The organism is Pseudobacter sp. (assembly GCF_051955275.1).
Taxonomy (GTDB): Bacteria; Bacteroidota; Bacteroidia; order Chitinophagales; family Chitinophagaceae; genus Pseudobacter.
The window spans coordinates 1-57,671 of the sequence record NZ_JBQCGW010000301.1 but is presented as its reverse complement, the minus strand read 5'-3'; the positions used below and the strand labels follow the sequence as shown (position 1 = coordinate 57,671).

The following is a 57,671-nucleotide window of genomic DNA, read 5'->3' as shown; positions in this document are numbered from 1 at the left end:
AAAAGCGATTCGTTGCGGTACCATTTCCATTCAAAAAGGGTAACTGCCTGGTTGCTTCCGGACAGTACTCCAAATGTGATGGAACGCTCCCAGATATCGGAGGCGGTTACAATGCCCGTGAGGCTGTCAGTATTATAAACAAGATATTTTGCTGTGCCTTCTTTCAATCTGTCGATCAACAGGCGGTTGTTCCTGGCGTTGATGGTATCCACCTGCGCAGTAACGGAGAGCGTTCCGGTGAGCAGGATCAATGTATAAAGAATTCTCATGAAGTAGGTTTCTGCTAAAATACGGATGAGTTGAAACTACTGCATGAGAATTATATGAATGGATGGAAAAAGTTGTGTCATCAGAAAGCTGCCCTGGCAGGTCGCATGCGTTCCATCATTTGCTTCTGGCTCTCTTCTACTTCTTTCATGTACTCGGCCTGTGTTACTTTTTTACCGGTTTTCGGTTCTTTGATCTCGGTAATTTTTACTTTGTCTGAGATCTCCACGGCACGAACGATATTGCTGCCATTGCGGGATTCCGTTTCAAGTATCAGTCCCGGAAGCTGGCCCTGGTAGTCGGGCCCTGCGGGAATGGTAATGGCGGGTGCAAACCAGACTGTAACATCGATGGTGTCCCATTTTTCGGTTCGTTTCATCTGGCCGTCCTGCATCTGCATATTGAATGATTTCACAGGTGTTCTCGTAACAGCTTTCTGGCAGGTATAACCGAGAATGGTTTTGGTTTCGCCTGTCAGCTTCCAGGTATTCTTCCGGATGGAGTCCTGTACCAGGAATTTCTTACCGGCCGATTCCCGTTGTTCCACTTTGCGTGCTTCTGTGAAATTGTGCCAGATGGCAGCTTCGCTCATGAAACTGCCAATCACCCGTACTGTGCCAACGGTTGAAGGCATATCACCGGGCCCTGCCATTTCCACTTCCGGTCTTTCGTTTGATTCGAGTTGCCTGCGCAGCGATTCTTCCTGCGTGAACAATACTTCCATGCGGAGCGTTCTGTCGGGCCGGTTTACGGTTTGTGTATTCCCGTTGATATTGAGCGTGGCGGTTCCTCCTTTGATCTGTTGTTCATACACCACCCGGCCCTGTTTGAGAGGGGCGTTGTTCTGTGCCGTGGCCGTATTCAAAAACTGAAGGGCAAGCACTGTAAAGATGGGAAGAGCATATTTTGTCATGTGGCTTTGATTTATTGGACCAAAGCTATTGTACCGCCAGTCGCTTTCAGGTTAATGATGTTTTGTTTAATGTTAATTAAGGTTAATGCTTTTTCCGGTGGAATGCCGGAAACTTTACATTTGTAAGGCATGAGCAAACGCATCAATATTCCCGTGATCTTAATGGTAATGGCCATCCTGGCCATCATTGCCTTTCAGGGTTATTGGATGTACAAGAATTACCAGGAAGAGGAAAATACGTTGACAATCCGCACCAGCGTGCTTTTTCGCAGTGTGGCCTACCGCCTGCAGGCGGAAACGCTCAAGCAGGATACCAATGTGCGGGTATGGGCCAGGGCAGCAAAAGGGATGCCTGTGAATGTAGCGTCCAGGATGCCGGAAACAGCAGGAGCCACTCCCATGGCAACGCTTGAGCCACATCCAGCCGATGAGATGGTGGTCACCAATATCCCGCCGGATCCAAACTTTCAGAAGATAAGGCTTCAGGAGCGAATAAATCTCCGGGGAGACTCAGTTCCTGCCAACGCTACATTCATAGCAATAGACTCCGTGTCGCCGGAAAGGATCCGTGCCATCCATATCAGAAAAAGCGTGAAATCATCCGAGGGTGAGATCCCTGATTCCGCCATCACGATCTCAATGGCTACCAACAAGGAAATGTTGATCAAAACCAGATCTCCATTGAAGGGTTCTGTGAGCGCCATCACCATTGAGAACAGCATACCTGCCACCAGGGCAAAATCATCCGGCAATGCAAGGCCGGGAAAGATTTCCATGAATGTGTCAAAAGATAGTGTGAAAGATTATATGGTGCTTACCCGTCTCATGGAAGACGGTACATTCCGCAACCTGTTGCAGCGGGTGGACTCCCTGAAAGACACGCTGTCCATGGCAGAGCTGAACAAACGCTACCGTACAGCACTGGATAAGGAGTCGCTGAAAGTAAATTACACTATCATCAAAGATTCTGTGAGTGAGCGACAGCCCGGAGAGTTGATAGATCCCACGCGCACCAATGAACTGCTGATGGGGTACGCCAGTAATTATTATCTGCGTTATGAGCTTCATGATACGTTCAGGTATATCATCCGTAAACTCTCTCCGCAGATAGCGCTATCCCTGTTATTGATTGCACTCACCAGCTTCAGTTTTGTGTTGCTCTATCGCAACCTGGTGAAGCAGCGAAGGCTTACCCAGTTCAAGAATGACCTGATCAGTAATATCACTCATGAGCTCAAAACACCAATCGCTACTGTGAGTGTGGCCATCGAGGCATTGAAGAATTTCCATGCAATGGATGATCCGAGAAGAACAGAGGAATATCTGGATATATCCAACAGTGAGCTTCAGCGCCTGTCGTTACTGGTTGACAAAGTGCTGCGCCTGTCAATGTTTGAGAAGCACCAGGTGGATTTAAAAACGGAGCGTTTCGATCTTAGTCAGCTGGCTGAAGAAGTGATGGCAAGTATGCGCCTGCAGTTTGAGAAGGCGAAAGCTTCCGTGCAGCTGCACGCGGAAGGTGAAGATCTTACCATCAACGCAGACAGGCTGCATCTCACCAGTGTGATCTTCAACCTGCTCGACAATGCCCTGAAGTACAGCGGTGAATCGCCTTCTATAACTGTGATCATTAACCGAAATGATAAGGGAATTCAATTGATAGTTTCCGATAACGGTGTGGGAATCGCTTCCGCTTATCAGAAAAAAGTGTTCGATAAATTCTTCCGTGTGCCTTCCGGCAATACCCATAATGTAAAAGGATACGGACTGGGCCTCAGTTACGTGGCCTATGTGGTGGAGCGGCACAGGGGAAGTATTGAAGTGGTGAGTGAGCCCGGCGAAGGCAGCAGTTTCATCATCCAATTACCAGACACCTTATGACACCCTGCACCATATTGTATGTAGAAGATGAACTTTTCCTGGGCAAGATCGTAAAAGAAAGCCTGGAGAGCAGGGGCTATCATGTGGTGATGGAAAGCGATGGAGCCCATGTAATGGAATTGTTTCATAATACCAACCCCGATATCTGTGTGCTGGATGTGATGCTGCCCGGTGTGGATGGCTTTACCCTCGCTTCTTCTATCCGGGAAAGCAATGAGCAGATCCCGATCATATTTCTGACTGCAAAAACACAAACGGCCGATCTTGTGAAAGGTTTTTCGCTGGGTGGTAACGATTATATCCGCAAGCCTTTCAGCATGGAAGAGCTGATTGTAAGAATAGAAAATGTGATGAAGAGCAAGCGTGCCTCCAGAGTGGTTGAAGAACCAACGGAACAGGTGAGCATCGGAAAATATCATTTCCATTTCGTGCGCCAGACACTTGTTTCGGGTACTGATGAACGTAAGCTGAGTTTCCGGGAAAGCGAACTGCTGCGACTACTGTATGCGCACCGCGACCGTATCATCGACCGGCGTGAGATCCTGAATTTATTATGGGGCAACGATTCTTTCTTCAACTCCAGGAACCTGGATGTTTACATCACCAAGCTGCGCAGTTATCTGCGGGACGATGAGCGGCTCAGCATCATCACTATAAAGGGCGTTGGATACCGGTTTGCAGTGGGCGGTTAGCGCGCTGCCAGAAGTACATGATGGTAAAGCTGGGGATGAAATCGAGGCCGGGCATGAGCTCCTCTACGAAGTTGAAGATCCCACCGAATGCGCCTTTCCATCCTCCGAACATCCTGAAGAAAATGAACGCAGATATGGGGGCCCAGATGATATCGCTGAATTCACCCAGTCCGGGGATGGCATAGCTGATGTATCCCAGGAAATCCATTAAAATGCAGAGGCCCAGTGAAGGCAGACCGGAACGGTTCATTTGCGGATTGTTTGCCAATAAGACGCAAGAAATATGCCGGGCGTTGTATCGGGGACGCGAGCGACCGGGCACTGCAGAAGTATCTGGGCACTTCAAAATTGATTTCAGCTCAGTAACTCCCTGCTTTTCAGCAATTCCATCAGGTCTTCCAGCCGGAAAGGTTTGCTCAGGTAATCATCCATGCCGTTGCGGAGGCAGTTTTCCTTATCGCCATCCATGGCATCGGCGGTGAGGGCAATAATAGGCACCCCCTGATTGGGGCCGGGTGTGGCGCGGATACGCCGGGTGGTGGCATATCCATCCATTTCGGGCATATTCACATCCATGAAGATCAGCGCAGGTTTGGCGTTTTCCAGCATCAGGATGGCTTCTTTCCCGTTCTTTGCCTGCATCACCTGGAAGCCCATCTTTGCCAGTATTTCCGTGATCAGCATCATGTTGACGGGTTCATCCTCTACTACCATGATTGATGCGCCATTTCCTTTCTTCAGTGTGCTCTCCACTTTGGCCTGGGATACTTTACGTTCATAACCTGTATTGAAAATGGAACAGAGCAGTTCATAGAGCTCATGCATTTTCACCGGTTTGGTGAGGAAGCGGTCGATGCCCAGTGCATTGGCTTCTTCCAGGTGCTCATTTTTTTCTATGCTGGAGAGCATGAGGATAGTGGGCTGGCTAATTGTGCCGAGCTTCCTGCGCATTTCCTGCACCAGCTGAATGCCATTCATTTCCGGCATATGATGATCGGTGATGATCAGGTCAAGCGGCTCCTGGTTTTGCTGCATGCGGTCCAGTATGGCAAGTGCTTCTTTGGCGCCTGAAGCTGTTTCGCAACTGATACTGTAATGGCGGAGGATCTCCTGCATCAGCCAGCGGTTGGTGCTGTTATCGTCTATTACCAGCACTTTACGGAGTGGTGGTTTTTCAGTTCCGTGTGAATTCGGCATTTCATCCACTACTTCCAGTGGTAATACAAGGCTGAAGGTGCTGCCCCTGCCAGGCTCACTGGCAACGGTGATGTCGCCTCCCATCATGGTGGCGAGGCTCTTGCTGATAGTGAGGCCAAGCCCCGTGCCGCCGTAGTTACGCGTGGTGGCAACATCGGCCTGTGTGAAGCTTTCAAAGATCCGTGACAGGTGCGCTTCAGAAATGCCAATGCCGGTATCCTGTACGGAAAGCAGGATGTCCATGATCTTCTTCCCGGCTTCTACATGTATTCCTCTTCCGATGATGAGGGAGATGAAAATCTCGCCGGCGGGTGTGAACTTGATTGCATTGCCCAACAGGTTCACCAATACCTGCCTGATCCGGGTGGGGTCGCCCATGAACTGCGAAGGCAGGTCTGGATCAATATGACAGATCACTTCCAGGTTCTTCTCATGCGCTTTCACCGTGAGGATGTCCACACTTTCCTGCACCAGTACATCCAGTGGGAACTGCACATGATCTATCTGCAGTTTGCCGGATTCAATGCGGGAGAATTCGAGAATATCGTTGATGATCTCAAGCAGTCCGTATGCTGAATTTTTGACGTTGAGTAAATACTCATATTGGGAGGATTGCAGCTGGGTGGTGAGAAGCAGGTCCGTGAAACCGATGATGCCATTCATGGGAGTACGCAATTCGTGGCTCATATTGGCCATGAAGCTGCTTTTGGCAAGGTTTGCCTGCTCTGCAATATTCCTGGCTTCTATGAGATCGGAGATGTCGTGGGCATAACCCAGGATGCCCGTCACTCTTTTTTTGTCGCTATCCAGCACAGGAACTTTTACAACGCTCATGGTCACACGGCGTCCACTGAGGATGTACGATTCTTCAATCACCATTTTGCTCTTACCGGTTTCCAGCACCTGTGCGTCATCTTCATGAAAGCCAGGTGTTCCTTTTTCTTTATCGCCCATTACGGCTTCGATAGGGAAACCTATTTCGAGATCGGTTTTGCCGATGAACTCTTCGGGTTGCCGGTTCATGGCATTTGCGAAGCCCTGGTTCACGAGGCGGAACCTGAAATCATTGTCTTTGATAAAGATCCAGTCGGGCGTTGAATCTATCACGGTGCGCAGCAGCTCTTTATTCTGCTTCACTTCGTCCTCATAGATCTTTCTCTCAGTGATATCGCGGGAGGTGGAAATCACGCCTGTTATCCTGCCTTCAGTTTTAATAGGCTTTACGATGCTTTCCAGCCAGGTGTAACCGCCTTGTTTGGTTCGCATACGGTAGCGTACGATCAGGTTGTCGCGGGTTTCGAGAACATCCAGGTACTGGCTGGATGGGGCGAACTTATGGATATCGGCGGGGTGCAGGAATTCAAGCACGGTGCGCCCTTCGATCTCTTCGGGTGAGTAGCCCAGGATCTTTTTTACTGACGGAGATATATAAACGAATTCGCTGTTGGGCTTATGTTCTGAAATGATATCATCTGAATATTCTGCCAGGAGGCGGAAACGCTTTTCTTTCAGGGCCAGTGCTGTTTCTGCATTTTTGAGATCGGTGATATCGCGGGCGATGCCGAAGGCTTCGTTTTTGCTCATGATCCGCGCCCGTACAAAGATATGTGCGATGTTGCCATTACGCTTGCGGACAGGATGATCGAAACTGGCTTCATGCTCCGGGTTATCCCTGTTCTGCATGGCCATGCCCATGCTTTCCCTGATCTGCTCATGTGATTCTGGGACGATGTATTTGTCCATATAGGTGGAAAAGGGCATGGTGGTTTCAACAGGGTCTTCGCCCAGCAGGGTCATGAATTCCTTGCTGAGGGTAATCTCGTTGGTGAGCAGGTTCACTTTCCAGCTGCCCATCCATCCGAAGCTCATGGCATAGGAGAGGCCATCGATGGCTTTTTCCTGCTGAACTTTTGTGATCAGCTGTTTCCGGGCAGCAACAAAAAGGTCAAGTATGATGATGATGAGGCAGGAGAGTGCTCCCAGCAGCCATAGGAGGTACGCATATCCTTGAGCGGGAGGAGCAAACAGCGAGGTGTATAGGAAAACACATAGCAGCAGGCCGGCCAGGATGGCCAGTACAATACGCAATGGTTTACGGTGTGGGGCAATAGGCAGGCGCGTTGACATAAGCATTGGTTTATGTGCAACTATTCAAGCCTTAACCGTAATATATACTTCGGGTGTGCCCGGTCACTCGCGGGGACGCGAGCGACCGGGCACGCTCCGCTTAATAATTGATCACCTGTTCTTCAATCACTGCGGGCATTTCCCTGAACTGGTACTTCTGTGTTCTCAGCTGAGGGACAAAGCCTGCTTCTGCAATGGCATCCTGGATGCTCTTGTACGTGAAGCGATGCGGCGCGCCGGCGGCACTTACCACATTCTCTTCAAGCATGATGCTGCCGAAATCATTGGCGCCGGCATGCAGACAGATCTGCGCTGTTTTCTTACCAACAGTAAGCCAGGAAGCCTGGATATTCTTCACATTGGGCAGCATGATTCGGCTGATAGCGATCATGCGGATATATTCATCAGGAGTGGTGAGGTTCTGCACACCGCGGATGCGGGTGAGCAGGGTGTCAACATCCTGGAAGGTCCAGGGAATGAATGCCAGGAAACCATTGGCCGTAGCGGGTTTGCGGCTTTGTACTTCACGGATCTTCACCAGGTGTTCAAATCTTTCGCGGAGCGTTTCCACGTGACCGAACATCATAGTGCCGGATGTGGTGATATCCAGCTGGTGTGCTTCTGCCATGATATCCAGCCATTCCTGTGATCCGCATTTCCCTTTGGAGATCAGTCTGCGTACACGGTCTACCAGTATCTCTGCTCCTGCGCCGGGCAGGCTGTCCATCCCGGCTTCTTTCAAAGCCGTAAGCACTTCGCGGTGCGTGGATTTTTCCAGCTTGGTGATATGCGCCACTTCGGGTGGCCCGAGCGTGTGGAGCTTGATGTTTGGATAGAGTTGTTTCAGCTGTCTGAAGAGATCAACATAGAACTGAAGCCCCAGTGCCGGATGGTGGCCGCCCTGCAGCAGCAACTGATCACCTCCCCAGCGGATGGTTTCCTCGATCTTCTTTTTATAAGTGTCGATATCTGTAATGTAAGCGTCTGCATGACCGGGAATACGGTAGAAGTTGCAGAACTTGCAATTGGCGGTACACACGTTGGTGGTGTTCACATTCCGGTCTATCTGCCAGGTTACCTTACCGTGCGGCACCTGTTTCTTACGGAGCTCATCCGCTACGAACATGAGGTCTGACAGGGGTGCTTCTTCAAACAGCATCATTCCTTCTTCAATGGTCAGAAACTCAAAGTTCAGGGCCTTCTGATACAAATCTTGTAGGTGCATAGGAACTATTGAAACACAAAAGTACGCATTCGGGGAGTATTTATTTTACATCGGCGGCAACCCATGGTATCTTAAATTCGATTAACTTACTACAGATTGCTTCAGGCCCGGCGCAGACTCGCTGTCATATGGCAGGCGCAGCCTGTAGTTCGTCGATAATAAGATAAACAACCCGGGAAATTGATTAAACTAGCTGCATGCAACGTCTTGCCACCATTGTGCTGCTTTTAACCCTTATCAGGAGTTCCCTCCCTGCCCAGGAGATCCTGACAGGTCCGCCGGCCCGTGAGATCGCAGCATTTCCTTTCAGGCTGCTTACCGGGGGCATCATAACTGTGAAAGCTAAATTTGCCAACTTTCCCGATACACTCAATTTCATTCTCGATACCGGCAGCGGCGGCATTTCGCTGGATTCCACCACAGTTGACTCGCTTCAGATCCCCACTACCATGAGCGACCGCACCATCCGCGGCATTGCAGGCATCAGGCAGGTCAGGTTCGTGTACAACCAGAGCCTTCAACTGCCCGGGCTGAAGGTCGACAGCCTTAACTTTCACGTGAATGATTATACGGTGCTTACCAGTGCCTATGGCGAAAAGATAGATGGCATCATCGGTTACAGCTTCCTCAACCGGTATATCATCAAGATAGATTACGACAGTTCCAAAATATATGTGCTTACCAGGGGGGCTATCAAATACCCGAAAGGGGGCTTTGTGCTCAAGACCCTGCTGGTGAATATTCCCATCCTTCAAACAGAAGTGAGGGATGCAAAAGAGATCGCGTCCCGTTTCTACTTTGATACGGGCGCCGGTATGTGCCTGCTCCTTTCTTCTGATTTTGTACAGGACAGCGCCCTGGTAAAGACCCGCCGCCGCTGGTATGCCACCCAGGCCGAAGGATTGGGCGGCAAGGCCCCGATGCGGCAGGGTGTGATCAAACAGGTTCGCCTGGGACCTTACAAATTCAGGAATGTACCTACTTATATTTTTGAGGACGAATTCAATGTAACTTCCTACCCATACCTGGGAGGATTGGTGGGCAATGACCTGCTGCGCCGTTTCAACCTTATCATCAATTACGAGCACCGTCATATCTACATGACGCCCAACAGCCATTTCAAAGATGTTTTCGATTACTCTTATACCGGCCTGGGCATGTACCTGCTGGATGGGGAGATCCAGATTGTGGACATTATGCCCGGCTCGCCGGCAGAGACGGCAGGCTTCCTGCCCGGCGATATAGTGCTGGCCGTAGGCAATAACTTCAGTAAAAATATCCAGGCTTACAAGAACCTGCTTCAGAGCCCCGGCGAGAAGCTGAAAGTGCTTGTTCTGCGGGAACAGGGGCCTGTGGTGCTCACCCTCAAGGTCAAAAACATCCTCACCGGCCGATAATATCGAAGCTTTTCGAACAATAGAGAGTCCAAAATTGTACTTTCTGTCGTTAATTTGCCCTTCCTCATAAAGGATAAAGAAGAAAAGACACATGATACATTTTGAGAAATTCACGCTTCCCAACGGTCTGCGGGTGATCGTACACGAAGACAATACCACTCCCATGGCTGTTGTGAACGTTATGTACGACGTGGGAGCTAAGGATGAAAATCCAGATAAGACCGGATTCGCCCACCTGTTTGAGCACCTGATGTTCGGGGGCTCCATCAATATAGAAGATTATGAAACGCCCCTCCAGATGGCAGGCGGCGAAAACAATGCCTATACCAGCAACGACCTCACCAACTATTACGTGCAGCTGCCGGCCGAAAATATCGAGACTGCCTTCTGGCTGGAAAGCGACCGCATGCTCTCCCTGGCCTTCGATGAAAAAAGCCTGGATGTGCAACGAAAAGTGGTGAGTGAAGAATTCAAAGAGCATTATATCAACAAACCCTACGGCGATGTCTGGTTCAAGCTCCGCGAAATGGCTTACAAAGTGCATCCTTACCGCTGGCTCACCATCGGAAAGGAACTCTCGCATATTGAAAACGCTACCCTCGAAGATGTGAAGGCTTTCTTTGCGGAACATTACAATCCATCCAATGCCATCATGGTGGTGGGTGGAAAAGTAAAAACAGCACAGGTGCGTGAGCTGGCAGAGAAATGGTTCGGTGATATCCCAGCCGGTAAGAAATGGGATCGCCAGACTCCTGCAGAGCCTGTACAGACGGCGCCCCGCAGGGAGATTGTACATGCAGACGTACCGCTGGATGCCATCTATAAGGTATACCATATGGATGAGCGCCTCAGCCATGGTTACTACGTGGCCGACCTCATCACGGAAGTGCTCGGTGGTGGCGGATCATCCCGCCTGTTCCAGGCACTTGTAAAAGAAAAGAAACTGTTCAGCAATATCGAATGCTATCATTTCGGCACCGTGGACAAAGGCCTGCTGACCATTGAAGGCAAACTGGTGAAGGGAGTGAAGATGGAAGATGCGGAAGCGGCCATCGAAGAAGAACTGGAAAAACTCAAACGTGAAGGGATAACCGAAAAAGAGCTCACGAAGGTGAAAAACAAAACCGAGTCTGCCATTGCCTTTGAGGACATGAGCGTGATGACGCGTTGCAATAACCTGGCATTCTACGAGCTGCTGGGTGATGCTTCTCTCTTCAACCGCGACCGTGAGAAATATTTCTCAGTAACGGTTGATGATGTGCTCCAGTACAGCCGCCGTTATTTTGATGTGAACAACAGCAGTACTCTTTGTTATTACAGTAAACTCTAATTATGCCGAACAGAACTATCGCTCCTCCTATAAAAGATGCCGTTGACTTTGAACTGGTGCTGCCGCGTTGCGACCACCATGTGCTCAGCAATGGTGTTGAAGTATATTCTCTCAACATGGGCAGTGAAGATACCCTGCAGATCAGCTGGGTATTCTACGCCGGCGCCTGGTATGAGAAAAAGAAATCACTGGCATCCGCCACCAACTTCCTGATGAAGAATGGAACTTCGGGCCGCACTGCCTTTGAGATCAATGAACATTTCGATTACTACGGTGCTTATGTTAACCGCAGTTGCTACACTGAAACATCTGAGATCACCCTTCACTGTCTTAACAAGCATGTGCACGCGCTGATCCCGGTGATAGCGGAAATGATGACGGATGCTACCTTCCCCGAAGAAGAGCTGGCCATCTACAAACAGAACTCCCTGCAAAGGCTGAAGGTGAACCTGCAGAAAAGTGAGTTTGTGGCTGGAAGGCTGATCGATTCCTATCTCTTTGGTGAGAAGCACCCCTACGGCAAATACAATAATGCCGAAGATTATGAAGCGCTCAACCGCCAGGACCTGGTTGACTTCTATGATGAATACTACAAAAAAGGAAGGCTCGTGATCTTTGCTGCAGGCAAGCTGCCTGATGATATGATCGGCGAGTTTGAAAAATACTTTGGTTCCCTGCCCGTTCGCAAACACCGCGAAACCGTGGTTGCAGTGGAACATAGAATTGAGCCGGCCACCCAGAAAAAATACAGGATCATAAATGACCCTAATGGCGTGCAGGCTGCCATCCGCCTGCTTCGTCCTTTCCCCAACCGTCACCATCCTGACTTTCAGAAGGCGCAGGTGCTCAACAACGTGCTGGGCGGCTTCTTCGGATCCAGGCTGATGGGCAATATCCGTGAAGACAAGGGTTACACCTACGGTATCTACAGTTACCTCCTCAATTTTGTGCACGAGAGCGGCTGGATGATCACCACAGAAGCCGGCCGGGATGTTGCAGAAGCCACCGTGCAGGAAATCTACAACGAAATGGAATTGCTCCGTGAAGAAGAAGTGGATGAAGAAGAACTGATGATGACCCGCAACTTCATCATCGGAACTGTGCTGGGCGATCTCGATGGTCCGTTCCAGGTGATCGGTCGCTGGAAGAACATGATCCTTAACGGCGTTGATGAAGCTTACTTCTACCAGAGCCTGCAGGTGATAAGAAGTATTACTGCCAAAGAATTGCAGGAACTGGCCAACACCTACCTGCAACCCGATGATTTCTACGAACTGGTAGTGATCTAAAAAGCTGAAGGTGATATCGGAATAATTGCTAACTTAACTTCCGGATGTAAATTGGCAGTTATGAGATTTATCATGCGGATAGTTGTTACTTCTGTTCTCACGTTCGGGCTTTCGTATATTCTGAGTGGCGTTCATGTGAAGTCATTCTGGACTGCTATTGCCGTGGCGATAGTCCTGGCGATACTGAATGCTATTCTGAAACCTGTTCTCATTCTGCTTACACTTCCGATCACCTTGTTCACATTCGGGTTGTTCCTGTTTGTGATCAATGCCTGTATCATATTGCTCGCCGGAGAAGTTGTGCCGGGTTTTGTAGTGGATGGCTTCTGGTGGGCGCTGTTGTTCTCGCTGCTGTTATCTGTATCAACATCCCTGTTGTACAAGGAAGACAGTCCGGCCAGAGAAAGAGACGACCGGTAATCAATACTCCTTTCACCTCCCATATTTGTATGCCGTATGCAATTCGATCGCAAAGACCTGGGCAATGAACAATTGATCCAATTTTACAGAAGCCTGTTGCTCCCGCGGATGATTGAAGAAAAGATGCTGGTATTATTACGGCAGGGACGCATTTCGAAATGGTTCAGTGGTATCGGACAGGAAGCTATTGCCGTGGGTGCCACCCTGGCTTTGCAACCTGATGAATGGGTCATGCCGCTGCATCGTAATCTCGGTGTATTCACCTCCCGTCATATGCCGTTGAGCAAACTCTTCAAACAATGGCAGGGAAGTCAGGACGGATACAGTAATGCGCGCGAAAGAAGTTTCCATTTCGGTAATAAGGACCATCATATCTGTGGCATGATCAGTCACCTGGGGCCTCAGCTGGCCATTGCCGCCGGGGTGGCGCTGGCGGCCAAACTCAAAGGCGAACAGAAAGTCTCGCTGGCTTTCTCCGGTGAAGGCGGCACCAGTGAAGGCGATTTTCACGAAGCCCTCAATACCGCGGCAGTATGGGACCTGCCCGTGATCTTCCTCATCGAAAATAATGGCTACGGTCTAAGTACGCCGGTGTCTGAGCAGTACCGCTGCAAAGACCTAGTTGACCGCGCCCGCGGTTATGGCATGGGGGGCGTAAAGATCGACGGCAATAATATCCTTTCAGTATATGATACCATCAAAGGGGTTCGCGAATATTGTATCCGCGAACAGAAGCCCTATCTCATAGAATGCGAAACTTTCCGCATGCGCGGCCATGAAGAGGCCAGCGGCACCAAATATGTGCCACCACACCTGTTTGAAGAATGGGAGAAGAAAGATCCTGTAAAAACATTTGAACAGTGGCTACTGCAGGAACATGTACTGGACGAAGAAAGGATCGGCCGCATCAGGGAGAACATAAAAGAATACATTGAAGTGGAACTGGCCATGGCGCAGGAGTCTTCTCCCGTTCAGGTAAGCACTGAACGTGAGCTGGCTGACGTGTATGCCCCGGTCCCGGATACCGATGTTCCCGATGTGGGATTGGCCGATGATGAGAACAAAAAGGAACTTCGTTTGATAGATGCCGTTAAGGAAGGTCTTGACCAGAGCATGCAGCAACATCCCAACCTCGTTCTGATGGGGCAGGATATTGCGGAGTATGGCGGTGCTTTCAAGATAACGGAAGGCTTCGTTGAAAAATACGGAAAGGCGCGCGTGCGCAACACTCCGATCTGCGAAAGTGCCATTGTCGGCATCGCACTGGGCCTGAGCCTGGAAGGATACAAAGGCATGGTGGAGATGCAGTTCGCGGATTTTGTGTCAGTGGGCTTCAACCAGATCGTCAATAACCTGGCCAAGATCCATTACCGCTGGGGGCATGCCGCCGATGTGGTTATCAGGATGCCTACGGGCGCCGGAGTAGGAGCGGGGCCCTTCCACTCCCAGAGCAATGAAGCCTGGTTTACGCATACTCCCGGGTTGAAAGTGGTGTATCCAGCTACTCCGGAAGATGCAAAAGGACTGCTGATAGCAGCTATCAACGATCCAAATCCTGTAATGTTCTTCGAGCACAAAGCTCTCTACAGAAGTGTGAGCGGCGGCGTGCCTGATATCTATTATGAAACGCCCATCGGTAAGGCAAGACAGGTGCAGACCGGTTCAGATATTTCCATCATTACATATGGAAGCGGCGTGCACTGGGCCACGCAGTATGCGGCTGCTCATCCGGATATATCATTGGATATTGTTGACCTTCGCACCTTGTTGCCATTGGATTATGATGCCATCCGCGCCAGCGTTGAAAGGTCCGGCAAAGTGGTGATACTGCATGAAGACACGCTCACCGGAGGTATCGGCGGCGAGATCAGCGCCTGGATCAGTGAGCATTGTTTCTCCATATTGGATGCGCCTGTGATCCGTTGCGCTTCACTGGATACACCTGTTCCGTTCAGCATCGACCTGGAAAATAATTTCCTGGCGAAAGCGAGGCTGGATGCATGCGTGCAGAAACTCCTGGCTTATTAATTAAAGTAATTTTCATCTTCGGAATATTTTCATTTAGGCAACTCAGTTAGATCTTGCCGGGCCATAGATCGGGCGGCCGTTGCGTGCACCTGTATGTTGTCCGTTCAGCAGGGTTGGTTCTCCATTCACGATAATGGTGCTGAACCCTGTTGAATACTGATGAGGGTTTTCAAAAGTGGCTTTATCGCTCACGGTTGCCGGGTCAAACACCACGATGTCCGCTGCCATACCAGGTTTCAGCAATCCTCTGCCTGGCAGCTGGAATTTCTGGGCCGCCAGGGAGGTCATCCGGCGAATGGCTTCCTCCAGAGAGATCACCTGGAATTCCCGGACATATCTTCCGAGCACACGGGCATTGGTACCATAGCCACGCGGGTGCGGCATGCCTTTGCCGGGAACGGGAACGCCTGCATCTGCGCCCATCATGCTGAAAGGGTATTGCATGATGTATTTTACATCGTCTTCATGCATGCCATGGTACACCATCTGCGCCCCACCTTTCTCTATCATATCCATAATGGTTTCTGCTTCCCATGCCGCCTTAGGTTTTCTTCCCAGTAGTTTATTGATCTCAGTGATGCTTTTGCCATTGTAACTGCTGTCGGGAGAATAACTGGCTACAACAGCATAACTGTAATTTCTGTACTTGTATTTGGCGAGTTGTTCCAGCATGCCTTTTTTGATCTCAGCCCGGATAGCCGGATTATGCAGTCTTGCCCGAACACTGTCCTGCCCACCAGCCAGTGCCCAGTCGGGTAAACGCACTCCGAGGTTGGTGCTGCTGGCAGTGTAAGGATACTGATCGATGGTAACATCCCATCCCTCATTTCTGGCCGCTTTGATAAGGTCTACTGTGATAGTCGATTTGCCCCAGCTGGCTCTGCCGCTCACTTTGAAGTGCGAGATCTGTACAGGGATATTCGCTTCTTTTCCAACCTGAATAGCTTCATTGATGGCTTCAACCACGCTGTTCTCTTCGTTGCGGATATGGGAGGCATAAAGACCATTGAAGCGGCCCGCTGCTTTGGCGAGGCTGACTACTTCAGCAGTATTGGCGAAAGTTCCGGGAATGTAAATGAGGCCGGTGGACAATCCTACAGCTCCATCACGCATCGCTTCTTCCACCAGCTGGTCCATACGGGCCTGTTCATCCGGTGTTGCAAGGCGGTTATCGCGTTTCATAATTTTCTCGCGGACGGTATTATGGCCAACCAGTGAAGCTACATTGATGGAAGCATGCAAACTGTCGATACGCTGAAAGAATTTTCGCAGATCGGTGGCGGAACTGCCGCAGTTACCGGTGATCACGGTGGTAACGCCATCGTAGATATAGTTGTCGGCAGTGGGCCGTTCGAAGATGCCGCTTTCGATATGTCCATGCACATCGATGAAGCCGGGCGCAACTACCTGTTTTTGTGCATCGATGGTTTGCTTCGCCTGGTAATTGCTGAGCTTACCGATGGCGAGGATCTTTCCATCTTTCACCGCGAGATCTCCATAGAACCAGGAGTTGCCGGTGCCATCGATGATCTTGCCATTGCGGATCAGGATATCACAGGAAGTTTGTGCATAAGCGCTTGCTGACAACAACAAAACGATAAGGCCGGATAAGAGTTTCATATTGATCAGATATAACTTAATAATGGGTTGCTGCTGCCGGCTTTCAACTGGCCGTACCACTTGCAGGGGAAGTAAAGCAGCAGTACGGTCAATGCCCAGAATGCATATACGCCCGGCAATCCAAAGCCAGACTCTACCGGGTAACTGCCCGCGAAAGTGAGGAAAGTGGCGATATCGTATCCCTGAGCAACGCCGGCAATCACCATCAGCAGGTGGATCAGGAAAATGTGCAGGATGAAATAAAACAGTGGCACTTTTCCATACACCATAAAGAAGTTCACGAGTGCTCCTTTGGCTTTTTCCATCCATCCTAATGCAAAGATGGCCGGTCCCAGCGTCATCAGCAGGAAACTCAATGATGGCGGGTACTTGGTGGTATTGAGAAAGCTTAGTATTGTATACAGTGGCGTTGACTGTACCGACCAGCGCTGAGGTTCGCCATAGACATTGATAAATCTGAGAATGATGAATAATGCGGTTATGATCAGGCCCAGGCGGATGAAAAGCCTGCTTCTTCTCTGGCTGTCCAGCAGGAAATATTTTCCAAAGACATAACCAGCGCCCATTACACCGATCCAGGGGATCAGCGGATAACTGATCACCAAAGCGCGATCCGGGGAGAGCTGGAAGAAACCGGGAACATGCAATATGTTCCAGATGATTCCCAACTTACCGAAGCTTGCCGGATCGATCCCGTCCAGTGCATTGTGCCCGATGATCATTACCAGGCTGATGGCCAGGATGGCGCGCAGCGGTAACCATACCATTGCGGCGAGGAAGATCATGCACATGCCCAGCGCCCAGATCACTACGGCCAGGATGAAATCATATTTGAAGTTGAAATGGAAAGCCCAGCTGATGACAGTGAATTCTGCGATCACCAGGAACAGGCCCCTGGTGAAAAGGAATTTCGATACCTCTTTTTTCGTTCTCTTCTGTCCGTACAGGAAAGCTCCTGTACCGGCCAGTAACATAAAAACGGGCGCACAGAAATGCGTGATCCATCTTGTGAAGAACAGTTCGGGACTGGTTTGCGTGAGGTCAGTGGGATTGAAGCGGATGTTCGAGAAATAATCACGAACATGATCGAGCGTCATGATCACCATGATGATGCCGCGAAGCAGATCGATAGAGGTGATCCTGTTGCGGGTGATTGTGAGTGGTTGCATGAAACAGGTTTAAGGTTTGGCGGAGTTTTCAACGGTGCTGAGTAACCGAAGGAAATTTCCTCCTAAAATATTATTGATCTGCAGGTGTGTATAGCCTCGCCGGAGGAGCTCTTTGGTGATGAGTGGGAATCGGGTAACATCATCCAGCTGCTGGGGTACCGAGGTAATGCCATCATAATCTGAGCCCAGGCCTACATGGTCTGTTCCGATCAGTTTCACGATATGATCAAGATGGTCGAAGAGAAGGGAAAAGGGAGCCCGGAGCTGCTTTGCATCGGCTTTGTATTTTTCAGCGAGGGTTTCAGTAATGATAACGCTGTCTGTGCCGGCGGCCCTGAGGGAGTCTACTTCTGCGCGGTGCTTGCGACGGAACTCGCGGTTCTTTTTGAAGAAGCTGCTGTCCAGGAAACCTGAGTAGAAGTTCAAATGGATCACACCGCCGTTCTTGCCCACTGCTTTGATCTGCTCATCAGTGAGGTTGCGGGAAACCGGGCAGAGTGCGTATGCGCAGCTATGTGACACGATCACGGGTTGCGTGGTGGTGTTGATGGCGTCCCAGAAAGTTTGTTCGCCCACATGGCTGAGGTCTACCAGCATGCCGAGCTGATTCATATGTTTCACCACTTGTTTACCGAAATCATTGAGGCCTTTCGGCTGCTTGCCTTTGGATTCGTCGGCGGCTGAACTGGCCCAGGGAGTGGAATTGTTCCAGGTGAGGGTAAGGTAGCGGGCGCCGCGGTTATACAAACTGTCGAGGTAATCCAATCTGTTTTCGATCATATGCCCGCCTTCCACTCCGATCATGGCGGCGAGTTTTTTTTCTTTCACGGCTTGCAGAAGCTGGCCGGAATTGGTAACGATGCTCATCCTGCCCGGGTTTCTTCTTTGCACTGCGTAGAGCGTGTCTATCTGTTGGGTAGCCCTTGCATAGCCTTTGCCGTTGATGAAAGTTCCATCGCACCAGATGGAAAATATCTGTACATCCACGCCACCTTTGGCAAAGCGATTGAGGTCTGAATGTGTTTTGCCACGGAGGTCTTTGTCGAAGCTCAATCCTTTTTCAAAACAGGTAGTAAGGATATCGTTATGCGTGTCCACCACGATGGCCCCGGAGTGAAGGTCTTTCCAGGCTTGCGCAGACAGTTGCAGGCAGCAGAGTGATACAATACAGGATAGTGATAATTTCCCCATATGATGATCTTGGTGATACTAAATATAAAAAAGACCCGCGAAACGGGCTCTGCCAAAATTGACCACCAGGGAAATAATGGTACCGAAGCATGAACGGTTGCGCCCGAAGTACGGGCAACAAGAAGGTTACCTTTCATCGGAGACCACTCGCTCTCCTCTGGCGAGTGAGCAATATTTGTTCGCCTCCGGCGAATACCTTGTCGCCGGGAGGCGACGGAATAGCAGTCACTCGCGGGGACGCGAGCGACTGGCCGCTGCGAAATGAAACGGGACGATTTTAAATTAATTATTCAGCAGATCCTTTCTCTCCAACGAACCACTGTTCTTTATTCCTGAACAGTACGTTGAAGGTGGTGAGGGTGCCGTAGATGCGGGTGATATATTGCTGAAGGTTCACTTTGTCTTCGTCGCTGAGCTGCTTGTGGCCGTTCACCTGTTGTTCCAGCACACGGAGCCTGTCTCTCAGCATCACGATCTTATGGAAGAAGACCTCAACAGGGACTTCTTTGGGTTTTTGAGATTTGTCGGCGGGCTGGAGGAGCATGATGCCGCCTTTCCATTTGTCGCCCAAATGCACTACCTCACTAACACCATTCCATAACCGAAGTATTTTGAGCAGGGATTTCTCCACATCGCTATGAGTTTCTATTTCTTCGGTTACGTTGTCGGGGATGATCTCATCGAGGTTGGAATCGTTTTTATCGATTTCCTTTGTTCCGTGGTTGATGAAGGTGATCAGATAGGTGGCGTAACGAACGCCGGTGATTACGCCTGGCCCGAACTGGGTATGTTGCAGCCGGGTGCCGATGCCGAGGTTGAGTTGGTCCATTATAATAAGATTGAGTGTTATTGATAGATTTGCCCGCTGTCTGCAAGATCTACTTCTCTGGATAATTCTCTGCCTCTTTCCACGCTTTTTTCTGCTGATACAACACAAAGCATTCTTTTATATACATCCCCATTTCATAATCAGTAGCCACCTGAACAAACAACAATGCAGGCCGGTATTGTGCGATGAAGGCTTCCAGTTCTGCTCCTCTTAACCCGGTGAGCTTCACTATCAGCGGTCTGCTGAAACGGTGATCGATGTACTTTTCCATTTCTTCCCTGATCAGGCGGTCGCGGAACTGTGCCATTCTTTTGTTGCGGCGGAACTGGAAAAAGGTGATGAGTTCAGTAAGGTCGGCGCCTACGCGGCCATCGGGATTGACACTGGCGCTGAGGCCTGGTTTTTTGTAGTTGAAATATTTATCGTACTCGCGGCGGTTGGCCAGGGAGTCCATCCGGTAGTTGGGGCTTTTGACGGTTACGGCCGGCAGGTTGGTAACGGTTACGTGCAGGGAGAGATCGAACTGGTTGATATCGGGGATTGCCTTTACTGCATATTTTGGAGTGGGCTTACCAAGATAAGAAAAGGAGATGGAGTCGGCTTCTGTCACCACTATCGAGTAGCGGCCCGATGAATCGGTAACGGTGCCCATACCGCTGGTGCTGATGACGGATACGGATGGCAGTGGTACCATCCTGGAGATATCATACACGGCTCCCGATACTTTGAACCTTGTCTGGGAAAAGGTCTCCAAAGCAGTCATAGAGCACAGCACCGTAAATAATATAAGTAGCCTTGTCCTCAGCAACGTGTGTTTACATGATTGATACTCCAGCAAGATAGGATTCTTAGCCGAGGGATTGGCGCATTTAACTGCGTTTTTGCAACTCGGTGATCACTTCTTCGATCACACGCGGGTAATGGGCATGCTCCAGCTGATGGATCTTCTGCGCCAGCACTTCAGGTGTATCCGTTTCTTCAATGGAGCAGATGGCCTGGTAGATCACTGCGCCGTGGTCATATACTTCATCCACAAAATGAATGGTGATGCCGCTTTCCTTTTCTTTAGCAGCAATCACGGCATTGTGCACATGCATACCATACATTCCTTTACCGCCGTAGTTTGGCAGCAGTGCCGGATGGATATTCACGATCCTTCCACTGAAAGCCTGCACCAGGGCAACGGGAACTTTCCAGAGGAAACCTGCCAACACAACAAAACCGATATTGGCTTCCTTAAGTTCATCCACATAGGCATTGCCCCGGAAGAATTTCTCTTTATCTATGATCAGAGTGGGGATGCCTTCGCGTTGAGCGATGCCCAGCACACCGGCTTCCGGCTTATTGCTGATGATGAGCCCGATCTCCACACCCGGCTTCTCTTTAAAGTATTCAATGATCTTAGCTGCGTTGGAACCGGCTCCGGAGGCAAAGACAGCTATCCGGAAGGGGGTGGGCTTCGCTTTCTGGGCTAACTCCTCATCGGTTGGCCTGCGCTGAGTACCGGCAACCGGGCTGTTGGGGTTGAAGTTGAAGCTCTTTTTAGGCAAGGGTACTTCTTCCTGTTTCTTCTTTGGGGTGGGAGTACCGGAAGCCTTAGTTTCCCGGACAACCGGCTCAGCCCGTTCAACCTGCTCTTCATGCTTCTTTCCCGCGATCCGCTGACCCATTTTCTTGAGGTAGCTGCGGAAAAAGAAGAATTGTCCGGTGGGGATACTGATCACTATTACACAGAGTGGCCAGAGGAGGGTCACTATCACTACATATAATATAATACGTATAACAGGCTGGTTGATGGCCAGTTGATTCAGGATGATCCTGCCTAAATAGCCGCAGAGACTGCCGCCTACGGCAAAGGTGATGAGGATGAGAAGGAGGCGCCATCCGTTGACCTTCCATTTTTGTTGAAGCCGTGTAAACATGGACGCAAAAGTGCAGCAATTTGGTCAATTATCTGATTTTGTAAGCCCGATATTGCATTTTCCAAACACATATTGCGGTTTTTAAGCATGTAACTATTGCGGCTTTTCCACACTCTGTCCAGCCCCAAAATGGGGTGACAAAAACATGACATAAATGTCATGACATAATGAATTTTGGGTTCAAAATCGGCTGAAACCCGCTACAGGACTGGCTTAAAAAAATTTTAACTATGTTGATATTTTGTTAGAATCCTGACTTATTTTTGCAGCCAAATCAGGAAATTTTTCCACATAATCTCGTCATATTCAACTGATATGATTGACCACAGAGTACAAAGACCAATTGCCAGAGGGGCCCTTCTCAGTGTATTATTGATTACGTTATTGTCGTTCGGAAATAAGTTGAGTGCGCAGGATGGGGCTAAATTGTTCCAGGATAATTGCGCAACTTGTCACGGTGTGGTTAAAGACCTTACTGGCCCGGCGCTCAAGGGTATTGAAGATCGCGTGAAGGATAAAAAACTCCTGCATGCATGGATCAGAAATAACCAGGCGGTACTTGCTTCCGGAGATAAATACTTCAACGAGCTCTTCGTGAAGTGGAACAAGACCCCGATGAACGTGTTCCCCAATCTGAGTGATGAGGAAATCGATGCCATCCTGAAATATGTACGTGAGTACAAAGCACCGGTAGCTGTAACAAACGGCCCTGGTGCTGAAAATGGCAAAATGGGTGAATCAGACAACGCTATCCTCTACGGCGTTCTTACCCTGATCCTCGCCGTTGTAGCGCTCGTAATGCTCGGTGTCAACAGCAACCTCAAAAAGCTGGCTGACGATAAAGACGGCATTCCTGCACAGGAGCCTATTCCTTTCTACAGAAATAAAACTTACATCGCATTGATCACTGTATTGCTTTTCGTGGTTGGCGGCTTCTTCGTTACCAAAGGTATGATCGGCCTTGACCGCAGAAAAGGATACGAACCAGTGCAACCTATCTATTACTCACACAAAGTGCATGCCGGAACAAACCAGATCAACTGTCTGTACTGTCACGGCGGCGCCATGGAGAGCAAACAGGCAAGCATTCCTTCTGTGAATGTTTGTATGAACTGCCACATGAGCATCAATGAATATACCGGTCCTGCTATCCACAGAGAAGACGGAACTGAAGTGAACGGAACTGCCGAGATCCAGAAGATCTATGCAGCTGCCGGATGGGACCCTGCCAAGAAAAAATACACTGGCGAAACAAAACCTGTTGAGTGGGTGAAGATCCACAACCTGCCTGATCACGTATTCTTCAGCCACGCTCAACACGTGAAAGCTGGTAAAGTACAATGTCAGACATGTCACGGCGAAATCAACAATATGCATGAAGTGAAGCAGGTTGCTGAACTGAGCATGGGATGGTGCGTGAACTGCCACCGTGAAACCAAAGTTGATTTTGTTGACAACAAGTTCTACAGCATTTACGAAAAGTATCACAACGAGATCAAGAATAAGACAAGAGACAGCGTGACTGTAAGTGATATCGGCGGTACCGAGTGTCAGAAATGTCACTATTAATCGATAACGCCCCTTTTTCCAAATTTTTCAAACTGATATAAATGGCTAAAAAAAAGTACTGGCAGAGTTTCACAGAGCTCAATAACAGTGAGGCCCATCAAAAGTTGGCAGAGAACGAATTCAATGAAGACCTGCCGGTTGAAGGTGCTGCAAAGAACGGATTAGCCGATGCCAATGCATCCCGTAGAGACTTTCTGAAATACTTAGGCTTCAGCACCGCAGCAGCCATGGCTGCCGCAAGTTGCGAGGTTCCTGTAAGAAAAGCGGTTCCTTATGTGAACAGGCCACAGGATATCATTCCAGGTGTTGCTGACTATTACGCTACTACCTATATCAGCGGCGGTGAAGCAATTCCCATCGTTGCCAAGGTGCGAGACGGAAGGCCCATCAAGATCGAAGGAAATACCCTCAGCACACACACTAAAGGCGCCACCACTGCAAGAGTGCAGGCATCTGTGCTGGATCTGTATGATACAGCCCGTCTCCGCAACCCTGAAGAAAAAGGAACTGCTGTTGCTTACGATGTGATCGACAAGCATATCATGGATGAGCTGGCCGCACTCGGTGGAAAACCTGTAGTGCTCCTCACCAGTACCATCAACTCCCCCACAACAAAACAGATCATCAGCGAGTTCCTGGCAAAATATCCAGGAAGCCGTCATGTACAATACGACGCTACTTCTTATAGCGCAATGATCCTGGCAAACGAAGCCACTTACGGTAAGAAAGCTATCCCTTCTTATCAGTTTGAAAATGCTAAAGTGATCGTGAGCCTTGGTGCAGACTTCCTGGCTACCTGGTTGAGCCCCGTTGAATTTCAGCGTGGATACAGCACCGGTAGAAAGGTGATGAATGAGAAGAGCCCCGAGATCAGCAAACACTATCAGTTCGAGAGCATGATGAGCCTCACAGGTTCAAACGCTGACGAACGCTTTACGCACCGTCCTTCCGAGATCGGTCTGGTAGCCGCCGCCCTGCTTAGCGCAGTGAACGGTCAGGGTGCTGCCGGTGTTGAAGGAAACCTGAAAAAAGGTATCGAAGCTGCTGCCAAAGACCTGGTTGCCAACAAAGGCAAAGCACTGGTTGTGGCAGACTGCAACAATGTAAATGTTCAGATCCTCGTAAACGCTATCAACGAAGCAATCGGCGCTAACGGAACTACCATCAACTGGGCAGTTCCCATCCTGACCTTCCAGGGGCTGGACAGCGACATCGCCAAACTGGTTACCGATATGGAATCCGGTTCTGTAGGTGCCCTGCTCATCGCCGGTGTGAACCCCGCTTACGAATACTTCGATGGCGAAAGATTCAAAAAGGCCCTCAGCAAAGTTTCCGTTTCTGTTTCCTTCAATGACAGAATGGACGAAACCACGCAAGGTTGCAAATATGTACTGCCTGCTCCTCACTTCCTCGAAAGCTGGGGCGATGCAGAATTCAAAGCTGGTCAGATCTCTATGATCCAGCCAACCATCAACCCGCTGTTCGATACAAGACCGCTTCAGGACTCCCTCCTGAAATGGGCTGGTAACGCAACCGCTTACGATGTGTACTTCAAGAACTACTGGGTTGCCAAACTCGGCAGCCTTGACAACTACAACAAAGCCCTGCAGGATGGTGTGATCGAAACAGCTATCGCTCCTGCCGGCGCCGCCTTCAACGGAGCTTCCGTTGCAGCCGCTCAGGCAGCAGCAGCCGGCATGAAGAAGACCGGTAAGTTTGAAGTAGTGGTTTACCAGAAAGTATCCATGGGCGATGGTAAGCAAGGCAACAACCCCTGGTTGCTCGAAATGCCTGATCCTATCACCCGCGTTTCATGGGACAACTACGCTGTTATCTCTCCGGCCATGGCCAAAGAGATGTTCAAAATTGATATCAGCAACAGCCGCGGTGCAGACAAGTATGAGGTGGAAGTGATGAAGCCTATGCTTGAGCTCACTGTTGGAAATAAGAAAATGGAACTGCCGATCATGGTGATCCCCGGTACGCAGTCCAATACCATCGCCATCGCCGTAGGTTACGGTCGTGTGAAAGAGATCGGAAGAGCAGTAGTTGCTATCGGTGGTGCCCCTGTTGGTTTCAACGCATACCCATTACTGTCATACAACGGAACTACTGTAGAGTGGACCGCTACCGATAAAGTGGATGCAAAAGAACTCGACAAGAAATACAAGATCGCTCAGACACAAAACCATAACAGCTACGAAGGCCGTCATGAAGTAGTGAAGGAAGTAACACTCCATGAGCTGCAGAAGAATCCATCCATCATCCGTGATGCAAGGGCTAAGGAACTGGCTCCATGGGGTGGCCTGGACAATTTCGAGAAAGAAGGTACACTGTATCCTGTTCACGCCCGTCCAGGTGTGAAATGGGGAATGAGCATCGATCTCAACAGCTGTTACGGATGCGGCGCCTGCGTGGTGGCCTGTAACGCTGAGAACAATATTCCGATCGTAGGTAAACATGAAGTAGCCAGGTTCCATGATATGCACTGGTTGCGTATCGACCGTTACTTCAGCGGTAACCCTAACGATGCAGACAGCATCCAGACCGTATTCATGCCGATGCTCTGCCAGCACTGCGATAACGCTCCTTGCGAAAACGTATGTCCGGTAGCTGCAACCAACCACAGCAGTGAAGGTCTCAACCAGATGACCTATAACCGTTGTATCGGTACAAGATATTGCGCCAACAACTGTCCGTTCAAAGTACGTCGCTTCAACTGGGCTGACTACACTGGCGCAGACAGCTTCGCAAACAACCAGAAGCCCCTTGTTGAAGAAGGCCAGCTGGACGATGCTGTTCTGATGATGAACGATGAGCTCACCCGTATGGTACTGAACCCTGATGTTACAGTACGTAGCCGTGGTGTGATCGAAAAATGTTCTTTCTGCGTACAACGTCTGCAGGAAGGCAAACTGAAAGCGAAGAAAGCCGGCCGTCCGCTGGAAGACAGCGATGTGAAAACCGCCTGTCAGCAAGCTTGTGCCGCCGATGCGATCGTGTTCGGTAATGCCAACAATCCTGAGAGCGAAGTGAGCAAGGTGAGAAAAGAGAATGGTCTCCGCCTCTACCATGCGCTGGAGCAGATCCACGTAATGCCTAACATCAATTACCTGGCTAAAGTGCGTAACTCTTCCGAGATCGCCAATGCCGGTCACCTGAGTGCTGAGGTATTCACACACGAAGTAGAAACACCCGCCGCAGCTGGAGAACATCATTCAGCTCACTAAGGGTTTGTGATCAAGAACTAATTTTTTTCAAGCTAAGTGCTAATAGCTTAAAGCTTATAACAAATGGCATCATTCAAGTACGAATCGCAAGTAAGAGCCCCGTTGGTGGATGGTTCTAAGGATTATCACCAGGTTACGGAAGATATTGTGCGTCCTATTGAAGCACCGCCCAGCCGTCTGTGGTGGATCGGTTTCATCATCTCAGTGGGACTGCTGATGTTTGGTGTGTATTCCATTTACCGTGAGGTAACTTATGGTGTGGGTCAGTGGAACCTGCATAAAACCATCGGATGGGGTTGGGATATCACCAACTTCGTATGGTGGGTAGGTATCGGTCACGCCGGTACGCTGATCTCCGCGATCCTCCTCCTGTTCCGTCAGGGATGGAGAACAGGTGTGAACCGCGCTGCGGAAGCCATGACCATCTTCGCCGTAATGTGCGCGGGCCAGTTCCCGATCTGGCACATGGGTCGTGTATGGATGGCCTTCTTCGTACTGCCTTACCCCAACACACGCGGACCGCTGTGGGTTAACTTCAACTCTCCGCTGCTCTGGGACGTATTTGCGATCTCTACTTATTTCACCGTATCACTGTTATTCTGGTACTCAGGTCTGATCCCTGACTTCGCTACCATCCGCGACCGCGCCAAACTGAAATGGAGGAAGCTGATGTACGGTCTGCTGGCCTTTGGCTGGACCGGTTCTACCAAACACTGGCAGCGTCATGAGAGCCTCTCTCTGGTACTGGCCGGTTTGAGTACACCACTGGTACTGTCAGTACACACGGTGGTATCTTTTGACTTCGCCACCTCAGTGGTTCCCGGCTGGCACACTACCATCTTCCCTCCCTACTTCGTAGCGGGTGCGATCTTCTCCGGATTCGCAATGGTACAAACCCTGCTGCTGGTTACCAGAAAAGTACTGTCTCTCGAAGATTATATCACCATGGAGCACATCGAGGTAATGAACAAGGTTATCGTACTGACCGGTTCTATCGTAGGTATCGCTTACCTCACCGAGCTGTTCATTGCATGGTATGGTCAGAACCCATATGAGAACTACGCATTCATGAATAACAGGCTCGACCTGTTCAGCCCTTACGGCTGGAGCTACTGGCTGATGATGGGATGTAACGTATTGTCTCCGCAGATCTTCTGGTTCCGCAAACTCAGAAGGAATATCGTGGTTACCTTCTTCATGTCTGTGATCGTAAACATCGGTATGTGGTTCGAGCGCTTTGTGATCATCGTTACTTCCATCTACCGGGATTATATTCCAAGTAGCTGGGCCGTTTACTACCGCCCCACTATCTGGGAAGTTGGATTCTATCTCGGAACATTCGGATTGTTCTTCACCTGCTATTTCCTGTTCAGCAAATTCTTCCCGGTTATTGCTGTGGCTGAGATCAAGCATATCCTGAAGAGATCAGGTGAGAGCTATAAGAAAGACATGGTTAAAGTGGAAAACGAGAGCGCTGACCACTTATATCACGAAGTGCACGCTGCACATCACTAATTGATTTAAACTTATACAAATCGCTATATGGCTGTTAAAAAATTTGTAGTCGGTTGCTTTGATGAAGAAGAACAGGTATTCAATGCCGTGAAGAAAGTGCGTAAGACAGGATACAAGCTGCACGACGTGTACACCCCGCTTCCGATCCACGGACTGGATAAGGCGATGGGCCTGCGTGATACCAGCATTCACACTGCCGGTTTCATCTATGGCATCACTGGTACTACTATCGCATTGAGCTGCATCTCCTGGATCTTCACCAAAGACTGGCCCCTGAACATCGGTGGTAAGCCTCACTTTGCGCTGCCGGCCTGGGTGCCGATCATGTTCGAGTTCACGGTATTGTGCGCAGCTGTGGGCATGGTGCTCACTTTCTGCTATCTCTGCCAGCTGGCTCCCTTTGTTAAGAAACACCACTTCCACCTCAGGGCTACTGATGATAAAATGGTAATGGTGATTGAAGTAACTCCCAAGTCCGATGAGACTGAGATCAGCGGATTCATGAACAGCCTCGGTGCTACTGAGATCAATACGCAGATCGCCGAAACCGGATGGTGGCTGGGTCGTTACGACAAAGAGCAAAAGTTATATCAGGACGAAACCGTTTCAGCATAATTGAATATTGAAGCACGATGAAAAAATTATCGATCATAGCTGTTTTAGTACTGGCCATTGTAGCCTGGAGTTGTAAGGAAACAAGCAGGGAGCCGGGTAGGGCATACATGCCGGATATGGCTTATAGTGTGGCTGTTGAAACCTATACTCCGCTTGATACTTTCAAAGCGCTGGGTATTAAATATAATGCACAACCTGTGCCTGGTACTATCAAAAGAGGCGAACTGTTCCCTTTCCCGATTGCCAAAGACAAACAGGGTGAACTGGTGAACTACGAAGCTTCCAAAGCAGTACCTAACCCTATCACGGCTATGACGCCTGATCAGCATAAAGAAGCTGAGCGTCTTTACCTGGTAAACTGTGGCATCTGCCACGGTGCCGGTCTGGATGGAAACGGTGTGCTTCACAAAAGAAGCGATGGTACAGATGGCCCTTACGCCCCTGCGCCTGCTAACCTGATCAGCAACGCCACTTACACTGGTATGCCTGCAGGTCAGATGATGTATTCTGTTACTTACGGTAAGAACCTGATGGGACCTTACTCTTCACAACTGAGCACCACACAGCGCTGGATGGTGGTTGCCTATGTGAAGGCAAAACAGGCAGAAGCCAATGGCGGTGCTGCTGAAACAAAGCCTGCTGCTGATGCAGCAAAACCTGCAGCTGATACAACTGCAAAAAAATAACTGAGAAGAGACACATTGAAATTATAAACTGTTGACAATGGCTAGTAAAGAATTTTTTGAGATACCGAAGCGATACAGAACATGGTCGTTAGCCCTGATGGGAATAGGTGTGCTGTCTGTTATTATCGGTTTCTTCCTGTATGCTAACAGCGAACATCCCCAAAGGTTTTGGGCCACATTACTGCAGAATAGCGTCTACTTTTTATTAGTAGTAAATGCGTCTATGTTCTTCCTCTGCGCAACTACCCTCGCATGGGGTGGCTGGCAGCTCAGTTTCGGAAGAGTTACTGAAGCCATTTCAGTAGCAGTTATTCCAATGGCCATCATCACCGGCATCATCCTCGTTTGCCTGGTGACGGTAGACCCGCATATCTACCACTGGCTGCATCCTCACGGAGACAAGATCCTGGAAGGAAAATCAGGATTCCTCAATAAGAATTTTTTCATAATCTGGACTGCCCTCACCCTGGTAGGCTGGATCCTGCTCGGCGCCAAGATGCGCAAAGAGAACCGCAAGCTGGATGAAAATCCACTGCCTGATAAAGAAACTGCTCGCAAGTGGATCTTTAAGAACACCGTTTGGGCTGCATTGTTCATTATCTGGTTCGCATTGACTGTAATGAGCACCGTTCCATGGCTGTGGCTGATGAGCATCGACGCTCACTGGTACTCTACCATGTACAGCTGGTACACTTTCGCCAGCACATTTGTGGCAGGTATGGCACTTATCACCCTCTTCGTTGTATTCCTGAAGAACAATAACTACCTGGAGTATACCAATGAAGAGCACCTGCATGACCTTGGAAAGTTCATGTTCGCATTCTCTATCTTCTGGACATACCTCTGGTTCAGCCAGTACATGCTGATCTGGTATGCGAACATCCCTGAAGAAACAGTTTATTTCCGTTCACGTATAGTAACCGATCACGAAACAGGTGCTTATTCCGGCATCTTCTGGTTCAGCTTCTGCATCAACTTCCTGGCTCCGTTCCTGATACTGATGCGCCGCGGTTCCAAGAGAAACTACACCACGCTCACCATGCTCGCCATTGTGATCCTGGTTGGTCACTGGTTCGATTTCTATCAGATGGTATTTGCCAGCGTAATGAAAGAGCATGTTACCCTCAACCTGTTCGACTTCGGTGTTGCAGCCGGCTTCGTAGGTCTGATCATGTTCGCTGTAGGCAGGGCGCTTACAAAAGCTCCGCTCGTTGGCAAGAACCACCCGCTGATCAAAGAAAGTATCATACACCATACCTGATCTGGAAACAGTGTGTAAAGCTCAAGACGTAAAACTTGTTTGTTCGAATAAAATTTATTGATAGATCATGACAACTACCGGAATATTTCTTTTAACGATCCTTGCTCTCGGCTTCCTGATCACGTTTCAGATTGCCAAGGCCAGCGAGTATGTTTCTGTGCTGAAAGGCGAGAAGAAAGCTTTCGAGCAGAGTAATAAGGTCAATGCATTCCTGATGGTGGTATTCCTGGTACTGGGGCTTATCGGCGTGTGGTGGTGCAATCACCTCCTGTTCGACAAAACCCTGATGGCCCAGCCCTCTGCATCTGATCACGGAGAGAACATCGACAGGATGCTGTACATTACCATTGTTATCACTGGTATCGTATTCATCATCACACAGATCCTCCTGTTCTGGTTCGCCTTCAAATATCAGTACAGTTCCAAGAGAGAAGCGTTCTTCTATCCGCATAACAATAAGCTGGAGCTTATCTGGACAACAGTTCCTGCCATTACACTCTGTATCCTGGTTGGATTCGGTCTGTATTACTGGTTCCGTATCACCGGCGATGCCCCCAAGGATTCACTGGTGGTTGAGATCACCGGCAAACAATTCGGATGGATCTACCGCTACCCGGGTAAAGACAATACTTTCGGTAAAAAATACTATCGTATGATCGACGAAGGAAAGAACAACCAGCTTGGTCTGAACTGGCTCGATACTACTATCCACAAAAAAGATCACAACGGAAATCCTGCAGGTACTGTAGAGATCAAAGCTGATCCTGCTACCTATGACGATATCGTTACCAACGAAGCTATTTATATGGTGAAAGATCAGCCGGTGAAACTGGTGATCAACTCCCGTGATGTAGTGCATGACGTAGGCCTTTCTCACTTCCGCCTGAAGATGGACGCTGTGCCTGGAACACCCACAACCATGTGGTTCACTCCAAAGTACACTACCGAGGAAATGAGGAAGATCACCGGCAATCCTAAATTCGAGTATGAGATCTCCTGCGACCAGATGTGCGGAAACGGTCACTACTCCATGAAAGGATTGATCAAAGTGGTAACCAAGGATGAGTTCATCCTCTGGAGAGCAAAACAGAAAGCTGCCTATGCGCTCGCTTTCCCTGAAAAATCTGCTACTCCCGAGAATCCTGTCCCAGCAGCAGCCGACTCTTCTACAAAAGCAACTGCAGTTGCCCATGAAGTGAAGCCTGTAATTGCAGCAGCGAAACCGTAACGAATTAAAAAGTTTATACCCGATTTTAAAAAGAATATCATGAGCAACGACGCAGCACTGCACGGCCATTCTGAGGTAGCCCATTCTCATGAAGTGCATCATGGTGATGATCACGGTCATCATCATAAGGAAACGTTCATTACCAAGTACGTTTTCAGTCAGGACCATAAAATGATCGCTAAACAATTCCTGATCACAGGGATGGTATGGGCTATAATCGGAGGTCTGATGTCAGTATTGTTCCGTTTGCAACTGGGTTATCCCGATCAGTCATTTCCCTGGCTGGAGGATATCCTTGGCAGATGGGCGAAAGGTGGAAAGATCTCTCCGGAAAATTATTACGCACTGGTAACCATGCACGGAACCGTTCTCGTGTTCTTCGTACTGACCGGTGGCCTGAGCGGAACCTTCGCCAACTTCCTCATTCCATTGCAGATCGGTGCACGCGATATGGCTTCCCCGATGATGAACATGCTTTCTTACTGGTTCTTCTTCGGTGGCAGCATCGTAATGCTCTCCTCACTCTTCATCCAGACCGGTCCATTCTCCGGTGGCTGGACGGCTTATCCGCCATTGAGTGCGCTGGGGTCCGCTTCTCCAGGTTCCAAAACGGGTATGGACCTGTGGATCGTGGCCATGGCAATGTTCGTGGTATCATCACTGTTAGGTGGTCTGAACTACGTATCTACCGTACTGAACATGCGTACCAAGGGTATGAGCATGACCAAGATGCCACTCACCATGTGGGCGCTGTTCTTCACAGCCGTTCTGGGTATCCTGTCATTCCCCGTACTGCTGTCTGGTTTCATCCTGCTGTTGTTCGACCGTCACGGCGGCACCAGCTTCTATCTCTCTGATATCTTCATCACGGGTGTTGGCGCCCTCCCCAACGAAGGTGGTAGCGCTATCCTGTACCAGCACTTGTTCTGGTTCCTGGGGCACCCCGAAGTATATATCATCCTGTTACCAGCCATGGGTATCGCATCAGAGGTGCTCTCTGTGAATGCCCGCAAACCGATCTTCGGTTACATGGCGATGGTTGGCTCTATGTTCGCCATCACTATCCTGGCCTTCCTCGTGTGGGCGCACCATATGTTCGTAACAGGTCTGAATCCTTTCCTCGGTTCCGTGTTCGTACTGCTGACGCTCCTGATTGCGGTTCCTTCCGCCATCAAAGTGTTCAACTGGCTCACCACCATCTGGAAAGCGAATATCCGCTTCACACCAGCCATGCTCTTTGCCATCGGCTTTGTGAGCCTCTTCATCTCCGGTGGTCTGACCGGTATCTTCCTCGGTAACTCTACCCTGGATATCCACCTCCACGATACTTATTTCGTGATCGCGCACTTCCACATTGTAATGGGTGTGTCTGCCTTCTTCGGAATGTTCGCGGGTGTATACCACTGGTTCCCGAAAATGTATGGCCGTTTCCTGAACAACACCATGGCCTACATCCACTTCTGGATCACCCTGATCGGCGCTTACCTGATCTTCTGGCCTATGCACTACGAAGGTCTTGCAGGTATGCCACGCCGTTACCTCGATTACAGCATCTGGGAATCTTTCAAACAGTTCTCAGACCTGAATAAATTCATCTCTACTGTTGCGATCGTTGTATTTGCCGTACAGCTGATGTTCATCTTCAACTTCTTCTATTCTATTTTCAAAGGAAGAAAGGTGACCGTTCAGAACCCATGGGGCGCTACAACCCTCGAATGGACTGCTCCGATCCGTCCTGGTCACGGTAACTGGCCTGGTGAGATCCCTGAAGTTCACCGCTGGGCATATGATTACAGCAAGGATGGAAGAGATTTCATTCCTCAGACCGAGCCTATCGGCCCGGATGAGAGCAAGCACTAAGCAACAAATGATTACCGGATGAAACAGCTCATCCGGTGATCAGTAAAATATCATAACAGATGACGACGCAGGACACCGTGAAGCAACACAGCTCTTTATCAATCGGCGGCAAAGTGCGTGACTACATGGCGCTGATCAAGTTCAGCCTGAGCTTCATGGTAGTGTTCTCTTCTGTGATCAGTTATTTACTGGCTGTTTATCAGTGGTATTGGGCTGGCGCTTTTGAACTGTTCATTGCAGGCATGCTGATCACAGGCAGCGCCAACGCAGTGAACCAGGTAGTGGAGAAGGATACGGATACCCTGATGAAACGTACGGCCTCCAGACCGGTAGCTTCCGGCCGTATGACACCTGCCGAAGGATGGGCTTTTGCCATCATCACGCTGGTGATCGGATTGGGAATGCTGGTTTTGCTCTTTAACGTATTGTCGGCCGCCGTGGCCCTGGTAAGCTGGTTTATTTATGCCTTCATGTACACGCCCCTGAAAAAGGTCAGCTCTATGGCTGTTTTGCTGGGTGCGGTGCCTGGTGCGCTCCCCTGCCTGATCGGCTGGGCAGCAGGCGCAAATAACCTGGCGGTTGGCGGATGGGTATTGTTCGCCATACAGTTCTTCTGGCAGTTTCCGCATTTCTGGGCTATCGCCTGGCTTTCGCATAAGGATTACAGTACTGCCGGATTCAAACTGTTGCCATCCACCGAAGGCCCTGGTAAGTTCTCTGCCATCCAGTCCATTGTATACTCACTGGTACTGATCCCGATCGGCATATTACCTTACCTGACCGGAATCAGCGGCATTGCGAGCCTTTGGATCATATTCGCTGCCAATCTTTTTATGTTGTGGCAAAGTATCAGGCTGTACCGTGAGATGGAAGCTAAAGCAGCGAGAAGAGTGATGTTCAGCAGCTATATTTACCTGCCGATAGTTTTCCTGGCTATGCTGGCAGACAAACTATAAAGAAAACAGACAATGGAGATGGTGAGTTCGCAGAGACAGAAAGTACATCCCCACAAGTTCACCTTGTGGATTGCTATAGGCAGTATCATTATGATGTTCGCCGGTTTGACCAGTGCATACATTGTGAAGGGTAGCTTACCCGGATGGTCAACCGTGGAAATGCCGCAGATCTTTTATTATTCAACCGGTGTAATGCTGCTCAGCAGCTTCACCATGCAGCTGGCCCTGAAATCATTCAAGGAGCGCAAGATGAACCTGTACCGCAGACTGCTGACGCTTACAGCGATCCTCGGAATCGTATTCATCGTAATGCAGGTGATCGGTTTTCAGCAGCTGGCCGAAACAGGTGTGTTCCTCAGCGGAGGCACGGGGGCCGGACAGTTCTTATATGTGATTTTCGGATTGCATGCCGTGCACGTGCTGGGTGGCGCTATCGCCCTCCTGGTCATGTTCTTCAAGGCATTCAGCCGCAAATTCAGGAACTACAATACAGTACCGGTGGAAGTGATCAGCACCTACTGGCATTTTGTAGATGTCCTCTGGATCTACCTGTTCATATTTTTCCTGATCAAACGTTAACTGAAACCAAGCTATCATTTAAAATTTCTAATACAGTAACATGGCACAAACAGCAGTAGCAGGTAAACAAAGATGGTGGGATGGAGGGAAGAGTCCCTTCAACGTGGAGTATGGAAAGTTGATGATGTGGTACTTCTTAATGAGTGACGCATTTACCTTCGGTGCATTCCTGATCTCTTACGGAACCGTTCGCTTTGCAAGCAACGGCTGGCCTGACCCTAATGAGGTGTTCTCCTCTGTTCCTTTCATGGGACATGCACATATGCCACTGGTATTCGTGAGTATCATGACCTTCATCCTCATTGCCTCTTCCGTTACCATGGTACTGGCAGTAGGCGAAGGACATGCCAACAATAGAAAAGGTGTAATGAAATATATGATCCTGACCATCATCGGCGGTCTGATGTTCCTGGGCTGTCAGGCATGGGAATGGCATCACCTTCATGAGCAGGGTGCATGGTGGGGCAGGAATCCTTTCAATAACTTTGACGGAAGCCCTGCTTCTACTAACTTCACCAACTTCTTCTTTACCATCACCGGCTTCCACGGTTTCCACGTATTGTCCGGTGTAGTGATCAATATCATCATGCTGATCATGACCTGGAAAGGAGTATTCGACAGGAAAGGACATTACCTGATGATTGAGAAAGCCGGTCTGTACTGGCACTTTGTGGACCTGGTTTGGGTATTCGTATTCACCTGTTTCTACCTGTTCTAAACAACATTGACAATTACAACTGTAAAAAGATATTTATGGAAACTTTTGAAAGCGTAAAGCATTCACACGCAGAGGGAGACGGACACGGATTTGACAGAGCAGCCATCTGGCGTACATTCTGGATCCTGCTGGTGATCACTGTAGTGGAACTGATTGTGGGTATGTTCATCGCCCCTCACTTTCATAGCCTGAAACTCTGGTTCAACGTATTGTATATCATCTTCACCCTCGCGAAAGCGTTTTATATCATTGCCGAGTTCATGCACCTTGGTCATGAGATCAAAAACCTGGTGATGACCATTGCCATACCTGCATTGCTCTTCATCTGGTTCATCACTGCCTTCCTCTGGGATGGTAACTCTTACAAGAACCTGAAGAACACGTACGATCCGTATTCACTGGAGCGCACTACCACACCGGTGAAGCAGACTGCACCAGCTCACGGTCATGAAGCTGAAAAGCCAGGCGCGGTTCATTAAGAAAAACAGAAAGTAATTCCGATAAAACGGGCGTGCCTTTTCCAGGTACGCCCGTTTGCTTTTGCAGGGTGTGCCCAGTCGCTCGCCGGAGGCGGGCAAATATTGGTCACTCCCGGGGACGCGAGCGACTGATCCCCGATGGAATGCAACCCTCCATCAGTGTAAATTAAATCCCCTCAAACCTGCATCGCATCGCTTACTGTGGTAACTTTGCGCAACTAAATACATCAAGGTGAGTCAGAAAGCCCTCTTAGCACTGTGTGTTGCCCTCCTGCTGCCTGTAGCCAGCTACTTTCTGGTGAAAACCATCAGCCAGGACTCCCTGGCGATGCCCCGTCACTATTATTTCGACGACACAAAGGATACCATCATCAAAGGCAAACTGGTGCAGGATACTATCTGGCACCAGGTTGACAATTTTGAACTGACCAACCAGCTCGGTAAAACCGTTACGATGAACGAGCTCCGTGGCCGCATCGTGATCGCCAATTTCTTTTTCACCCGCTGTCCGAGCATCTGCCCCGGCCTCACCCGGAATATGAAAACCATCCAGGATGGCCTCAAACTCAAAGATATCACCAAACGAATCGATACCACTTTCGTTCAGCTGCTTTCTTTCAGTGTGGATCCTGAGCGTGACTCAGTGCCCGTGCTGAAAAAATATGCAGACCGCTACAACGTGAACCATGATATCTGGTGGATGGTCACCGGTCCCAAGAAAACGATCTACGATTACGCACTCAATGAGCTCAAGCTCGGCCTGCAGGATGGTGGTACCGTTGATTCTGCCTTCATCCATACCGAGAAGTTTGTGATGATAGACAAAAGAGGTGTAGTGCGCGGCTATTACAATGGTCTTGACAGTGCTTCACTGGCAACCCTGGCGGAAGACCTTACGCTGCTGATGCTGGAAAAAGACAAACAGGAATCATCCCCTGTTCTGGCGAAGCTGCTCGGCCTGTGGCCCGTGTACCTGATTGCAATAGCCCTGCTGGCTGTATTCCTCCGCGTTACCCGCAAACAGAATAATAAAACAAACGCCTGATCATATGCTGCCACCTGTTTTACAGAAGAACGATAAAAAAGCACGAGCACTCATCCTGGTATTTTCATTTGTAGTGTTTGCCGCAGTAGTACTATTGACCAGGGTAAAGCTGGATGTGGACCTTGGCTTCGATCCCCACGTATTTGCCACCGCCAATGCGGTTATCAATTTCATTGTTACCATTCTGCTGATCGCAGGCTTTGTTACTGTAAAGAAAGGAAACTACCAGTTGCACAAGAAGATCATGATGACAGCCATGGTGCTGTCTGTACTCTTTCTGGTATCCTATATTTCACATCACCTTTTTGCCGGAGAAACAAAGTTCGGGGATCTGAACCACGATGGACTTATATCTGATGAAGAGAAAGCAGCCGGCGGATCTCTTCGTATGATCTATTACGTTATACTGATCACACATATTCCCCTGGCTGGCATCATTCTTCCTTTTATTCTCTTTACTGCCTACCGCGCCATGATCGCGGAATGGCCGAAACATAAGAAACTGGCACGCATCACCTGGCCTATCTGGTTATATGTTGCCATCACCGGTGTGCTGGTGTATCTTCTGATCAGCCCCTATTATTAACAGCAAACAGTTTGTATGTCAAATGCCGCCGGGGTGATCCGTCAACTGAAACTGCAGCACAGTCTGTTTACTGTTGTGTTGCTGCTTGGTATCGCCGGATCGATCATTTATGCCCTTACTGCTACAATTCCCGCCAATGAAAGCCTGGAAAGGAACGGTTCGCTGGCGGTGGTGGTTATTGCCGCAGGCCTGGTGATTGGTGGATTCAACCTGTTCAGAAGAAAGATGATGGCGGCCAGGAACAGCCAGGAGCCTGCGCCTGTGCGTACAGGCATATATGCAAAAGCCTGTCTGCTATGGTGGATAATGATCTATATGCCGGCATTGATCTCACTCGGGCTTTTCATCTGTACGGCCTACTATTCCTTCCTTGCCCTGGCCATTATGCTTTGGCTGATATTGTTGCTGTTCATGCCGCGCAAAGCAAATATTGCGATGCTCCTTCGCCTGACAGAGCAAGACCTTTAGTACCCGATACATAATTCTCTTCAAGCTGCAATGGGAAAAAACACTTAAAATCCCGTTTTTTTTCCCGCTGTTTTCTATTTCATTCATTCTAGTTTTGTTGCCGCTATCAGGAAAGATTATATTTAGCCGGTAAAACATAAACCTGTTCTATGCATTCCCGTATTGCGATTTTTGTGGTTATGATCTTGATAAGCCTGGGCTCGGTAGCACAGGAAGGCACTGGCACTATTGACAAGATCACCAGTTTTCCTACCCGTTTCCTGGACAAGCTGAATAAGAAATCAGCGGAGATGGAAGAGAAGCTGATCGCCAGCTCAGAGAAGGCATTGCAACGAATGAAAAAGCAGGAGAAGAAGCTTAAAAAGAAAATGGCGCGCAAGGACTCAGCCGCTGCTGAGCAGGCGTTTGGTGATGTGGAAGCACGTTATAATCAGTTGCAGGCAAAGTTGAAGGAGCCGTTGAAAATGGGAAAAGCAGGACAGTATCTGCCACATATGGATACCTTGAATACCTCCCTGAACTTTCTTACAAAGAACAAAGAGTTGCTTCCGGGTGGGGAGGAAACGATGGGTAAAGTAAAAGATGCCCTCAAATCCGTAAATGGCCTGGAAGGGAAGCTGGATCAGGCAACTGATGTGAAAAAATATCTGCGGGAACGCCGGCAAATGCTGAAGGATCAACTGAACCGTTTCGGGCTCACCAAAGAGCTGAAAAAATACAATCAGCAGGTGTATTACTACGGCGAACAGATCAATTCCTACAAAGCCATGCTGGAAGACCCTTCCAAACTGGAACAAAAGGCACTGGAGCTGGTGAAACAAATTCCTGCCTTCCAGGATTTTTTCAAGAATAATTCTGCCCTTGCCAGTCTCTTCCGGTTGCCGGACAACTATGGCAGCAGCGCCAGTCTCGCCGGACTGCAGACCCGCAGCAGTGTTCAGTCCCTGATACAGGACAGGATCGCCTCTGCAGGTCCCAATGCAACGGCCATGCTGCAACAGAATGTGCAGGCGGCCCAGGCACAGCTGGGTAAGCTCAAGGATAAACTCAATGCACTAGGTGGAGGAGGGGGCAGTGAGGAAGATCTGCCCGACTTCAAACCGAATAACCAGAAAACAAAATCATTCCTGCAAAGACTGGAATATGGGACGAACCTGCAAAGCCAGCGTTCCAGCAATTACTTTCCCACCACTACTGATCTCGGTCTGTCTGTAGGGTATAAACTGAGTGATAAAAGTGTGATTGGTGTGGGAGCCAGCTATAAAGTAGGCTGGGGACAGGATATCCGGAATATTAATGTCACAAACCAGGGTGTGGGATTCCGTTCATTTGCTGACTACAAAATGAAAGGAAGTTTCTTTGCCTCCGGTGGATTTGAATACAATTATCAGCAGCCATTCTCTTTCATTTCCGATGTAAAGGATCTGGACAGCTGGCAGCAAAGCGGCCTGGTAGGTGTCAGCAAGATCATTTCTCTGAAAAGTAAAATGTTCAAGAAAACCAAAATGCAACTGCTCTGGGATTTTCTGAGCTACCAGCAGCGTCCGCAAACCCAGCCACTGAAATTCAGGGTTGGCTATAATTTCTAAGCTCCTTCCTTCTTACTACCATTCTTATTTAAACCAGTTTTACACAATAACAGGCTAGCTACAGCTATACCCTGCACCGATCCCGCATTTATTAAATGTAAACATATCCCTATGCGCGATTGTCAGATCATTTTTACGTATCAGGATGCTATGGGTGATTTCCATATTGAATCACTGCGTGCATCAAAAGCCGGGACCTGCTATTGTATCGAGAGTATACCCCTGTTTACGCCGAGCATCTCAAAAGGGGATATCGTATGTGCCTCCGAACGGGATGGCCACCTTCATTACGATATGACGCTGGATCTCTCAGGCAACAGCACCATACAGGTCTCCTTCAGTGATGAAAAAGATGTAGAGGCTGCGCTGGATGAGCTGCAGCAATTCGGTTGCAGCTGGGAGGTCAGCGCCAACAGGTGGGTGTTAGGTGTTCATATACCCGCTGATGTACAATATTCACTGGTGCAGCATTTCTTCGAAAAAGGAGAGGAGGAATCAAAGTGGACCTATAAGGAGGCAGCTTTAGCGCATTATTGATGGTTTACCCACAGTGTAAGATTTTGCCTGTACTCATCAGGCTTTTCTCAAGGTTAAGGCTCTGTGCAGTAGTCTATGATTTCGTTAGGAATTAGTTAAGACGGCTGAAGTGTAGACAATTTGCCTTAATTTGCGGCGTTTTTACCCGTATCGCCCCAAATCTGAAGCAATGCAAAATACATACCAGGCAAGGAACTGCCCAAAAGGGAAATTGAAGACAGGAAGAATGGCCACACTCGTTGTTCTGTTGGTTATTACCGGTTTTACCGCAGTGGGACAATCCCGGTTTCCTATCAAAGGGATGTACCTCCAGTGGGGCTATAACACAGAATGGTATACCAAAAGCGATATCCATTTCAAAGGATCTGTAAATGGTGTGCCGCACGACTTTACCGCTTACAGTGTCCGCGGCGTTGACCAGAACGATATGGACGCTATCTGGAAGAAACCCATCGAGATCTCAGTACCACAATACAATTACCGTATCGGCTTCTACCTCAACAAAGAGAAAACCAAAGCCATCGAGATCAACTTCGATCATACCAAATACATCGTCAGCGATAACCAGCGCCTCCATGTGAAAGGCACTATCGGAGATAAATATATTGATCAGGATACCCTGGTTACCCGCGACGGGCTTTTCCATTTTGAGCATACCAACGGCGCCAACTTCTACCATATCAATTATGTGCAGTTCTGGCCGCTCAATAAAACCAACCGTAAAGCTGGCTACTTTGTACCGATGTTAAAACTGGGTGCAGGTTTCATGATCCCTAAAACAGATGTGACCATGTTTGGTAAGCGCCTGGATAATAAATTCCACCTGGCTGGTTATATGGCCAGTGTTGAAGGTGGTGTCAAATATTATATCAGCCGTAATTTCTTCTTTGAAGTGACCGGAAAAACCGGGTATGCCAAATACACCAATGCGCTTACGGTGGATGGCGGTAAGGCAACACACGCTTTCGGTTATTTAGAAGCGATAGCAACTATCGGTTACGATATCAACTGGTAGAACTAATCACCCAGGTCCATAGGATCCCAGAAAAGTTTATTGAAGTCAACAACTTTGTCTTCTTTCACTTTGATTCCTTCCCGTTCCAGCAATTCCTGCATATGGGTGGGTGTGGCAAAGTGATGCTTTCCGCTTAACATACCATTCCTGTTTACCACACGGTGTGCCGGCACTTTGGGTTTTGCGCCACCGGCCAGGTTCATGGCCCATCCTACCATTCTTGAGCTTGATTTAGCGCCCAGGCTGGCTGCAATGGCGCCGTAAGAAGTTACGCGGCCCTTGGGGATCTGCCTCGCTACATCGAACACCTGTTCAAAAAAGGTCTGGTCCTTATAACCCGAGGGAGTGACTGATTTCAGTTTTTCTGTTGGAGGAATATTCTTTCGTGCAGCTTTACTGCCTGCGGATGAAGCGTCACGCAAACTTTTAGCACCGGCCTTCGCTGGCTTTTTAGCGCCGGCTTTGGAAAGCTTTGAGCCAGCGCTTTTCTTTGATGCGGCAACTGGTCTTTTGCCGTCTGCGCCCGTTGAGGGTTTTGCAGGTTTCCTGCTGCTTTTGAAAGCAGCTGGTTTAGCTGTTGTTCGTTTGGCCATGATCGTTACGTTTTTGAAGCAACTCGGTACGGCGGGGTTCGCGGACGTTTATGTAATCATAGGGACAATGCTTGCAGCCATTCCCGCAACACCTGCCTCGTTCCAGATGGAATTTAGCAGTAAGCACCATATAGCCATCTTCATTGAAATAAAAATCAACGCCTTCTATCAAGTTCTTCTTCACGGAGCATGTCTTTAAGTGCTGCATCTTTATCGGGAAGCGGTGTACCAGGCAACCTGAAGCTCAGGTAATGGATTCTGTTACTGCCGGCAATATCCAGGCTTTCATAATGGGTCTTGATCTTCAGTTCATCACTGATGCCTTCCTCTCCCGCTGAATAAACATCATCCTTATCTTCCAGGACCTCCAGTTCATACAGGTCTGTCACCCATTTTGAAAAACGATATAAAGCAGGAGAATCTGTTTTCAGGTGAATGATGCCGCCTGGTTTCAGCAATTGCTGATAGAGGCGAAGAAACTTCGGATGTGTAAGGCGCTTCTTTGCTTTGGAAGTACGGAGTTGCGGATCAGGAAATGTGATCCAGATCTCGCTCACTTCGCCGGGCTGAAAATGCATCGCTATCCGGTCTATCTGCGTACGCAGGAAACCCACATTGGTCAGGTTCTCTTTCAGCGCTTTTTTTGCGCCAACCCAAATGCGGTTCCCTTTCATGTCCACTCCAATGAAATTCCTTTCAGCGTGCAGTCGTCCCAGCCCAAGGGCATATTCACCTTTACCGCAGGCAAGCTCAAGGGTGATCGGATGAGCATTATGGAAGAACTCTCCCCATTTTCCGGCCATATCTTCAGGATTCTGCAATACGTTCGGAAAGGTGAGCAATTCCGCAAAGCGATGTAGTTTTTTCTGTCCCATTATGAGTGCAAATGTAGGTCAAACAATTGTGTTTAAAACATTCCAAAACAGGCCCCTGCTGACTCCTGCTCAGCCAATCTGCAGGCATGGGCGCAGATGCCAGTGCAATGGACAATCGCAGAATTCTTCAGCATCGGCGGGTGATTGTCACATTAAATCCTAACTTAGGTCTTTCAACAAAGGGAAACGCTTTTCATTGACCGATTTTTCACTACCCAATACCGACCCTGAGCTGCTGCAGAGATTTGCCCGTGGCGACCAGCAGGCCTTCGCTGCAATTTATGGGCAGTATCATTCCCTTATTTACAATTACCTCCTCAAATTCACAAAGGATTCCACACTGGCAGAAGATCTCCTGCATGATATCTTCCTCAAAATATGGGATGCCAGGGAACGTGTGGACATCAAGGTATCATTCACTGCCTATCTCTATGGCCTGGCCAGGAACACAGTGATCACGCAGCTGAACCGGATGAACCTTTACGATGCGATCCGCGGCGAGATCATGAAAGATGCAGAACTGGAGCTTCATCCAAGACATCTCATGAATAAAGTAGAAGCCAGAGAGTATGAAGAGCTGCTGCAAAAAGCAATCGATAACCTGCCGCCTCAGCGACGGGAAGCCTTTATCCTTTGCAGGCAACAGGGAAAATCTTACGAGGAAGCCGCCACTATCATGAATATTTCAAGAAATACATTGAAACAGCATTTATCCTTATCGGTAAAGTCTATCAAGGAGTATTTACTGGAGCATGGCAACATTTCTTTATTGCTGTTGCTGGCTTTTTTCAGTTAAATCTTTTTTCCCGTCCACCCTTTTTTAAATCTCGTTAGTCTTTATTATATGGGTTCTCAAAATAAACAGGAAATAGAACTGCTTTGGAAGTTTATCAACGGTACAATTACCGAACCCGAAAGCCATGCATTATCTGCATATCTGAAAACTTCTGAAATTGAGCAGGATCCTGAGTTTGAGGCCGTGCTCCGGAAAGTTTACCTGAATGCTGCGGATGCACCCGCGATGTCTGATGAAGCATCCAGACGTGTGTTGCAGCGTTTGATGGGATCTGTTCAGCAACAACTGAAAGACAGATATCCGGCAGTGGACACTCCTGTTCATCGCGTGCATTTCCTGCGTCAGGCCTGGTTCAGGTATGCTTCAGCTGCCGTGCTGGTAATCACCTTTTCCATCTTTGCCTGGATGATCCTCAAACCGGCAGATCAGCAACAAACCAGCTCCAGCACTACCACACCTGCAAATACTATTTCATCAGGGACCGATAAAGCCATACTTCAACTGGCAGACGGTAAAAAGATCCTGCTCGACAGTACCGCAGGGCAGATCATTCATGATGGCAATCTGAATGTGAACAATCGTGCAGGTAAACTGAACTATGAGGGTACAAGCACCAAAGTGGAATGGCATACACTTAGCACGCCTCGCGGCGGACAATACAATCTCCGCTTACCCGATGGCACGGAAGTATGGCTGAATGCCGCCTCTTCCATTACATTCCCCAATAACTTTACGGGCACTGACAGACAGGTTAAGATTTCCGGAGAAGTGTATTTTGAAGTGGCACAACAAAAGAACCAGCCATTCAAAGTTGATGTAAATGGAAAGGCAGCTGTTGAAGTCCTGGGCACACACTTCAATGTCAATGCATATACAGACGAACCATATATGGCAACAACTTTGACCGAGGGTGCCGTTAAAATTACCGACCGGCAGCAATCAGTAGTTCTTTCCCCGGGTCAGCAGGCAAGGATCAACACAAAGGGCATGAAGGTGTTGAAAAATGCGGATGCAGACCTGGCCCTTGCCTGGAAGAATGGATTGTTCCGTTTTGAGGAAGCATCCATCGAAGAAGTGTTGAGACAGTTTGCGCGCTGGTACGATGTGGAGATAGTGATGGAACAAAATGATCCGGATATTTTGTTCAGCGGTGAAGTGAACCGGAACCTTACACTAGTGCAGGCTCTGACCGTACTGGAAAAAATGGGCGTCCATTTTTCCCTGGAAGGCAGGCGCCTGACTGTTAAGCCTTAGACTGCGTTTAAACTTTTCCTTAAAATTTATTGCCGTACATCATCAATGCTGAAAAGCAAACAGAATCGTATTGCCATGAATGTATCTGTTCACATTCCCAAAACCAAAGCTATGCAATGTTCCCAAACCTGGCCTGCTGCCAGTAGTAAAACTCCGCCAATATTGCCGCAACGGCGGATATTGAAAATATTGTTATCGATACTGCTGATAGCTATTATTCACATACCCATTTCCGTTAGTGCACAATCCATCACTTACAGTGGTAAGAATGTGTCACTGCAGAAATTGTTCAAGGAAATAAAAAAGCAGACAAAATATGTGGTGGTATTCAATCCGAAGCTGCTGGACAGCACGGTAACCACTACCGTTAATGTTAAGAATCAACCGCTGGAAGAATTCCTGCGCACCATCCTCAGCAAAACGGATTTTACTTACAGCATGGTAGGAAACACTATCGTGGTGTCTAAAAAGAATAGTACATCATTAAATGGCGATCAGCGGTCAACCCCCATGATCGTTCTGCTGCCGCGGGATATTTCAGGTAATGTATATGACAGCAGGACAAATCAGCCACTCGCTTTTGTGAGTATCCTGGTTGCGGGTGCTGCAAGAGGAACGCAAACCAATGAACGTGGCGCTTTCACACTGAAAAATGTTGAAGCAGAAGATAAGATCACTTTCACTTTCATCGGATATGAGTCCGTTACATTGAGATCGGCAGACCTGGAATCAAATATTTCAGTGCGCATGAAACTGGCTACCAGTGAGCTAGACAGGGCTGTAGTAAAAGCATATGGTGTAACCAGTAAAAGACTGAGCACGGGCAGCATTGCCAAGGTAACTGCTGAAGAGATCGAGCGGCAGCCTGTAATGAATCCCCTGCTGGCATTGCAGGGAAGAGTACCCGGACTGGTGATGACGCCTACTGCGGGCAACTCCAGCTCTCCTGTTAAGATTGAGATCAGGGGCAGAAATGCCATCGACCCCAATCAGATCACAGACCCGCTCTATGTTGTGGATGGCATCCCTATCAACCAGGTGAACCTGCAGGGGGCAATACAGGATGGCGTTTCCTATGGCATTGAACAGGCTGGTCCTGCCATGCTTAAAGGCCAGAGCCCGCTCTTTGGGTTAAATCCGAGAGATATCGAAAGTATTGAGGTATTGAAAGATGCTGATGCAACAGCCATCTATGGTTCCAGGGCCGCCAACGGCGTGGTATTGATCAACACCAAAAAGGGAAGGCCCGGCAAAACGAAAGTGGATATCACCTACCAGGATGGTCTGGTGATACCATCACGCCATGTAAAAATGCTGAGCACAAAGGACTATCTGGCAATCCGCAGGGAGGCTTTCAAAAATGACGGTATCTATTCCCTTTCCCCGGAAGCGGCTCCGGATCTGTTATTATGGGACAGTACCCGCCAGACCGACTGGCAAAAGGAAATACTGGGAACAGGCAGGTCCAACATGGCTTCCGTGGGATTATCCGGTGGAGATGCACGGAATACATTTCGCCTGAACGCCTCCTATAACAAACAGGTGGACCTGATGGCCAGTTCCGGAGGTACACAGCGCGGGTCATTCGCTTTCAATTTCAGGCACCGCAGTCCGGATGAAAAGCTGACGATGGAAGCGATCATGAATTACGCCACCACAAAAGTGGATGCGGTTAATTATGGTTTCGATATCTATAACCTGCCACCCAACGCACCACCGATCTACAATAAAGATGGCAAACTCAATTTCGAGGGCTGGAGAATGGGGACCGGAGTACTGCAGAAATTTGTGTTCGGTTATCTCCTGCAACCAATGCTTTCAAAATCCAACCAGTTCAACGGAAATATCAATATTGGTTATGAGCTGCTGCCTGGCCTTAGCGTAAACATGTCGGCTGGTGTGGGTACTGCCCTTAATAACAACCAACGCCTTGTGCCGATAGTATCACTCGATCCGCTTAGCTTTCCACTGGGTGACGCCATGTTCGGCAACACCAAAAGCACCAACATTGTTTTAGATCCCCGCATTTCATATACCACTATGATCGGCAGAGGAAGATTGACTGCTCAGCTGATGGGCAATTACCAGTATTCCACTGTACGCGGATTGACCAACTGGGGCATGGGCTATACCAATGATAATATGCTCCATAGTATCAACAATGCGCCTTTCAAGATTACCATTGAGAATTACGGAGAGAATAAATTCGTTTCACTGCGTACAACATTGAACTACAACTGGGATAATAAATACCTCGTTAACCTCAGCGGAGCGCGCGATGGCTCATCCCGCTTTGCACCTGGCAAACAGTTCGGCCATTTCGGATCGGCAGGCCTCGGCTGGATCGCCTCAGAAGAAACTTTCATGCGCAAGCTATTGCCGGAATGGTTCAGCTTTCTGAAATTCAACGGCAGTTATGGCGTTACCGGTTCAGACATGGGGCAGGATTATCGCTATCTCTCACGCTGGAGTGTAACGGACCCTGCCGCCTACCAGATGCCTGTATGGTCCTACGGAGGCATTCAGAGTTATGTGCCTACACAGGCCGTGAACGATAAATACCACTGGCAATCCAACAGACAGCTGAACCTGGCCACCACACTGGGCTTCCTGAAAGACAGGCTGACCCTCAGTGTTGATTATTACGTGAAAGAAACCAATAACCAGCTTACAGAAATTCCCACCGCAATCATAACCGGTTTCCCATCAGTGATCGGGAATTGGGGAGCTCAGGTCCGCAACTCAGGATTGGAAGCAACTTTGGCGGTGAAAGTAATTGAGAAAAAAGATCTGAACGTTAATCTCGGATTCAATATTTCCGCCAACCGCAATAAACTGGTTTCTTACCCGGGCATCGAGAACTCTCCATACGCTACCCGCTACAAAGTGGGCAAATCACTTACAACGGAATATCTCCTGCACCTGTTGGGAGTGGATCCGCTAACTGGTGAATACGCATTCAAGGATTACAATAATGATGGTGTTGCCAGGATCAACCTGAATACAATACCCGGTACAGGTGATGATGACCGTTATATAGAGCGCGACCGTAACCCAATTCTCCTGGGAGCTTTCATGCCAACTGTATATTATAAGAATTTCAGCCTCTTCCTAACGTTTCAATTCAAGAAGCAGTATGGATACAATGCTTTGAATGGAGTTGTTGTAGGAAGAATGATGAATATGTTCCTTCCGGATGATCTGATCAAAAATCACTGGCAGAAGCCTGGCGACAATAGTTATTATCAGCGCTACACTACAGCAGGCGGTTCCAATATCAATACTTCCGATGGCTCGTTTACCGACGCATCTTTTATGCGCCTGACCAATGCTTCCGTCAGCTACTCATTTTCTGAAAAGCTGCTGAAGAAAGCGGGTATGAAAGGTTGTGTTATTTCCGTGAATGCTCAGAACCTGTTTGTGCTGTCACGGTACAAAGGACTCGATCCGGAGATGCAAAGCCTGTCTAACGTTCCTAATCCCAGGCTGATCACCAGCAATATTACCATCAACTTCTAAATCAAGCGTTATGCGCTATCTACATACAATTACCAAAACATTGCTGCCGGTCTTTATTCTGGCAATATCCAGCACCTCCTGTAAAAAAATGCTGGAAATAGATCCGCCACTGGACACTATTTCCACTGTGCAGATCTTCAGTTCAGATGCACATGCTGAAGGCGCTCTTGCGGGAGTTTATTCGAGAATGGTCAATGGAGAAGGAATGCAATCTTTCATTGACGTTCCTTACAAAGCATACGCCAGCGGTCTTTCAACCCTGCTTGGAGGGTTGAGCTCAGATGAAATGACGCAGGTATCCGGTGTGTCTAATTTCCGGGCAATACAGGAAAATAAAATAATGCTGACCACCAGTCTTGGTACTGCCGAAGTATGGAGCAGTGCGTATAAGATCGTCTATGGTGCCAATGCTGTGATTGAAGGTATTGCCGGTTCCACGTCAAAAGACCTGCGCGACAGTACCCGTAAACAGTTGATCGCAGAAGCAAAATTTCTGAGGGCCTTCAGCTTTTTCTATCTCACCAATTTTTTCGGAGATGTGCCATTAGTGCTTACAGTGGATTTCAACCAGACCTGGAATATGGCGCGCACTCCGCAACGGCTGGTGTATGACCAGATCATCAACGATCTGAAAGATGCGCAAGCGGCATTACCCACCGGATATACCGTAGGCGGTGGGGAAAGGATCAGACCCAACAAATGGGCGGCCACTGCCATGCTTGCGAGGGTGTACCTGTTTACCGGGGAATATGAGAATGCTATGAAAGCTGCCACGGATGTAATTGATCAGCATATCATATTTGAACTGGAGCCTGACCTCAATAACGTATTCAGCTACCAGAGCAGGGAAGCGATCTGGCAGTTGAAACAAACTCAGGAAAATGCCACGCTGAGAAATGCAACACCCGAAGGCTACTGTATCAACCCGTTAGTGCCATTCAAGCATCCGGCAGGAGCCCGCATCACTCCTGAGTTGCTGAGTGCTTTTGAAGGTGGAGATAAGAGATATGATCTGTGGTTAGACAGTACAGACAACACCGGCTACAACCCTTCAGCACCGCCTAATTACACATGGTATCCCACCAAGTACAAAACAGGCCAGTCCAATGCTATGTTTGGCGTGCCCGGAGAATATTATATGGCCCTTCGACTTGCTGAGCAATATCTCATCAGGGCGGAAGCCAATGCGCTCGGTGCTTCCGGTGGCGCCTCTGCAGCTGTGGATGATCTCAATGTCATCCGGGGCAGGGCAGGCATTGACCTTTTGCCGAAAACTCTTACACCGGATCAGCTTAAAGCGGCTATTGCCAAAGAACGCCAGACAGAATTGTTTGCAGAGTGGGGCCATCGCTGGTTTGATCTCAAGCGAACAGGAAAAGCAACCGAAGTATTGTCGCAGGTGGGATACAAACAACCCTGGGAGGGAGACTATCAACTGGTGTACCCTATCCCGGTGAATGAGTTGCAGAACAATAACAGGCTGACCCAGAATATCGGTTACAGGTAAACGTAATATTCATACTCAAATGACTTCTATGTTCAGATCTAAATATGTATTGGCTGCAGCGGTATTATTGATGTGTACCACCATGGTTTCCTGCAAAAAGGATGAACCGTTGGAGGGGACTGCCTCACTAACTATCGTAAACATGATGCGGGGCACCAATACCATTATCGCAAATTTCAGCGGAACGGAGCCCATTGCTTATTATGGCGCCCCCTTCCTTTATTTCAACACATTCACATTTTATCAGAACAGGTTCAATTCGCAAAGCGGCACTCAAACCATCGGTTTCTTCAGTATGCCTGATACTACTGATAAGAGCCAGCCAGTACTGATCAAAACTGTAGATCTGCCGGTGGCTTCTATCAGTTCACTTTTCCTGATTGGCAGCCGTACTGAGCCTGATGCCCTCTTCCTCAAAGATGATGTTCCCTATTTTCCAGTTACCGATAGCTCAGGCGGATTCCGGTTTGTGAATGTGCTGGCCAATAGCGGCGCGGTGAGTGTGAATATCAAAGGGGATGCGGCAGGTTCCCTGGTGTCTTCAATTGCCTACAAAGAAGCATCCGCCTTTATAAAACTCCCGGTAAAGCCCGGTATCGACAGTTACGAGTTTGAATTCCGCGAAGCAGGCACAGGAACGCTGATCAGGTCGTATATAACTCCGTTCCTGAACCTCTTCCAGCCTGACCAGGTAAATGGATGGATCTGGAGAAGCAATACCATGGCCCTTTCCGGCGAAAAGAACGGAACAGGTGTCAATGCGCCTGCCGTTGTGCGGGTCAATAGTTTCTAACGTAAATATATATACGCTTATAACGACTATCGTTTTCTTTCCATAAAAAATATTATGAGTACCATTCTTAAAATTGAAGGGCTGAGTCATAAGTACAGCAGCTCCTGGGCGGTCCGTGACATAAATCTCGAGATCAACCAGACGGGGGTAGTGGGTCTGCTTGGCTCCAATGGAGCCGGTAAGTCCACCATGATGAATATTCTCTGCGGGGTGTTGAACCAAACAGAAGGTAATGTATTCATAAACGGCATCGATCTCCGCAGGAATCCGCTGGAAGCAAAGCAGTACATCGGGTTTCTGCCTCAGCAGCCTCCGGTGCATATGGACCTTACCGTAGATGAATACCTCAGCTTTACGGCAGAATTGCGCCAGATACCAGACAACAAAATAAAAGCGGCTGTTGGCGAAGCCAAAGAGAGATGTGGCATCGCGCATTTCAGCACCCGGCTGATCCGCAACCTGTCCGGCGGTTATCGTCAAAGGGTTGGTATTGCACAGGCTATCATTCACAAACCCAAACTGGTGGTGATGGATGAGCCCACTACCGGACTGGATCCCAACCAGCTGATTGAAGCGCGTAAGCTGATCCGGGAGATAGCCACGGAGCATACAGTGTTATTGTCTTCACATATTCTTTCAGAGATCCACCTCCTCTGCAGGGAGATCATCATGATCGAAGCCGGACGTATCATTTTCTCCGATACGATGGATGCATTCAACAACTACGCGCAGCCGCAGAGCATATTGCTGCGCCTGGAGAATATGCCACCTATTGAAGAACTAATGCAGGTGAAAGGGGCCACCAGGGCGGAATACCTCAGCGATAAACAGGTGCGCGTTTATTTTGATGAAGACGATGCTTTCGCGGAAAGACTTGCAGACGCCTGCGTTCATAAGGGATGGAGGCTTCGTGAAATGCAGGTCGACAAAACCCTGCTCGATGATATTTTCAAACAATTATCCAATCAATCCCACCAATAAGACGATCAGCCATGAAGATGATTTTCAAAATAGCTAAAACAGAGCTTCGTAACCTCTTTTATTCTCCGGTTGCCTGGTTTCTCTGCATAGCATTCCTGGTGCAGTGCGCATTCTTTTTCGTGAATGCAATGGAGCCGATCGCCAAATTCCAGGATATGATGCTCAAATACTCTGGTGGGCAGTTCAAGAACTTCCAGGGTTCTATTACACGAGGTGTGTTCCTGAACGAAATGGGAATCTTTGTGAACTCGCTGCAAAATCTCTACCTGTTTGTGCCCCTGCTTACCATGGGGATTGTCAGTAGAGAAATCACCAATGGAACGATCAGGCTATTGTATTCTTCTCCCGTGAGATCAAGGGATATTGTGCTTGGGAAATACCTGGCCATCATAGCATTCAATACTATCCTGGTATTAGTGATCGCACTGTTTGTGTGTATCGGTATCGCCGGGATCAAAAATGCTGAATATGCCATGTTGTGGTCGGCTATCCTCGGGTTCTTCTTGCTGGTTTGTACCTATACTGCCATCGGTATGTTCATGTCTTCGCTCACCACTTACCAGATCATTTCTGCACTGGGTACTTTCATGTTGCTCTTTTTGCTTGGCTTTGTAGGTAAGCTCTGGCAGGAATATGATTTTGTACGGGACCTGACTTATTTCCTGTCAATCAAAGGAAGGACCGCCAATATGATGGTGGGACTGATCAACACCAATGACCTGATCTACTTCCTGGTTATTATCTGCATGTTTGTGGCTTTCACTTATCTGAAAGTTCAGGGAGCAAGGGAGAGCAAACCCTGGTGGCTGAAAACAGGAAAATACCTGGCTGTAATTGCCTGCGGCCTGATAATAGGATATATCGGTTCAAGACCTACCCTCATTGGCTACTGGGATACAACCCGGGCCCAGGTGAATACCCTTCATGTAAAAACACAGAAGGTGGTGAAGGAACTGGGCGATGATCCCATTGAAGTAACACTTTACTGCAACTTTTTCGGCCGCGGATTTGATTATGGCTTGCCACAATCACGCAACAATTACCTGGCGGCACTTTGGTCGAAATACATACGTTTCAAACCACAGTTCAAGTTCAACTATGTATACTACTATGATACCATGGACGGCGATAGTTCCCTGTACAAGAGTTTTCCGGGAAAGAATATCCATGAAATAGCTGACCTCATGGCGGATGCCAGGAACCTGGATGTGAAGATGTTCAAGAAACCTGAAGAGATCCGAAAGATGGTAGACCTCTCCCCCGAAGGAAAACGGATGGTGATGAAAATTGAATATAAAGGCAAATCCACGTTTCTCCGTACCTACGATGATGCGATGGTTTGGCCAGACGAACCCGAAGTGGCGGCAGGTTTTAAACGATTGATGTTGCCTGAAATGCCACAGCTGCTTTATTCTACAGGACATTACGAGCGCTCGATAGTAAAATCCGGGGAACGTGAATATGGTTCACATACAGTTTCCAGGGGATCCCGCATCTCCCTTGTTAATAATGGCTTTGACATAGATACCATTGCCATCGGGGAGAAAGAGATCCCGGAAAATACAGCAACACTGGTGCTGGCCGATCCCAAGACAGCACTCAGCGATACCGTACAGAAAAGGATTGCCAGCTATATCAGCAAGGGCGGTAATATGCTGATCCTTGGCGAGCCGGAAAAGGCCGCAGTGATCAATCCTGTTCTTCGTCAGTTGGGAGTGGAAATGATGCCAGGTAAACTGGTACAATTGTCAAAGGACAATACTCCTGATATGGTGGTCAGTTATTTCAACTGGGCGGGAGCAAACATGGCTGATGCATATTCTTCTTATCTCAAAAGAACTGACGGCGACACCATGGGACAGATCACCAAAGGAGTGGCTCCGCTGAAGTGGTCAGATAGCGGTTCATTTACCATCGAACCCATCCTGGTTACTTTTAAAGGAATGGCCTGGTGCAAGGCAGGAAACCTGGTGATCGATTCCGCCGCACCGGTTTTCACTCCTTCCGAAGGAGATTACAAAGTTGATTCTTTTGTAACCGGGTTGAAACTCACACGCAAGATCAATGGGAAAGAACAGCGGATCGTTATCACCAGCGATGCAGACTGGCTCAGCCCTATCCGGATGACCAATAGTGATCCCTTTCAGATGGTTTACAGCTGGCTTGCTTATAACGAGTTTCCTCTCTTTGTGTGGTGGGAAAAACCCGAAGACGCCCGCCTTGATTTTACACACCCGAATGTAATGGTGTTTAAAACAGCCTTACTCTATATATTACCTGCCTTACTGCTGATCGGCGGCACTGTATTGCTGATCCGCCGTAAAAGACAATAAAATGAATGGAGATGAAACTACATACAGACGAACAAACCATCGATGACCTGCGGATCTTCAGCAAACGCGATGTTGCGGGTATCTATGATATCTATAATCATACCCATACACATGGAGGCGAAAACCTGTTGCAGGAAATGTTTCGCAATCCCTTATCCGATGTACAGGCCATCAACAACAGAAGCAGCCTGATCAGCCGCTTTGCCAGCCTTGATCTCGTTTTCCCGTTCAATGCTTCCCTGTTCGACATGGCAGAGAAGTACCTGGCCCACCCCGGCAATCAGCCGGGGCAGGGCGGTCAGGGACAACTGAGTGAAAAGGATGTGCAGAACGGGGTCCGCGCTGTTACTGAATTGATACAGCTTGTAAAGGAGTTCATAGATAAGCCGGCAGTGAAAGCTATTGAAGCGTATAGCCATGAACGTAACCTGATAGCTGAACTGCTGGCTGATCCTGCACTGGAGCCAGCCATGCGGGAAAACCTGAAGAGCAAATTGTCTTATTCCGCTGTAGCAGCCTATGATCTCCTGTTCCGCACCCGCGAGCGCAACCGGATCGAAAAACTGCTGGGGTATCTCTATAGCCTCGATGTATACCTTTCAATAGGTAAAGTGGCCAACAGCCGGAATTTCATTTTTCCGGTAGCGCTTGAAAAAGGGAAGGCCCGGCTTCTCCTGAAAGGTGTATACCATCCTGCAGTTCAGAATGCCATCACCAATGACATTACGATGGACAGCAAACAGGGCGTTATCTTTCTTACCGGCGCCAATATGGCTGGCAAGAGCACATTCCTGCGATCGTTGAGCACTGCGGTTTTCCTGGCGCATATGGGATTTCCGGTAGCTGCTGAAAAAATGGAATTTTCGGTTATGGATGGCATTTATACCACCATCAACCTGCCGGATAACCTCGGCATCGGCGCCAGCCATTTTTATGCTGAAGTATTGCGGGTGAAGAAAGTAGCGGCAGAACTGAAATCAGGAAAATCGCTCTTCATAGTATTTGATGAGCTGTTCAGGGGAACCAATGTGAAAGATGCACATGAGGCCACAGTAGCGGTTACCAAAGCTTTCGCTTCGAGACTAAACAGTCTTTTCATCATCTCCTCACATATTGTGGAAGCAGGCGAAGACCTGGAGCGGCAGCCCAACGCAGGTTTTCTGTACCTGCCCACGCGTATGAATGGTCATGTTCCGGAATATACCTACAAACTGGAGCGTGGCATCACGGAAGACAGGCATGGTATGATCATTATCCGCAATGAAGGCATTCTGGATATTTTAGAAAAAGGGAAGAAGAGAGCTGTTTAAATAAACAATAATACAAATCATGAGTTTCAATATCGACAGGCAGACGCTGGATGAACTGAACCTGCTCGGCAAGTTCCGTCAGGGTTCTGTGTATCACCTGTTCAACCAGGTGAAAACCAGAGGAGGCGAGCAATTGCTTGATGAGATGTTCCGCTCGCCACTGGAAAATGCGGAAGCCATCAACCAGCGCAGCAGCATCTTTCTTTATTTCCAGCAGGCAGGCTTTCGCTTTCCTTTTGATGTGCAGCAGATCAGCCTGATGCGTGAATACCTGGATGCAGGCTCGGGTAAATCGGCAATGACAGCCCTTGCAGGAACATTCATCAAAAAAATGCTGGCCAGCTTAACCCGCGATGAACGTTTTAAAAAGATCGTACAGGGCTTGCAGGCCACTATCGTTACTCTCGGTAAATGTTATGCGTTTGTAGAGCGGGAAAAAGAAAGCGGACCATTTGCTGCCAGCATGCGGGAGGTGTTTGGTATTTTATCCGAGCCTGCCCTGAACAAACTGCTGAACATCGATATATATAAAGACCTGCCGGTTCAGACACTGGCGCAATATGATTACCTGCTCAAAAGCAGGTATTCGGCCAGCATGGAAACCGTTCTGCGTTTCATTTATGAAGTGGATGTTTACATAGCAGTGAGCGAAGTGGCGGTAAAAAAGGGCTTTACGTATGCACAGGCGTTACCGGCTGTTAAGAACCTGCTGACTGCAACCGGCCTTCGTCATCCCTGCATCGACAAGGCCATTGGAAATAATCTGCAGATGAAGGAAGGCAGCAACGTGCTGTTCCTGACCGGGGCCAATATGGCCGGAAAATCCACGCTGATGAAATCCATCGGCATCGGGCTTTACCTGGCGCATATGGGATTTCCGGTGGCAGCGGAAAGTATGCAGTTTTCCGTGCGGGAAGGACTGTACACTTCCATCAATGTGGCGGATAATATCAGCCTGGGGTATAGCCATTTTTATGCAGAAGTGGTACGGGTGAAGCAGGCTGCTGAAGCGGCGGCCAGTGGCAAAAGGCTGATGCTGATGTTTGATGAGCTGTTCAAGGGTACCAATGTGAAAGACGCTTACGACGGCACGTTGGCGGTAACAGAGTCTTTTGCAGACTACCAGGATTGTCTGTTTATCGTTTCCACCCATATCATTGAAGTGGGCGAAGCCTTAAAAGGGAAGGCCAATATTCGTTTTGTGTACATGCCTACCATAATGGACGGGGTGGTACCGAGGTATACCTACAGGCTGGCTGAGGGGATCACGGAGGACAGGCAGGGGATGATGATCATCCGGAATGAAGGCATCCTGGAGATGATCCAGGCGTAGTAAGATACAAATGCCATAAAATAAGAAAACCCTTCCGGCCTCCGGAAGGGTTTTGCTGTAGAGGGAGGACTCGAACCTCCACGGGGCAGTTAGCAATAGCGCAACCTGCGGTGGTCAACCCCAGTCGAACCAGCGTGAACCAGTCCGGCATTACACTACGTTTATCCTGTGACCCCCACCCCCGAGACAAGAGGGCATGTCTGCCAAGATTCCATCACTCCACAGTATCTGTCGTTTTGTTAAGAACTAATTACAATGCAATATTAAAGAAAACGGGCAATTCCTTGAAGATTTTCCAACAAAAATTTTGAAAGTTTCGAGATTATATAAATATTTGCACCGTTAGTTTGAAAATTAGAAAAAACTGATTGCAAAATGGGAGCTAAATTGAATCTTGACAAACTGGACCTTCAGATCATCCATGAGATGATAGATAATGCGGAGATTTCGTATGCAGATCTGGGTAAGAAATTATTTGTATCAGGAGGTACTATCCACGTCCGTATCAAAAAACTCCAGGAAGCAGGTATAGTTAAAGGTACTAAATTAAACGTGGACATGAAGCAGCTGGGCTATGATGTGATTGCCTTCATAGGCATTTACCTGGAAAAGAGCTCGCTGTACGATTCCGTGGCCATCGCTCTTCAGAAGATCCCCGAGATCATCCGGCTTAATTATACCACGGGTAACTATAGCATGTTTGCCGAGATCATCTGTAAAGATATCAACCAGTTGAGGGCGGTATTGCACGATGAACTGCAGAAGATCAAGGGTATTGAAAGAACTGAGACCTTTATTTCGCTGGAAGAGTCGTTCAGCCGTAATGTTCAGGTATATACACCGTAGATTCAGAAATATTTGTTTTCAAGCTCTGGAATAAATATTATTTTTAGCTAAGGATCGTTATTGAAAGACCCTAATCATCTTATATGAAAAAATTGTTG

At 48.7% G+C, this 57,671-nt stretch carries 49 protein-coding genes (1 of these 49 running past the window's edge); 35 read left to right on the top strand and 14 right to left on the bottom strand.

The features are described 5' to 3' along the window. Window positions 1-269, bottom strand: partial view of a hypothetical protein gene (locus ACTHMC_RS26905; protein WP_440418073.1) — the start only. The gene continues 478 nt to the left of window position 1, outside the view; 269 of the gene's 747 nt are visible here — the first part of the coding sequence; it begins with the start codon at window positions 267-269; the stop codon falls past the left edge of the window. A gap of 80 nt (window positions 270-349) precedes the next feature. Continuing rightward, complete coding sequence (locus ACTHMC_RS26900) at window positions 350-1,180, bottom strand: GLPGLI family protein (protein WP_440418071.1); 831 nt, start codon at window positions 1,178-1,180, stop codon at window positions 350-352. Window positions 1,181-1,309: 129 nt separating this feature from the next. Here ACTHMC_RS26900 and ACTHMC_RS26895 point away from each other — a divergent pair, with 129 nt between their 5' ends. Together ACTHMC_RS26895 and ACTHMC_RS26890 are read left to right on the top strand one after the other, a co-directional pair. Continuing rightward, on the top strand, window positions 1,310-3,061 hold the full coding sequence (locus ACTHMC_RS26895; RefSeq protein ID WP_440418069.1) for a sensor histidine kinase: 1,752 nt from the start codon (window positions 1,310-1,312) through the stop codon (window positions 3,059-3,061). Beyond that, on the top strand, window positions 3,058-3,753 hold the full coding sequence (locus ACTHMC_RS26890; protein WP_440418068.1) for a response regulator transcription factor: 696 nt from the start codon (window positions 3,058-3,060) through the stop codon (window positions 3,751-3,753). The genes ACTHMC_RS26895 and ACTHMC_RS26890 overlap by 4 nt, the downstream gene beginning before the upstream one ends. Here ACTHMC_RS26890 and ACTHMC_RS26885 read toward each other — a convergent pair. The 3 genes from ACTHMC_RS26885 to mqnC form a co-directional block, all read right to left on the bottom strand. Beyond that, window positions 3,713-4,003 (bottom strand): hypothetical protein, encoded by a 291-nt coding sequence (locus tag ACTHMC_RS26885; RefSeq protein WP_440418066.1) that lies wholly within the window; start codon window positions 4,001-4,003, stop codon window positions 3,713-3,715. The genes ACTHMC_RS26890 and ACTHMC_RS26885 overlap by 41 nt on opposite strands. Window positions 4,004-4,107: 104 nt before the next feature. Next, window positions 4,108-7,077: a response regulator gene (locus ACTHMC_RS26880; RefSeq protein WP_440418065.1), complete on the bottom strand. Its 2,970-nt coding sequence runs from the start codon at window positions 7,075-7,077 to the stop codon at window positions 4,108-4,110. A gap of 100 nt (window positions 7,078-7,177) precedes the next feature. Further along, on the bottom strand, window positions 7,178-8,302 hold the full coding sequence (gene mqnC, locus ACTHMC_RS26875; RefSeq protein ID WP_440418063.1) for a cyclic dehypoxanthinyl futalosine synthase: 1,125 nt from the start codon (window positions 8,300-8,302) through the stop codon (window positions 7,178-7,180). A 197-nt stretch (window positions 8,303-8,499) separates the two neighbouring features. On the opposite strand from mqnC, the gene ACTHMC_RS26870 reads away from it, so the two are divergent. The 5 genes from ACTHMC_RS26870 to ACTHMC_RS26850 all read left to right on the top strand — a co-directional run bounded on the left by ACTHMC_RS26870 (window position 8,500) and on the right by ACTHMC_RS26850 (window position 14,766). After that, a complete protein-coding gene (locus tag ACTHMC_RS26870; RefSeq protein WP_440418061.1) occupies window positions 8,500-9,699 on the top strand; it encodes an aspartyl protease family protein in 1,200 nt (399 codons plus the stop codon). Window positions 9,700-9,790: 91 nt separating this feature from the next. Then, on the top strand, window positions 9,791-11,029 hold the full coding sequence (locus tag ACTHMC_RS26865; RefSeq protein WP_440418059.1) for a M16 family metallopeptidase: 1,239 nt from the start codon (window positions 9,791-9,793) through the stop codon (window positions 11,027-11,029). A 2-nt stretch (window positions 11,030-11,031) separates the two neighbouring features. Next, on the top strand, window positions 11,032-12,318 hold the full coding sequence (locus ACTHMC_RS26860) for a M16 family metallopeptidase (RefSeq protein WP_440418057.1): 1,287 nt from the start codon (window positions 11,032-11,034) through the stop codon (window positions 12,316-12,318). 60 nt (window positions 12,319-12,378) lie between these two features. Then, window positions 12,379-12,738 (top strand): phage holin family protein, encoded by a 360-nt coding sequence (locus ACTHMC_RS26855; protein WP_440418055.1) that lies wholly within the window; start codon window positions 12,379-12,381, stop codon window positions 12,736-12,738. A gap of 36 nt (window positions 12,739-12,774) precedes the next feature. Then, the gene (locus ACTHMC_RS26850) at window positions 12,775-14,766 is read left to right on the top strand and encodes an alpha-ketoacid dehydrogenase subunit alpha/beta (protein WP_440418053.1); all 1,992 of its coding nucleotides are present in this window, start codon (window positions 12,775-12,777) and stop codon (window positions 14,764-14,766) included. 42 nt (window positions 14,767-14,808) lie between these two features. Here the strand turns inward: ACTHMC_RS26850 and ACTHMC_RS26845 are convergent, their stop codons facing one another. The 6 genes from ACTHMC_RS26845 to ACTHMC_RS26820 form a co-directional block, all read right to left on the bottom strand. After that, window positions 14,809-16,386: an N-acyl-D-amino-acid deacylase family protein gene (locus tag ACTHMC_RS26845; RefSeq protein ID WP_440418051.1), complete on the bottom strand. Its 1,578-nt coding sequence runs from the start codon at window positions 16,384-16,386 to the stop codon at window positions 14,809-14,811. A 5-nt stretch (window positions 16,387-16,391) separates the two neighbouring features. Then, window positions 16,392-17,555 (bottom strand): DUF1624 domain-containing protein, encoded by a 1,164-nt coding sequence (locus tag ACTHMC_RS26840; protein ID WP_440418049.1) that lies wholly within the window; start codon window positions 17,553-17,555, stop codon window positions 16,392-16,394. A gap of 9 nt (window positions 17,556-17,564) precedes the next feature. Then, a complete protein-coding gene (locus ACTHMC_RS26835) occupies window positions 17,565-18,746 on the bottom strand; it encodes a dipeptidase (RefSeq protein WP_440418047.1) in 1,182 nt (393 codons plus the stop codon). Window positions 18,747-19,032: 286 nt separating this feature from the next. Next, on the bottom strand, window positions 19,033-19,575 hold the full coding sequence (locus ACTHMC_RS26830; RefSeq protein ID WP_440418045.1) for a hypothetical protein: 543 nt from the start codon (window positions 19,573-19,575) through the stop codon (window positions 19,033-19,035). Between the two features lie 49 nt (window positions 19,576-19,624). Next, window positions 19,625-20,338, bottom strand: a complete 714-nt coding sequence (locus ACTHMC_RS26825; protein ID WP_440418043.1) for a hypothetical protein — start codon at window positions 20,336-20,338, stop codon at window positions 19,625-19,627. Window positions 20,339-20,444: 106 nt separating this feature from the next. Next, a complete protein-coding gene (locus ACTHMC_RS26820) occupies window positions 20,445-21,497 on the bottom strand; it encodes a DUF6787 family protein (RefSeq protein ID WP_440418041.1) in 1,053 nt (350 codons plus the stop codon). 315 nt (window positions 21,498-21,812) lie between these two features. Between ACTHMC_RS26820 and ACTHMC_RS26815 the strand changes: the two genes are divergently transcribed. From ACTHMC_RS26815 to ACTHMC_RS26730, 18 genes are all read left to right on the top strand, one after another. Beyond that, window positions 21,813-23,066, top strand: a complete 1,254-nt coding sequence (locus ACTHMC_RS26815; RefSeq protein ID WP_440418040.1) for a c-type cytochrome — start codon at window positions 21,813-21,815, stop codon at window positions 23,064-23,066. 41 nt (window positions 23,067-23,107) lie between these two features. Further along, entirely contained in the window at window positions 23,108-26,296 is a 3,189-nt protein-coding gene (locus ACTHMC_RS26810; protein WP_440418038.1) for a TAT-variant-translocated molybdopterin oxidoreductase, read from the top strand. 63 nt (window positions 26,297-26,359) lie between these two features. After that, window positions 26,360-27,811, top strand: coding sequence for an NrfD/PsrC family molybdoenzyme membrane anchor subunit (gene nrfD, locus ACTHMC_RS26805; protein WP_440418036.1), 1,452 nt, complete (start codon window positions 26,360-26,362; stop codon window positions 27,809-27,811). Window positions 27,812-27,838: 27 nt separating this feature from the next. Further along, on the top strand, window positions 27,839-28,426 hold the full coding sequence (locus ACTHMC_RS26800; protein WP_440418034.1) for a DUF3341 domain-containing protein: 588 nt from the start codon (window positions 27,839-27,841) through the stop codon (window positions 28,424-28,426). Between the two features lie 17 nt (window positions 28,427-28,443). Next, window positions 28,444-29,112 carry a c-type cytochrome gene (locus tag ACTHMC_RS26795; RefSeq protein ID WP_440418033.1) on the top strand — a complete coding sequence of 223 codons (669 nt, stop codon included), beginning with the start codon at window positions 28,444-28,446 and terminating at the stop codon, window positions 29,110-29,112. 37 nt (window positions 29,113-29,149) lie between these two features. Next, window positions 29,150-30,373 carry a quinol:cytochrome C oxidoreductase gene (locus ACTHMC_RS26790; RefSeq protein WP_440418031.1) on the top strand — a complete coding sequence of 408 codons (1,224 nt, stop codon included), beginning with the start codon at window positions 29,150-29,152 and terminating at the stop codon, window positions 30,371-30,373. A gap of 67 nt (window positions 30,374-30,440) precedes the next feature. Next, window positions 30,441-31,601: a cytochrome c oxidase subunit II gene (locus ACTHMC_RS26785; protein ID WP_440418029.1), complete on the top strand. Its 1,161-nt coding sequence runs from the start codon at window positions 30,441-30,443 to the stop codon at window positions 31,599-31,601. A gap of 39 nt (window positions 31,602-31,640) precedes the next feature. Then, window positions 31,641-33,461 carry a cytochrome c oxidase subunit I gene (locus ACTHMC_RS26780; protein ID WP_440418027.1) on the top strand — a complete coding sequence of 607 codons (1,821 nt, stop codon included), beginning with the start codon at window positions 31,641-31,643 and terminating at the stop codon, window positions 33,459-33,461. Window positions 33,462-33,520: 59 nt separating this feature from the next. Continuing rightward, on the top strand, window positions 33,521-34,417 hold the full coding sequence (gene cyoE / locus ACTHMC_RS26775; protein ID WP_440418025.1) for a heme o synthase: 897 nt from the start codon (window positions 33,521-33,523) through the stop codon (window positions 34,415-34,417). Between the two features lie 18 nt (window positions 34,418-34,435). Further along, the gene (locus ACTHMC_RS26770) at window positions 34,436-34,996 is read left to right on the top strand and encodes a cytochrome c oxidase subunit 3 (RefSeq protein ID WP_440418023.1); all 561 of its coding nucleotides are present in this window, start codon (window positions 34,436-34,438) and stop codon (window positions 34,994-34,996) included. 40 nt (window positions 34,997-35,036) lie between these two features. After that, window positions 35,037-35,714 carry a cytochrome c oxidase subunit 3 gene (locus tag ACTHMC_RS26765; protein ID WP_440418022.1) on the top strand — a complete coding sequence of 226 codons (678 nt, stop codon included), beginning with the start codon at window positions 35,037-35,039 and terminating at the stop codon, window positions 35,712-35,714. Between the two features lie 35 nt (window positions 35,715-35,749). Next, window positions 35,750-36,193 (top strand): cytochrome C oxidase subunit IV family protein, encoded by a 444-nt coding sequence (locus tag ACTHMC_RS26760; protein WP_440418020.1) that lies wholly within the window; start codon window positions 35,750-35,752, stop codon window positions 36,191-36,193. 232 nt (window positions 36,194-36,425) lie between these two features. Beyond that, window positions 36,426-37,238 (top strand): SCO family protein, encoded by an 813-nt coding sequence (locus ACTHMC_RS26755; RefSeq protein ID WP_440418018.1) that lies wholly within the window; start codon window positions 36,426-36,428, stop codon window positions 37,236-37,238. Window positions 37,239-37,242: 4 nt separating this feature from the next. Further along, window positions 37,243-37,824 carry a DUF420 domain-containing protein gene (locus ACTHMC_RS26750; RefSeq protein ID WP_440418016.1) on the top strand — a complete coding sequence of 194 codons (582 nt, stop codon included), beginning with the start codon at window positions 37,243-37,245 and terminating at the stop codon, window positions 37,822-37,824. 15 nt (window positions 37,825-37,839) lie between these two features. Then, entirely contained in the window at window positions 37,840-38,292 is a 453-nt protein-coding gene (locus tag ACTHMC_RS26745) for a hypothetical protein (protein ID WP_440418014.1), read from the top strand. 179 nt (window positions 38,293-38,471) lie between these two features. After that, window positions 38,472-39,881 carry a hypothetical protein gene (locus ACTHMC_RS26740; RefSeq protein WP_440418012.1) on the top strand — a complete coding sequence of 470 codons (1,410 nt, stop codon included), beginning with the start codon at window positions 38,472-38,474 and terminating at the stop codon, window positions 39,879-39,881. 111 nt (window positions 39,882-39,992) lie between these two features. Beyond that, window positions 39,993-40,418, top strand: a complete 426-nt coding sequence (locus ACTHMC_RS26735) for a DUF4265 domain-containing protein (RefSeq protein WP_440418011.1) — start codon at window positions 39,993-39,995, stop codon at window positions 40,416-40,418. A gap of 169 nt (window positions 40,419-40,587) precedes the next feature. Next, the gene (locus tag ACTHMC_RS26730) at window positions 40,588-41,433 is read left to right on the top strand and encodes a hypothetical protein (RefSeq protein WP_440418009.1); all 846 of its coding nucleotides are present in this window, start codon (window positions 40,588-40,590) and stop codon (window positions 41,431-41,433) included. A gap of 2 nt (window positions 41,434-41,435) precedes the next feature. On the opposite strand, the gene ACTHMC_RS26725 is transcribed toward ACTHMC_RS26730, so the two are convergent. Genes ACTHMC_RS26725 through trmB form a run of 3 tightly spaced genes read right to left on the bottom strand, consistent with a single transcriptional unit; the run spans window position 41,436 to window position 42,901 of the window. Beyond that, window positions 41,436-42,026: an MGMT family protein gene (locus ACTHMC_RS26725; RefSeq protein ID WP_440418007.1), complete on the bottom strand. Its 591-nt coding sequence runs from the start codon at window positions 42,024-42,026 to the stop codon at window positions 41,436-41,438. Beyond that, the gene (locus tag ACTHMC_RS26720) at window positions 42,004-42,156 is read right to left on the bottom strand and encodes a DUF5522 domain-containing protein (RefSeq protein WP_440418094.1); all 153 of its coding nucleotides are present in this window, start codon (window positions 42,154-42,156) and stop codon (window positions 42,004-42,006) included. Before ACTHMC_RS26720 ends, ACTHMC_RS26725 begins: the two co-directional genes overlap by 23 nt. 25 nt (window positions 42,157-42,181) lie before the next feature. Further along, on the bottom strand, window positions 42,182-42,901 hold the full coding sequence (trmB, locus tag ACTHMC_RS26715) for a tRNA (guanosine(46)-N7)-methyltransferase TrmB (RefSeq protein WP_440418006.1): 720 nt from the start codon (window positions 42,899-42,901) through the stop codon (window positions 42,182-42,184). Window positions 42,902-43,097: 196 nt separating this feature from the next. On the opposite strand from trmB, the gene ACTHMC_RS26710 reads away from it, so the two are divergent. From ACTHMC_RS26710 to ACTHMC_RS26665, 10 genes are all read left to right on the top strand, one after another. Further along, window positions 43,098-43,697, top strand: coding sequence for an RNA polymerase sigma factor (locus ACTHMC_RS26710; RefSeq protein ID WP_440418005.1), 600 nt, complete (start codon window positions 43,098-43,100; stop codon window positions 43,695-43,697). Window positions 43,698-43,745: 48 nt separating this feature from the next. Beyond that, entirely contained in the window at window positions 43,746-44,951 is a 1,206-nt protein-coding gene (locus ACTHMC_RS26705) for a FecR family protein (RefSeq protein ID WP_440418004.1), read from the top strand. A gap of 111 nt (window positions 44,952-45,062) precedes the next feature. Continuing rightward, window positions 45,063-48,470, top strand: coding sequence for a SusC/RagA family TonB-linked outer membrane protein (locus ACTHMC_RS26700; protein WP_440418002.1), 3,408 nt, complete (start codon window positions 45,063-45,065; stop codon window positions 48,468-48,470). A 10-nt stretch (window positions 48,471-48,480) separates the two neighbouring features. Then, window positions 48,481-49,977 (top strand): RagB/SusD family nutrient uptake outer membrane protein, encoded by a 1,497-nt coding sequence (locus ACTHMC_RS26695; protein ID WP_440418000.1) that lies wholly within the window; start codon window positions 48,481-48,483, stop codon window positions 49,975-49,977. A gap of 28 nt (window positions 49,978-50,005) precedes the next feature. Further along, window positions 50,006-50,770: a hypothetical protein gene (locus ACTHMC_RS26690; RefSeq protein WP_440417998.1), complete on the top strand. Its 765-nt coding sequence runs from the start codon at window positions 50,006-50,008 to the stop codon at window positions 50,768-50,770. A 54-nt stretch (window positions 50,771-50,824) separates the two neighbouring features. After that, window positions 50,825-51,751, top strand: a complete 927-nt coding sequence (locus ACTHMC_RS26685; RefSeq protein WP_440417997.1) for an ABC transporter ATP-binding protein — start codon at window positions 50,825-50,827, stop codon at window positions 51,749-51,751. A gap of 11 nt (window positions 51,752-51,762) precedes the next feature. Further along, a complete protein-coding gene (locus ACTHMC_RS26680; protein WP_440417996.1) occupies window positions 51,763-54,084 on the top strand; it encodes a Gldg family protein in 2,322 nt (773 codons plus the stop codon). Window positions 54,085-54,095: 11 nt separating this feature from the next. Continuing rightward, window positions 54,096-55,394, top strand: coding sequence for a MutS-related protein (locus tag ACTHMC_RS26675; RefSeq protein ID WP_440417994.1), 1,299 nt, complete (start codon window positions 54,096-54,098; stop codon window positions 55,392-55,394). 19 nt (window positions 55,395-55,413) lie between these two features. Continuing rightward, window positions 55,414-56,727, top strand: coding sequence for a MutS-related protein (locus ACTHMC_RS26670; protein ID WP_440417992.1), 1,314 nt, complete (start codon window positions 55,414-55,416; stop codon window positions 56,725-56,727). Between the two features lie 375 nt (window positions 56,728-57,102). Further along, window positions 57,103-57,573, top strand: coding sequence for an Lrp/AsnC ligand binding domain-containing protein (locus ACTHMC_RS26665; RefSeq protein WP_440417991.1), 471 nt, complete (start codon window positions 57,103-57,105; stop codon window positions 57,571-57,573). Window positions 57,574-57,671: the final 98 nt, after the last annotated feature.

Excerpts from the sequence above, each read along its gene's own strand:
- ACTHMC_RS26900 (WP_440418071.1), bottom strand. The coding sequence starts at position 1,180 with ATGACAAAATATGCTCTTCCCATCTTTACAGTGCTTGCCCTTCAGTTT.
- ACTHMC_RS26895 (WP_440418069.1), top strand. The coding sequence starts at position 1,310 with ATGAGCAAACGCATCAATATTCCCGTGATCTTAATGGTAATGGCCATC.
- ACTHMC_RS26890 (WP_440418068.1), top strand. The coding sequence starts at position 3,058 with ATGACACCCTGCACCATATTGTATGTAGAAGATGAACTTTTCCTGGGC.
- ACTHMC_RS26885 (WP_440418066.1), bottom strand. The coding sequence starts at position 4,003 with ATGAACCGTTCCGGTCTGCCTTCACTGGGCCTCTGCATTTTAATGGAT.
- ACTHMC_RS26880 (WP_440418065.1), bottom strand. The coding sequence starts at position 7,077 with ATGTCAACGCGCCTGCCTATTGCCCCACACCGTAAACCATTGCGTATT.
- mqnC (WP_440418063.1), bottom strand. The coding sequence starts at position 8,302 with ATGCACCTACAAGATTTGTATCAGAAGGCCCTGAACTTTGAGTTTCTG.
- ACTHMC_RS26870 (WP_440418061.1), top strand. The coding sequence starts at position 8,500 with ATGCAACGTCTTGCCACCATTGTGCTGCTTTTAACCCTTATCAGGAGT.
- ACTHMC_RS26865 (WP_440418059.1), top strand. The coding sequence starts at position 9,791 with ATGATACATTTTGAGAAATTCACGCTTCCCAACGGTCTGCGGGTGATC.
- ACTHMC_RS26860 (WP_440418057.1), top strand. The coding sequence starts at position 11,032 with ATGCCGAACAGAACTATCGCTCCTCCTATAAAAGATGCCGTTGACTTT.
- ACTHMC_RS26855 (WP_440418055.1), top strand. The coding sequence starts at position 12,379 with ATGAGATTTATCATGCGGATAGTTGTTACTTCTGTTCTCACGTTCGGG.
- ACTHMC_RS26850 (WP_440418053.1), top strand. The coding sequence starts at position 12,775 with ATGCAATTCGATCGCAAAGACCTGGGCAATGAACAATTGATCCAATTT.
- ACTHMC_RS26845 (WP_440418051.1), bottom strand. The coding sequence starts at position 16,386 with ATGAAACTCTTATCCGGCCTTATCGTTTTGTTGTTGTCAGCAAGCGCT.
- ACTHMC_RS26840 (WP_440418049.1), bottom strand. The coding sequence starts at position 17,555 with ATGCAACCACTCACAATCACCCGCAACAGGATCACCTCTATCGATCTG.
- ACTHMC_RS26835 (WP_440418047.1), bottom strand. The coding sequence starts at position 18,746 with ATGGGGAAATTATCACTATCCTGTATTGTATCACTCTGCTGCCTGCAA.
- ACTHMC_RS26830 (WP_440418045.1), bottom strand. The coding sequence starts at position 19,575 with ATGGACCAACTCAACCTCGGCATCGGCACCCGGCTGCAACATACCCAG.
- ACTHMC_RS26825 (WP_440418043.1), bottom strand. The coding sequence starts at position 20,338 with ATGACTGCTTTGGAGACCTTTTCCCAGACAAGGTTCAAAGTATCGGGA.
- ACTHMC_RS26820 (WP_440418041.1), bottom strand. The coding sequence starts at position 21,497 with ATGTTTACACGGCTTCAACAAAAATGGAAGGTCAACGGATGGCGCCTC.
- ACTHMC_RS26815 (WP_440418040.1), top strand. The coding sequence starts at position 21,813 with ATGATTGACCACAGAGTACAAAGACCAATTGCCAGAGGGGCCCTTCTC.
- ACTHMC_RS26810 (WP_440418038.1), top strand. The coding sequence starts at position 23,108 with ATGGCTAAAAAAAAGTACTGGCAGAGTTTCACAGAGCTCAATAACAGT.
- nrfD (WP_440418036.1), top strand. The coding sequence starts at position 26,360 with ATGGCATCATTCAAGTACGAATCGCAAGTAAGAGCCCCGTTGGTGGAT.
- ACTHMC_RS26800 (WP_440418034.1), top strand. The coding sequence starts at position 27,839 with ATGGCTGTTAAAAAATTTGTAGTCGGTTGCTTTGATGAAGAAGAACAG.
- ACTHMC_RS26795 (WP_440418033.1), top strand. The coding sequence starts at position 28,444 with ATGAAAAAATTATCGATCATAGCTGTTTTAGTACTGGCCATTGTAGCC.
- ACTHMC_RS26790 (WP_440418031.1), top strand. The coding sequence starts at position 29,150 with ATGGCTAGTAAAGAATTTTTTGAGATACCGAAGCGATACAGAACATGG.
- ACTHMC_RS26785 (WP_440418029.1), top strand. The coding sequence starts at position 30,441 with ATGACAACTACCGGAATATTTCTTTTAACGATCCTTGCTCTCGGCTTC.
- ACTHMC_RS26780 (WP_440418027.1), top strand. The coding sequence starts at position 31,641 with ATGAGCAACGACGCAGCACTGCACGGCCATTCTGAGGTAGCCCATTCT.
- cyoE (WP_440418025.1), top strand. The coding sequence starts at position 33,521 with ATGACGACGCAGGACACCGTGAAGCAACACAGCTCTTTATCAATCGGC.
- ACTHMC_RS26770 (WP_440418023.1), top strand. The coding sequence starts at position 34,436 with ATGGTGAGTTCGCAGAGACAGAAAGTACATCCCCACAAGTTCACCTTG.
- ACTHMC_RS26765 (WP_440418022.1), top strand. The coding sequence starts at position 35,037 with ATGGCACAAACAGCAGTAGCAGGTAAACAAAGATGGTGGGATGGAGGG.
- ACTHMC_RS26760 (WP_440418020.1), top strand. The coding sequence starts at position 35,750 with ATGGAAACTTTTGAAAGCGTAAAGCATTCACACGCAGAGGGAGACGGA.
- ACTHMC_RS26750 (WP_440418016.1), top strand. The coding sequence starts at position 37,243 with ATGCTGCCACCTGTTTTACAGAAGAACGATAAAAAAGCACGAGCACTC.
- ACTHMC_RS26745 (WP_440418014.1), top strand. The coding sequence starts at position 37,840 with ATGTCAAATGCCGCCGGGGTGATCCGTCAACTGAAACTGCAGCACAGT.
- ACTHMC_RS26740 (WP_440418012.1), top strand. The coding sequence starts at position 38,472 with ATGATCTTGATAAGCCTGGGCTCGGTAGCACAGGAAGGCACTGGCACT.
- ACTHMC_RS26735 (WP_440418011.1), top strand. The coding sequence starts at position 39,993 with ATGCGCGATTGTCAGATCATTTTTACGTATCAGGATGCTATGGGTGAT.
- ACTHMC_RS26730 (WP_440418009.1), top strand. The coding sequence starts at position 40,588 with ATGCAAAATACATACCAGGCAAGGAACTGCCCAAAAGGGAAATTGAAG.
- ACTHMC_RS26725 (WP_440418007.1), bottom strand. The coding sequence starts at position 42,026 with ATGGCCAAACGAACAACAGCTAAACCAGCTGCTTTCAAAAGCAGCAGG.
- ACTHMC_RS26720 (WP_440418094.1), bottom strand. The coding sequence starts at position 42,156 with ATGGTGCTTACTGCTAAATTCCATCTGGAACGAGGCAGGTGTTGCGGG.
- trmB (WP_440418006.1), bottom strand. The coding sequence starts at position 42,901 with ATGGGACAGAAAAAACTACATCGCTTTGCGGAATTGCTCACCTTTCCG.
- ACTHMC_RS26705 (WP_440418004.1), top strand. The coding sequence starts at position 43,746 with ATGGGTTCTCAAAATAAACAGGAAATAGAACTGCTTTGGAAGTTTATC.
- ACTHMC_RS26700 (WP_440418002.1), top strand. The coding sequence starts at position 45,063 with ATGCAATGTTCCCAAACCTGGCCTGCTGCCAGTAGTAAAACTCCGCCA.
- ACTHMC_RS26695 (WP_440418000.1), top strand. The coding sequence starts at position 48,481 with ATGCGCTATCTACATACAATTACCAAAACATTGCTGCCGGTCTTTATT.
- ACTHMC_RS26690 (WP_440417998.1), top strand. The coding sequence starts at position 50,006 with ATGTTCAGATCTAAATATGTATTGGCTGCAGCGGTATTATTGATGTGT.
- ACTHMC_RS26685 (WP_440417997.1), top strand. The coding sequence starts at position 50,825 with ATGAGTACCATTCTTAAAATTGAAGGGCTGAGTCATAAGTACAGCAGC.
- ACTHMC_RS26680 (WP_440417996.1), top strand. The coding sequence starts at position 51,763 with ATGAAGATGATTTTCAAAATAGCTAAAACAGAGCTTCGTAACCTCTTT.
- ACTHMC_RS26675 (WP_440417994.1), top strand. The coding sequence starts at position 54,096 with ATGAAACTACATACAGACGAACAAACCATCGATGACCTGCGGATCTTC.
- ACTHMC_RS26670 (WP_440417992.1), top strand. The coding sequence starts at position 55,414 with ATGAGTTTCAATATCGACAGGCAGACGCTGGATGAACTGAACCTGCTC.
- ACTHMC_RS26665 (WP_440417991.1), top strand. The coding sequence starts at position 57,103 with ATGGGAGCTAAATTGAATCTTGACAAACTGGACCTTCAGATCATCCAT.